Annotated in this window: 50 protein-coding genes, 6 tRNA genes and 3 pseudogenes (1 of these 59 only partly in view); 42 read left to right on the forward strand and 17 right to left on the reverse strand. The window is 61.1% G+C overall.

Going from position 1 to position 55,674, the window contains the following annotated elements; genetic code table 11:
• The 11 genes from sdhD to P7C00_RS09420 all read left to right on the forward strand — a co-directional run.
• A protein-coding gene (sdhD, locus tag P7C00_RS09370; RefSeq protein WP_011060049.1) for a succinate dehydrogenase, hydrophobic membrane anchor protein crosses the window boundary here: on the forward strand, positions 1-304 show its 3' portion. The gene continues 65 nt to the left of window position 1, outside the view; the window shows 304 of its 369 coding nt (coding positions 66-369); its start codon lies off the left edge, out of view; the stop codon is at positions 302-304.
• A 3-nt stretch (positions 305-307) separates the two neighbouring features.
• Positions 308-2,080, forward strand: coding sequence for a succinate dehydrogenase flavoprotein subunit (sdhA, locus tag P7C00_RS09375; RefSeq protein WP_102878886.1), 1,773 nt, complete (start codon positions 308-310; stop codon positions 2,078-2,080).
• Between the two features lie 12 nt (positions 2,081-2,092).
• Positions 2,093-2,797, forward strand: coding sequence for a succinate dehydrogenase iron-sulfur subunit (locus P7C00_RS09380; RefSeq protein ID WP_011060051.1), 705 nt, complete (start codon positions 2,093-2,095; stop codon positions 2,795-2,797).
• A 263-nt stretch (positions 2,798-3,060) separates the two neighbouring features.
• Complete coding sequence (locus tag P7C00_RS09385) at positions 3,061-5,892, forward strand: 2-oxoglutarate dehydrogenase E1 component (protein WP_346631949.1); 2,832 nt, start codon at positions 3,061-3,063, stop codon at positions 5,890-5,892.
• A 42-nt stretch (positions 5,893-5,934) separates the two neighbouring features.
• Positions 5,935-7,149 (forward strand): 2-oxoglutarate dehydrogenase complex dihydrolipoyllysine-residue succinyltransferase, encoded by a 1,215-nt coding sequence (odhB, locus tag P7C00_RS09390; protein ID WP_346631948.1) that lies wholly within the window; start codon positions 5,935-5,937, stop codon positions 7,147-7,149.
• A 102-nt stretch (positions 7,150-7,251) separates the two neighbouring features.
• The gene (gene lpdA / locus P7C00_RS09395; RefSeq protein WP_346631947.1) at positions 7,252-8,688 is read left to right on the forward strand and encodes a dihydrolipoyl dehydrogenase; all 1,437 of its coding nucleotides are present in this window, start codon (positions 7,252-7,254) and stop codon (positions 8,686-8,688) included.
• A gap of 229 nt (positions 8,689-8,917) precedes the next feature.
• Entirely contained in the window at positions 8,918-10,084 is a 1,167-nt protein-coding gene (sucC, locus tag P7C00_RS09400) for an ADP-forming succinate--CoA ligase subunit beta (protein ID WP_009047768.1), read from the forward strand.
• Positions 10,084-10,965, forward strand: coding sequence for a succinate--CoA ligase subunit alpha (sucD, locus tag P7C00_RS09405; protein ID WP_003223019.1), 882 nt, complete (start codon positions 10,084-10,086; stop codon positions 10,963-10,965). The genes sucC and sucD overlap by 1 nt, the downstream gene beginning before the upstream one ends.
• A gap of 462 nt (positions 10,966-11,427) precedes the next feature.
• Entirely contained in the window at positions 11,428-12,741 is a 1,314-nt protein-coding gene (brnQ, locus tag P7C00_RS09410; protein ID WP_346631946.1) for a branched-chain amino acid transport system II carrier protein, read from the forward strand.
• Positions 12,742-12,910: 169 nt separating this feature from the next.
• Positions 12,911-13,648 carry a DUF599 family protein gene (locus P7C00_RS09415; protein ID WP_346631945.1) on the forward strand — a complete coding sequence of 246 codons (738 nt, stop codon included), beginning with the start codon at positions 12,911-12,913 and terminating at the stop codon, positions 13,646-13,648.
• A gap of 51 nt (positions 13,649-13,699) precedes the next feature.
• Positions 13,700-14,170, forward strand: coding sequence for a hypothetical protein (locus tag P7C00_RS09420; protein WP_404938744.1), 471 nt, complete (start codon positions 13,700-13,702; stop codon positions 14,168-14,170).
• A 117-nt stretch (positions 14,171-14,287) separates the two neighbouring features.
• On the opposite strand, the gene P7C00_RS09425 is transcribed toward P7C00_RS09420, so the two are convergent.
• Positions 14,288-14,539 carry a hypothetical protein gene (locus P7C00_RS09425; protein ID WP_016968094.1) on the reverse strand — a complete coding sequence of 84 codons (252 nt, stop codon included), beginning with the start codon at positions 14,537-14,539 and terminating at the stop codon, positions 14,288-14,290.
• Positions 14,540-14,697: 158 nt separating this feature from the next.
• Here P7C00_RS09425 and P7C00_RS09430 point away from each other — a divergent pair, with 158 nt between their 5' ends.
• The 4 genes from P7C00_RS09430 to P7C00_RS09445 all read left to right on the forward strand — a co-directional run bounded on the left by P7C00_RS09430 (position 14,698) and on the right by P7C00_RS09445 (position 18,418).
• On the forward strand, positions 14,698-15,174 hold the full coding sequence (locus tag P7C00_RS09430; protein WP_346631943.1) for a PaaI family thioesterase: 477 nt from the start codon (positions 14,698-14,700) through the stop codon (positions 15,172-15,174).
• Positions 15,171-15,623 carry a PaaI family thioesterase gene (locus P7C00_RS09435; protein ID WP_346631942.1) on the forward strand — a complete coding sequence of 151 codons (453 nt, stop codon included), beginning with the start codon at positions 15,171-15,173 and terminating at the stop codon, positions 15,621-15,623. Before P7C00_RS09430 ends, P7C00_RS09435 begins: the two co-directional genes overlap by 4 nt.
• Positions 15,624-15,713: 90 nt before the next feature.
• The gene (gene htpG, locus P7C00_RS09440; protein ID WP_346631941.1) at positions 15,714-17,618 is read left to right on the forward strand and encodes a molecular chaperone HtpG; all 1,905 of its coding nucleotides are present in this window, start codon (positions 15,714-15,716) and stop codon (positions 17,616-17,618) included.
• A gap of 71 nt (positions 17,619-17,689) precedes the next feature.
• Positions 17,690-18,418, forward strand: coding sequence for a dienelactone hydrolase family protein (locus P7C00_RS09445; protein ID WP_346631940.1), 729 nt, complete (start codon positions 17,690-17,692; stop codon positions 18,416-18,418).
• Between the two features lie 103 nt (positions 18,419-18,521).
• Here P7C00_RS09445 and P7C00_RS09450 read toward each other — a convergent pair whose 3' ends face one another.
• Together P7C00_RS09450 and P7C00_RS09455 are read right to left on the reverse strand one after the other, a co-directional pair.
• Positions 18,522-19,394, reverse strand: a complete 873-nt coding sequence (locus tag P7C00_RS09450) for a pirin family protein (RefSeq protein WP_404938746.1) — start codon at positions 19,392-19,394, stop codon at positions 18,522-18,524.
• 62 nt (positions 19,395-19,456) lie between these two features.
• The gene (locus P7C00_RS09455) at positions 19,457-19,873 is read right to left on the reverse strand and encodes an OsmC family protein (RefSeq protein ID WP_346631938.1); all 417 of its coding nucleotides are present in this window, start codon (positions 19,871-19,873) and stop codon (positions 19,457-19,459) included.
• A gap of 192 nt (positions 19,874-20,065) precedes the next feature.
• Here P7C00_RS09455 and P7C00_RS09460 point away from each other — a divergent pair, with 192 nt between their 5' ends.
• The 4 genes and pseudogenes from P7C00_RS09460 to P7C00_RS09475 all read left to right on the forward strand — a co-directional run bounded on the left by P7C00_RS09460 (position 20,066) and on the right by P7C00_RS09475 (position 23,355).
• Entirely contained in the window at positions 20,066-21,043 is a 978-nt protein-coding gene (locus P7C00_RS09460) for an amidohydrolase family protein (protein WP_404938748.1), read from the forward strand.
• Positions 21,044-21,125: 82 nt separating this feature from the next.
• A complete protein-coding gene (locus P7C00_RS09465) occupies positions 21,126-21,590 on the forward strand; it encodes a DUF3859 domain-containing protein (protein WP_346631936.1) in 465 nt (154 codons plus the stop codon).
• A 139-nt stretch (positions 21,591-21,729) separates the two neighbouring features.
• A pseudogene (locus P7C00_RS09470) lies at positions 21,730-22,500 on the forward strand (MCP four helix bundle domain-containing protein); the annotation flags it as partial.
• Positions 22,492-23,355 carry a methyl-accepting chemotaxis protein gene (locus tag P7C00_RS09475; protein WP_372342471.1) on the forward strand — a complete coding sequence of 288 codons (864 nt, stop codon included), beginning with the start codon at positions 22,492-22,494 and terminating at the stop codon, positions 23,353-23,355. The pseudogene P7C00_RS09470 and the gene P7C00_RS09475, both read left to right, overlap by 9 nt.
• A gap of 121 nt (positions 23,356-23,476) precedes the next feature.
• On the opposite strand, the gene fabB is transcribed toward P7C00_RS09475, so the two are convergent.
• The 5 genes from fabB to P7C00_RS09500 all read right to left on the reverse strand — a co-directional run bounded on the left by fabB (position 23,477) and on the right by P7C00_RS09500 (position 30,427).
• On the reverse strand, positions 23,477-24,697 hold the full coding sequence (gene fabB, locus P7C00_RS09480) for a beta-ketoacyl-ACP synthase I (RefSeq protein ID WP_123723831.1): 1,221 nt from the start codon (positions 24,695-24,697) through the stop codon (positions 23,477-23,479).
• Between the two features lie 11 nt (positions 24,698-24,708).
• Positions 24,709-25,224 carry a 3-hydroxyacyl-[acyl-carrier-protein] dehydratase FabA gene (fabA, locus tag P7C00_RS09485; RefSeq protein ID WP_011060067.1) on the reverse strand — a complete coding sequence of 172 codons (516 nt, stop codon included), beginning with the start codon at positions 25,222-25,224 and terminating at the stop codon, positions 24,709-24,711.
• A gap of 247 nt (positions 25,225-25,471) precedes the next feature.
• Complete coding sequence (locus tag P7C00_RS09490; RefSeq protein ID WP_346631934.1) at positions 25,472-27,373, reverse strand: ATP-binding protein; 1,902 nt, start codon at positions 27,371-27,373, stop codon at positions 25,472-25,474.
• Positions 27,370-28,299 (reverse strand): ABC transporter substrate-binding protein, encoded by a 930-nt coding sequence (locus P7C00_RS09495; protein WP_404938750.1) that lies wholly within the window; start codon positions 28,297-28,299, stop codon positions 27,370-27,372. The genes P7C00_RS09490 and P7C00_RS09495 overlap by 4 nt, the downstream gene beginning before the upstream one ends.
• Before the next feature lies 1 nt (position 28,300).
• Complete coding sequence (locus P7C00_RS09500; protein WP_404938752.1) at positions 28,301-30,427, reverse strand: TonB-dependent receptor plug domain-containing protein; 2,127 nt, start codon at positions 30,425-30,427, stop codon at positions 28,301-28,303.
• Between the two features lie 194 nt (positions 30,428-30,621).
• On the opposite strand from P7C00_RS09500, the gene P7C00_RS09505 reads away from it, so the two are divergent.
• The 10 genes from P7C00_RS09505 to P7C00_RS09550 all read left to right on the forward strand — a co-directional run bounded on the left by P7C00_RS09505 (position 30,622) and on the right by P7C00_RS09550 (position 39,191).
• Complete coding sequence (locus P7C00_RS09505; RefSeq protein ID WP_123723827.1) at positions 30,622-31,647, forward strand: NAD(P)H-dependent glycerol-3-phosphate dehydrogenase; 1,026 nt, start codon at positions 30,622-30,624, stop codon at positions 31,645-31,647.
• 18 nt (positions 31,648-31,665) lie between these two features.
• The gene (locus P7C00_RS09510) at positions 31,666-32,013 is read left to right on the forward strand and encodes a DUF4389 domain-containing protein (RefSeq protein ID WP_102863952.1); all 348 of its coding nucleotides are present in this window, start codon (positions 31,666-31,668) and stop codon (positions 32,011-32,013) included.
• Entirely contained in the window at positions 32,010-32,459 is a 450-nt protein-coding gene (gene sixA / locus P7C00_RS09515; protein WP_346631931.1) for a phosphohistidine phosphatase SixA, read from the forward strand. Before P7C00_RS09510 ends, sixA begins: the two co-directional genes overlap by 4 nt.
• Before the next feature lie 171 nt (positions 32,460-32,630).
• On the forward strand, positions 32,631-34,298 hold the full coding sequence (locus P7C00_RS09520) for an AMP-binding protein (protein ID WP_404938754.1): 1,668 nt from the start codon (positions 32,631-32,633) through the stop codon (positions 34,296-34,298).
• 33 nt (positions 34,299-34,331) lie between these two features.
• Positions 34,332-34,775 (forward strand): hotdog fold thioesterase, encoded by a 444-nt coding sequence (locus tag P7C00_RS09525; protein ID WP_123723823.1) that lies wholly within the window; start codon positions 34,332-34,334, stop codon positions 34,773-34,775.
• 114 nt (positions 34,776-34,889) lie between these two features.
• Positions 34,890-35,696 carry an alpha/beta hydrolase gene (locus P7C00_RS09530; RefSeq protein ID WP_346631929.1) on the forward strand — a complete coding sequence of 269 codons (807 nt, stop codon included), beginning with the start codon at positions 34,890-34,892 and terminating at the stop codon, positions 35,694-35,696.
• Complete coding sequence (locus tag P7C00_RS09535; protein WP_404938756.1) at positions 35,693-36,547, forward strand: alpha/beta hydrolase; 855 nt, start codon at positions 35,693-35,695, stop codon at positions 36,545-36,547. Before P7C00_RS09530 ends, P7C00_RS09535 begins: the two co-directional genes overlap by 4 nt.
• A 50-nt stretch (positions 36,548-36,597) precedes the next feature.
• On the forward strand, positions 36,598-37,257 hold the full coding sequence (locus P7C00_RS09540) for a glutathione S-transferase N-terminal domain-containing protein (protein WP_346631927.1): 660 nt from the start codon (positions 36,598-36,600) through the stop codon (positions 37,255-37,257).
• Positions 37,258-37,265: 8 nt separating this feature from the next.
• The gene (locus tag P7C00_RS09545) at positions 37,266-38,069 is read left to right on the forward strand and encodes a DUF4892 domain-containing protein (RefSeq protein WP_404938758.1); all 804 of its coding nucleotides are present in this window, start codon (positions 37,266-37,268) and stop codon (positions 38,067-38,069) included.
• Between the two features lie 69 nt (positions 38,070-38,138).
• The gene (locus P7C00_RS09550; RefSeq protein WP_346631925.1) at positions 38,139-39,191 is read left to right on the forward strand and encodes an AI-2E family transporter; all 1,053 of its coding nucleotides are present in this window, start codon (positions 38,139-38,141) and stop codon (positions 39,189-39,191) included.
• A 37-nt stretch (positions 39,192-39,228) separates the two neighbouring features.
• Here the strand turns inward: P7C00_RS09550 and P7C00_RS09555 are convergent.
• The 3 genes and pseudogenes from P7C00_RS09555 to P7C00_RS09565 all read right to left on the reverse strand — a co-directional run.
• A pseudogene (locus tag P7C00_RS09555) lies at positions 39,229-39,417 on the reverse strand (calcium-binding protein); the annotation flags it as partial.
• A gap of 80 nt (positions 39,418-39,497) precedes the next feature.
• Entirely contained in the window at positions 39,498-40,550 is a 1,053-nt protein-coding gene (locus tag P7C00_RS09560) for a HAMP domain-containing sensor histidine kinase (protein ID WP_346631924.1), read from the reverse strand.
• Complete coding sequence (locus tag P7C00_RS09565; RefSeq protein WP_346631923.1) at positions 40,550-41,314, reverse strand: response regulator; 765 nt, start codon at positions 41,312-41,314, stop codon at positions 40,550-40,552. The genes P7C00_RS09560 and P7C00_RS09565 overlap by 1 nt, the downstream gene beginning before the upstream one ends.
• A gap of 316 nt (positions 41,315-41,630) precedes the next feature.
• On the opposite strand from P7C00_RS09565, the gene pyrF reads away from it, so the two are divergent.
• Positions 41,631-42,332 (forward strand): orotidine-5'-phosphate decarboxylase, encoded by a 702-nt coding sequence (gene pyrF, locus P7C00_RS09570; protein WP_213664951.1) that lies wholly within the window; start codon positions 41,631-41,633, stop codon positions 42,330-42,332.
• A gap of 69 nt (positions 42,333-42,401) precedes the next feature.
• On the opposite strand, the gene P7C00_RS09575 is transcribed toward pyrF, so the two are convergent.
• Positions 42,402-43,406 (reverse strand): NADP-dependent oxidoreductase, encoded by a 1,005-nt coding sequence (locus tag P7C00_RS09575; protein WP_346631922.1) that lies wholly within the window; start codon positions 43,404-43,406, stop codon positions 42,402-42,404.
• Between the two features lie 236 nt (positions 43,407-43,642).
• Here P7C00_RS09575 and P7C00_RS09580 point away from each other — a divergent pair, with 236 nt between their 5' ends.
• The 3 genes and pseudogenes from P7C00_RS09580 to P7C00_RS09590 all read left to right on the forward strand — a co-directional run bounded on the left by P7C00_RS09580 (position 43,643) and on the right by P7C00_RS09590 (position 46,572).
• Positions 43,643-44,404, forward strand: a complete 762-nt coding sequence (locus P7C00_RS09580; RefSeq protein ID WP_346631921.1) for an SDR family oxidoreductase — start codon at positions 43,643-43,645, stop codon at positions 44,402-44,404.
• A 1,082-nt stretch (positions 44,405-45,486) separates the two neighbouring features.
• A pseudogene (locus tag P7C00_RS09585) lies at positions 45,487-45,711 on the forward strand (HAMP domain-containing protein); the annotation flags it as partial.
• Positions 45,709-46,572 (forward strand): methyl-accepting chemotaxis protein, encoded by an 864-nt coding sequence (locus tag P7C00_RS09590; RefSeq protein ID WP_371826160.1) that lies wholly within the window; start codon positions 45,709-45,711, stop codon positions 46,570-46,572. The pseudogene P7C00_RS09585 and the gene P7C00_RS09590, both read left to right, overlap by 3 nt.
• Before the next feature lie 69 nt (positions 46,573-46,641).
• Here the strand turns inward: P7C00_RS09590 and P7C00_RS09595 are convergent, their stop codons facing one another.
• Positions 46,642-47,412, reverse strand: coding sequence for a hypothetical protein (locus tag P7C00_RS09595; RefSeq protein ID WP_346631919.1), 771 nt, complete (start codon positions 47,410-47,412; stop codon positions 46,642-46,644).
• A 367-nt stretch (positions 47,413-47,779) separates the two neighbouring features.
• Here P7C00_RS09595 and P7C00_RS09600 point away from each other — a divergent pair.
• The 6 genes from P7C00_RS09600 (at position 47,780) to P7C00_RS09625 (ending at position 48,451) form a co-directional block, all read left to right on the forward strand.
• A tRNA-Glu gene (locus P7C00_RS09600) sits at positions 47,780-47,855 on the forward strand.
• 2 nt (positions 47,856-47,857) lie between these two features.
• A tRNA-Gly gene (locus P7C00_RS09605) sits at positions 47,858-47,933 on the forward strand.
• Between the two features lie 104 nt (positions 47,934-48,037).
• Positions 48,038-48,113 (forward strand) — tRNA-Glu (locus P7C00_RS09610).
• A 3-nt stretch (positions 48,114-48,116) separates the two neighbouring features.
• Positions 48,117-48,192, forward strand: a tRNA-Gly gene (locus P7C00_RS09615).
• Positions 48,193-48,296: 104 nt separating this feature from the next.
• Positions 48,297-48,372, forward strand: a tRNA-Glu gene (locus tag P7C00_RS09620).
• A gap of 3 nt (positions 48,373-48,375) precedes the next feature.
• A tRNA-Gly gene (locus P7C00_RS09625) sits at positions 48,376-48,451 on the forward strand.
• A 124-nt stretch (positions 48,452-48,575) separates the two neighbouring features.
• Here P7C00_RS09625 and P7C00_RS09630 read toward each other — a convergent pair.
• Both P7C00_RS09630 and P7C00_RS09635 read right to left on the reverse strand, forming a co-directional pair.
• On the reverse strand, positions 48,576-49,208 hold the full coding sequence (locus P7C00_RS09630; protein WP_346631918.1) for a LysE family transporter: 633 nt from the start codon (positions 49,206-49,208) through the stop codon (positions 48,576-48,578).
• Positions 49,209-49,250: 42 nt separating this feature from the next.
• On the reverse strand, positions 49,251-49,877 hold the full coding sequence (locus tag P7C00_RS09635) for an alanyl-tRNA editing protein (RefSeq protein WP_346631917.1): 627 nt from the start codon (positions 49,875-49,877) through the stop codon (positions 49,251-49,253).
• A gap of 89 nt (positions 49,878-49,966) precedes the next feature.
• Between P7C00_RS09635 and P7C00_RS09640 the strand changes: the two genes are divergently transcribed.
• Positions 49,967-50,920 (forward strand): LysR family transcriptional regulator, encoded by a 954-nt coding sequence (locus P7C00_RS09640; RefSeq protein ID WP_123725726.1) that lies wholly within the window; start codon positions 49,967-49,969, stop codon positions 50,918-50,920.
• Positions 50,921-51,077: 157 nt separating this feature from the next.
• Here P7C00_RS09640 and P7C00_RS09645 read toward each other — a convergent pair whose 3' ends face one another.
• Together P7C00_RS09645 and P7C00_RS09650 are read right to left on the reverse strand one after the other, a co-directional pair.
• Positions 51,078-51,485: a PA2817 family protein gene (locus tag P7C00_RS09645; protein WP_346631916.1), complete on the reverse strand. Its 408-nt coding sequence runs from the start codon at positions 51,483-51,485 to the stop codon at positions 51,078-51,080.
• An 85-nt stretch (positions 51,486-51,570) separates the two neighbouring features.
• Positions 51,571-54,018, reverse strand: a complete 2,448-nt coding sequence (locus P7C00_RS09650; protein WP_404938760.1) for an acyl-CoA dehydrogenase — start codon at positions 54,016-54,018, stop codon at positions 51,571-51,573.
• A gap of 228 nt (positions 54,019-54,246) precedes the next feature.
• Here P7C00_RS09650 and P7C00_RS09655 point away from each other — a divergent pair, with 228 nt between their 5' ends.
• Both P7C00_RS09655 and P7C00_RS09660 read left to right on the forward strand, forming a co-directional pair.
• Positions 54,247-54,906 (forward strand): transglutaminase family protein, encoded by a 660-nt coding sequence (locus P7C00_RS09655; RefSeq protein ID WP_346631914.1) that lies wholly within the window; start codon positions 54,247-54,249, stop codon positions 54,904-54,906.
• 42 nt (positions 54,907-54,948) lie between these two features.
• A complete protein-coding gene (locus tag P7C00_RS09660) occupies positions 54,949-55,572 on the forward strand; it encodes a glutathione S-transferase family protein (protein ID WP_404938762.1) in 624 nt (207 codons plus the stop codon).
• Positions 55,573-55,674 lie beyond the last annotated feature (102 nt).

Here is a 55,674-nt window from a genome sequence, read left to right on the forward strand (position 1 = left end):
TGCGGTCGTTCTCGCGGCTTATTTCATTTTCCTGATTGGATACCTCGTAGCGAATCCGGGCATTGACTACACCCAGTGGCATGGCCTGTTCGCAAACAACTGGATGCGTATCTTCAGTCTGCTGGCCATGGTGGCCCTGGGCGCTCACGCCTGGGTCGGCATGTGGACCATCTCGACTGACTACCTGACGCCGATGGCGCTGGGCAAGTCGGCGACAGCAGTACGTTTCCTTTTCCAGGCAGTATGCGGCGTTGCGATGTTCGCTTACTTCGTCTGGGGTGTGCAGATTCTCTGGGGTATCTGATTCATGGCTAACATTCCAACCATTTCTTTCGACGCCATCATCATTGGCGGCGGCGGCGCCGGCATGCGTGCCGCATTGCAGCTGGCCCAGGGCGGCCACAAGACTGCAGTGATCACCAAGGTGTTCCCGACCCGTTCGCACACTGTGTCTGCCCAGGGCGGCATCACTTGCGCGATCGCCTCGGCGGACCCGAACGATGACTGGCGCTGGCACATGTACGATACCGTCAAGGGCTCCGACTACATCGGTGACCAGGACGCTATCGAATACATGTGTCAGGAAGGCCCGGCTGCGGTCTTCGAGCTGGACCACATGGGTCTGCCGTTCTCCCGTACCGAAACCGGTCGTATCTATCAGCGTCCTTTCGGTGGTCAATCCAAGGATTACGGTAAGGGCGGCCAGGCTGCTCGTACCTGCGCAGCTTCCGACCGTACCGGTCACGCACTGCTGCACACCCTTTATCAGGGCAACCTGAAAGCCGGTACCACGTTCCTCAACGAGTGGTACGCGGTTGATCTGGTCAAGAACCAGGACGGCGCCTTTGTCGGCGTGATCGCTATCTGCATCGAAACCGGCGAAACCACCTACATCCGCTCCAAAGCCACCGTTCTGGCTACCGGCGGTGCTGGTCGTATCTACGCTTCCACCACCAACGCGCTGATCAACACCGGTGACGGTGTAGGCATGGCGCTGCGTGCCGGCGTTCCTGTGCAAGACATCGAAATGTGGCAGTTCCACCCGACCGGCATCGCCGGCGCCGGTGTACTGGTGACTGAAGGCTGCCGCGGTGAAGGCGGTTACCTGATCAACAAGCACGGCGAGCGTTTCATGGAGCGTTATGCCCCGAACGCCAAAGACCTGGCTGGTCGCGACGTTGTAGCGCGCTCCATGGTCAAGGAAATCATCGCCGGCAACGGCTGTGGTCCGAATGGCGATCACGTGATGCTCAAGCTCGATCACCTGGGTGAGGAAGTGCTGCACAGCCGCCTGCCTGGTATCTGCGAACTGTCCAAGACCTTTGCACACGTTGATCCGGTCGTTGCTCCGGTTCCGGTCGTTCCAACCTGCCACTACATGATGGGCGGCGTCGCCACCAACATTCATGGTCAGGCGATCACTCAGAACGCTGCTGGCGAAGACACCATCATCCCTGGCCTGTTCGCAGTGGGTGAAGTGGCTTGCGTATCGGTTCACGGCGCCAACCGTCTGGGCGGCAACTCGCTGCTGGACCTGGTGGTGTTCGGTCGTGCAGCTGGCCTGCACCTGGAAAAAGCGCTGACCGACGGTATCGAATACCGCGATGCCAGCGACACCGACGTCGACGTTGCTCTGAACCGCCTGGCCAAGCTCAATGAGCGCACCACCGGTGAAGACGTCGCAACCCTGCGCCGCGAGCTGCAGAACTGCATGCAGAACTACTTCGGTGTATTCCGTACCGGCGAATACATGCAGAAGGGTATTGCTCAGCTGGCTGAGCTGCGCGAGCGTATCGCCAACGTCAAGATCAACGACAAGTCTCAAGCTTTCAACACTGCGCGTATCGAAGCACTTGAGCTGCAGAACCTGCTGGAAGTGGCTGAAGCCACTGCCATCGCTGCCGAAGTGCGTAAAGAGTCTCGCGGCGCTCACGCCCGTGAAGACTTTGAAGACCGTGACGACGAAAACTGGCTGTGCCACACCCTGTACTTCCCGGGTGAGAAGCGCGTTGCCAAGCGTGCGGTCAACTTCTCGCCGAAGACTGTTCCGACTTTCGAACCAAAAGTCCGGACTTACTAAAGGGTGATCGATATGTTGCAAGTTGAAGTTTATCGTTACAACCCTGACACCGACTCGGCTCCGAAAACCCAGGTTTTCCAGGTCGACACCGGTGGCAAGGACTTGATGGTGCTGGACGTGTTGGCGCTGATCAAAGAGCAGGACGAGGGTTTCTCCTATCGTCGTTCCTGCCGTGAAGGCGTTTGCGGTTCCGATGGCATGAACATCAACGGCAAGAACGGCCTGGCGTGCATCACGCCGCTGTCCGCCGTGGTCAAGAAGAACAAGCTGGTTGTTCGTCCGCTGCCAGGTCTGCCGGTTATCCGTGACCTGGTCGTCGATATGAGCATCTTCTACAAGCAATACGAGAAGGTGAAGCCATTCCTGCAGAACGATACGCCGGCTCCGGCCATCGAGCGTCTGCAGTCTCCGGAAGAGCGCGAGAAGCTTGACGGTCTGTACGAGTGCATCCTGTGCGCTTGCTGCTCGACCTCTTGCCCGTCCTTCTGGTGGAACCCGGACAAGTTCCTGGGTCCAGCTGCTCTGCTGCAAGCCTATCGCTTCCTGGCAGACAGCCGTGATACCAAGACGTCCGAGCGTCTGGCTTCCCTGGATGACCCGTTCAGCGTATTCCGCTGCCGGGGGATCATGAACTGCGTCAACGTTTGTCCGAAGGGTCTGAACCCGACTAAGGCCATCGGTCACATTCGTAACATGTTGCTGCAGAGTGGCGTGTGATTCAGCTGTTGTACCCGTAGGACCGCTGTACCCGTAAAAGCCAAGGCGCGGGCTTCAACCCGCGTCATGGCTCTAACCTGAGCAGCAGCTCACAAAGTGGCTGCTCTTATTTTTGAAGAAATGAGACAAGCAGGGGCATCCGGGCTGGTACCCGGACTATCAGCGTGATCCTAAGTGGCTTGTTTTGGTCGCTGCATTCGGACTTCTGCAAGCTTGCTCGGTGTCTTCGCCGGTGGTGTTCCCCTAACCGAGGGTGACCAAGCATGCAAGAAAGCGTGATGCAGCGCATGTGGAACAGCGCCTACCTATCCGGTAGTAACGCTGCCTATGTGGAAGAGCTCTACGAGCTCTACCTGCACGACCCTAACGCTGTGCCAGAAGAGTGGCGCACTTACTTTCAGAAGTTGCCTACCGACGGCAGCACTGCCATCGATGTTTCGCACTCGACAATTCGCGATCATTTCGTCTTGCTGGCAAAGAACCAGCGCCGCGCCCAACCGGTATCCGCCGGGAGCGTGAGCAGTGAGCACGAGAAGAAGCAAGTTGAAGTGCTGCGATTGATCCAGGCCTATCGGATGCGTGGCCACCAGGCAGCCCAGCTGGACCCGCTGGGGCTGTGGCAGCGTCCTGCACCTGCAGACCTGTCGATCAATCATTACGGCTTGACCAATGCCGATCTTGATACGACCTTCCGTGCCGGCGACCTGTTCATCGGCAAAGAGGAAGCGAGCCTACGCGAAATTCACGAAGCGTTGCAGCAGACATATTGCCGCACCATCGGCGCTGAATTCACGCACATCACCGATTCCGAGCAGCGTCAGTGGTTCCAGCAGCGTCTGGAAAGCGTACGCGGCCGTCCGACCTATTCCGCCGACATCAAGAGCCACCTGCTCGAGCGCGTCACCGCCGGCGAAGGCCTGGAAAAATACCTGGGTACCAAATACCCGGGCACCAAGCGTTTCGGTCTGGAAGGCGGCGAGAGCCTGATTCCGATGCTCGACGAACTGATCCAGCGTTCCGGTTCCTACGGCACCAAGGAAGTCGTGATCGGCATGGCCCACCGTGGCCGTCTCAACGTGCTGGTCAACACTTTCGGCAAGAACCCGCGCGAGTTGTTCGACGAGTTCGAAGGCAAGAAGAAGGTCGAGCTGGGTTCCGGTGACGTTAAGTATCACCAGGGCTTCTCGTCCAACGTGATGACTGCCGGCGGTGAAGTTCACCTGGCCATGGCGTTCAACCCGTCCCACCTGGAAATCGTTTCGCCAGTGGTCGAAGGTTCGGTGCGCGCCCGTCAGGATCGTCGCAACGACCAGACCGGCGACAAGGTTCTGCCGATCTCGATCCACGGTGACGCGGCATTTGCCGGTCAGGGCGTGGTGATGGAAACCTTCCAGATGTCCCAGACCCGCGGTTTCCGTACCGGTGGCACTGTGCACATCGTGATCAACAATCAGGTTGGTTTCACCATCAGCAACCCGCTGGACTCGCGCTCCACCGAGTACGCTACCGACGTTGCGAAGATGATCCAGGCGCCGATCCTCCATGTGAATGGTGATGATCCGGAAGCCGTGTTGTTCGTGACCCAGCTGGCCATCGACTACCGCATGCAGTACAAGCGCGACGTGGTAATCGACCTGGTCTGCTACCGTCGTCGCGGCCACAACGAGGCCGACGAGCCGAGCGGCACCCAGCCTCTGATGTATCAGCAGATCACCAAGCAGCGCACCACCCGTGAGCTGTATGCCGATCGTCTGACCCAGAGCGGTGTGCTCGACGCAGAGCGTGTTCAGGCGAAAGTCGACGAATACCGCAATGCGCTGGACAACGGTCTGCACGTAGTGAAGAGCCTGGTCAAGGAACCGAACAAAGAGTTGTTCGTGGACTGGCGCCCGTACCTGGGCCACACCTGGACCGCACGTCACGACACCACCTTCGATCTCAAGACCCTGCAGGAACTGTCCGCCAAGCTGCTGGAGCTGCCAGAAGGCTTCGTGGTTCAGCGTCAGGTCGCGAAGATCTACGAAGACCGTCAGAAAATGCAAGCCGGCGGCCTGCCGATCAACTGGGGTTACGCCGAAACCATGGCGTACGCGACCCTGGCGTTCGAAGGTCACCCGATCCGCATGACCGGCCAGGACATCGGCCGCGGTACTTTCTCGCACCGCCACGCGGTTTTGCACAACCAGAAAGATGCCAGCACCTACATCCCGCTGCAGCACCTGTTCGACGGTCAGCCGCGCTTCGACCTGTACGACTCCTTCCTGTCGGAAGAAGCGGTACTGGCATTCGAATACGGCTACTCGACCACCACGCCTAACGCGCTGGTGATCTGGGAAGCCCAGTTCGGCGACTTCGCCAACGGTGCCCAAGTGGTGATCGACCAGTTCATCACCAGCGGCGAGCACAAGTGGGGCCGTCTCTGCGGTCTGACCATGCTGCTGCCACACGGTTATGAAGGTCAGGGCCCTGAGCACTCCTCGGCTCGTCTGGAGCGTTACCTGCAGCTGTGCGCCGAGCACAACATCCAGGTGTGCGTACCGACCACGCCGGCTCAGATCTACCACTTGCTGCGCCGTCAGGTGATTCGTCCGCTGCGCAAGCCTCTGGTCGTGCTGACACCGAAGTCGCTGCTGCGTCATAAACTGGCCATCTCGACCCTGGAAGATCTGGCGGAAGGTTCGTTCCAGACCGTTATTCCGGAAATCGATGCCCAGGATCCGAAAGACGTGGGTCGCATCGTTCTGTGTAGCGGCAAGGTCTACTACGACCTGTTGGAAAAACGCCGTGCCGAAGGTCGTGACGACATCGCTATCGTGCGTATCGAGCAACTGTACCCATTCCCTGAGGACGACCTGATCGAAGTCCTGGCTCCGTACAAAAACCTCAAACACATCGTTTGGTGTCAGGAAGAGCCGATGAACCAGGGTGCCTGGTACTGCAGCCAGCATCACATGCGTCGCATCATCAGCGGTCACAACAAGTCGCTCGTACTCGAGTACGCGGGCCGTGACGCTTCTGCTGCCCCAGCTTGTGGTTACGCATCGATGCACGCTGAGCAGCAGGAAAAACTGCTGCAAGATGCCTTCACTGTTTAACGCCTTCGCGCACCTGAAACCGAATTTAAGGAACCACAGATAATGGCTATCGAGATCAAAGCCCCCACTTTCCCGGAATCGGTTGCCGATGGCACCGTTGCCACCTGGCACAAACAACCGGGCGAGGCCGTCAAGCGCGACGAACTGATCGTCGACATCGAGACTGACAAGGTTGTGCTGGAAGTTCTGGCCACCGCTGACGGCGTACTGGGCGCTATCGTCAAGAACGAAGGCGACACCGTTCTGTCCGACGAAGTTCTGGGCTCCATCGTTGAAGGCGCAGCTGCTGCCGCTGCTCCTGCTCCTGCTGCTGCCGCTCCGGCCGCTGCTGCTGCCGCTGAAGGCGAAGACGATCCAATCGCTGCTCCAGCCGCGCGCAAGCTGGCTGAAGAGAACGGCATCAACATCGCTTCCGTTGCCGGCACCGGCAAAGGCGGTCGTGTGACCAAGGAAGACGTGGTGGCTGCTGTTGCCGCCAAGAAAGCCGCTCCGGCTGCCGCGCCTGCCAAGGCTCCGGCTCCAGCCGCTGCTGCTCCAGTCTTCGCTGCCGGCGATCGCGTCGAGAAGCGCGTACCTATGACACGCCTGCGTGCCAAGGTTGCCGAGCGTCTGGTTGAAGCTCAATCGAACATGGCAATGCTGACCACCTTCAACGAAGTCGACATGACCGAAGTCATGGCCCTGCGTTCGAAGTACAAGGACCTGTTCGAGAAGTCCCACAACGGCGTACGCCTGGGCTTCATGTCGTTCTTCGTCAAGGCTGCCACCGAAGCGCTGAAGCGTTTCCCTGCGGTCAACGCTTCGATCGACGGTTCCGACATCGTCTACCACGGCTACGCCGACATCGGTGTTGCGGTGTCCAGCGACCGTGGCCTGGTGGTTCCGGTTCTGCGCAACGCCGAACTGATGAGCCTGGCTGAAATCGAAGGCGGCATCGCCACCTTCGGCAAGAAGGCCCGCGACGGCAAGCTGTCGATGGAAGAGATGACAGGTGGTACTTTCACCATCACCAACGGTGGTACCTTCGGTTCGATGATGTCGACCCCGATCGTTAACCCGCCGCAAGCAGCGATCCTGGGCATGCACAACATCCTGCAACGTCCTATGGCAATCAACGGTCAGGTGGTAATCCGTCCGATGATGTACCTGGCGCTGTCCTACGATCACCGTCTGATCGACGGTAAAGAAGCCGTGACGTTCCTGGTGACCATCAAGAACCTGCTGGAAGACCCAGCGCGTCTGCTCCTGGACATCTAAAAAGCAGCTGCAAGCTGTAAGCGATTCGCCTCGGGCCCTCAGGGCCGGAGGCTCCAGCTTGCGGCTTGCGGCTTCTAGCTTGCCGTTAAAAGGAACCTTTTTATGACTCAGAAATTCGACGTGGTAGTGATTGGCGCGGGCCCAGGCGGTTATGTCGCCGCAATCAAGGCCGCACAACTCGGTTTCACCACCGCTTGCATCGAGAAGTACACCGATAAAGAGGGCAAGCTGGCCCTCGGTGGTACTTGTCTGAACGTCGGTTGCATTCCTTCCAAGGCGCTGCTGGACAGCTCCTGGAAATTCCACGAAGCCCAGGACGGTTTTGCCATCCACGGCATCAACCATGCTGGCGTGACCATGGACGTACCGGCCATGGTGGGTCGCAAGGCCAACATCGTCAAAGGCCTGACCAGCGGTGTTGCCACCCTGTTCAAAGCCAACGGCGTCACCTCGATTCAGGGCCACGGCAAACTGCTGGCTGGCAAGAAAGTCGAAGTCACCAAGGCTGACGGTTCGGTTGAAGTCATCGAAGCCGAAAACGTCATCCTGGCTCCAGGCTCACGTCCAATCGACATTCCACCGGCTCCGGTCGATCAGAATGTCATCGTCGACTCCACCGGCGCTCTGGAATTCCAATCCGTACCAAAACGTCTGGGCGTGATCGGCGCTGGCGTGATCGGTCTGGAGCTGGGTTCGGTCTGGTCGCGCCTGGGCGCGCAAGTGACCGTCCTGGAAGCCCTCGACACCTTCCTGATGGCCGCTGATGCCGCTGTCTCCAAGGAAGCGCTGAAAACCCTGACCAAACAGGGTCTGGACATCAAGCTGGGCGCTCGCGTGACCGGCTCCAAGGTCAACGGCGAAGAAGTCGTAGTGACCTACACCGATGCCAACGGCGAACAGACCATCACTTTCGACAAGCTGATCGTAGCCGTTGGTCGCCGTCCGGTGACCACCGATCTGCTGGCCGCCGACTGCGGCGTGACCCTCGACGAGCGCGGTTTTGTGCACGTTGACGATCACTGCGCTACTACCGTACCGGGCGTCTACGCCATCGGTGACGTGGTGCGCGGCATGATGCTGGCTCACAAGGCCTCGGAAGAGGGCATCATGGTTGCCGAGCGCATCAAGGGCCACAAAGCCCAGATGAACTATGACCTGATCCCTTCGGTTATCTATACTCACCCGGAAATTGCATGGGTCGGTAAAACCGAGCAGGCCTTGAAAGCTGAAGGCGTTGAAGTTAACGTCGGCACCTTCCCGTTTGCCGCCAGCGGCCGTGCCATGGCAGCCAACGACACCGGCGGTTTCGTCAAAGTCATCGCCGATGCCAAGACTGACCGCGTATTGGGCGTCCACGTGATTGGCCCAAGCGCTGCGGAACTGGTTCAGCAAGGTGCGATCGGCATGGAATTCGGCACCAGCGCCGAAGACCTGGGCATGATGGTTTTCTCCCATCCGACCCTGTCCGAAGCCCTGCACGAAGCAGCTCTGGCTGTGAATGGCACTGCCATCCACATTGCCAACCGCAAGAAACGCTAAGCAATAATAAGAAACCACGGCGGTTGGCCCGTCGTGAGCCTTGTGCGCAAGACTCACCGCGGAATATCCGCTGGACTCGACCTCTCAGGGTAGCGCCACACACTGGACCGGGGCCCAGGCTCCGGGTTCAGGTGTGGCGCTGGTTTGAGAGTAGCGGTCACAGGTGGTGCGGCACTCAATCTTGAGCGCAGCGCCGAATGCGCAGTACCTAACGAAGACGGTAAAAAGCATGAATCTTCACGAGTATCAGGGTAAGCAGCTGTTCGCTGAATACGGCCTGCCAGTATCCAAAGGCTACGCGGTAGACACCCCGGAAGAAGCAGCAGAAGCTTGCGACAAAATCGGCGGCTCCGAGTGGGTTGTCAAAGCCCAGGTTCACGCCGGTGGTCGCGGTAAAGCGGGCGGCGTTAAGCTGGTTCGCAGCAAAGAAGACGCTAAGGCATTCGCTCAGCAGTGGTTGGGCAAGCGTCTGGTGACCTATCAGACTGATGCCAATGGCCAGCCTGTCACCAAGATCCTGGTTGAATCGTGCACTGATATCGCTAAAGAGCTGTACCTGGGCGCTGTCGTTGACCGTTCGAGCCGTCGCATCGTGTTCATGGCTTCCACCGAAGGTGGCGTGGACATCGAGAAAATCGCTCACGACACTCCAGAAAAAATTCTCAAAGCCACTATCGATCCACTGGTTGGCGCTCAGCCATTCCAGGGCCGCGAGCTGGCTTTCCAGCTGGGTCTGGAAGGCAAGCAAGTTGCCCAGTTCGCCAAGATCTTCGTTGGTCTGGCCAAACTGTTCCAGGATCACGATCTGGCCCTGCTGGAAGTGAACCCGCTGGTGATCAAGGCTGACGGCGATCTGCACTGCCTGGACGCCAAGATCAACATCGACGCCAACGCCATGTACCGTCAGCCTAAGCTGAAGACTTTCCACGATCCGTCGCAAGACGATCCGCGCGAAGCGCACGCTGCCAAGTTCGAACTGAACTACGTAGCCCTGGAAGGCAACATCGGCTGCATGGTCAACGGTGCCGGCCTGGCCATGGGTACCATGGACATCGTCAACCTGCACGGCGGTAAGCCAGCCAACTTCCTCGACGTGGGCGGTGGTGCTACCAAAGAGCGTGTGACCGAAGCCTTCAAGATCATCCTGTCCGACACCAACGTCGCTGCAGTACTGGTCAACATCTTCGGCGGCATCGTTCGCTGCGACATGATTGCCGAAGGCATCATCGGCGCCGTGAAAGAAGTCGGCGTGAAAATCCCGGTTGTTGTTCGCCTTGAAGGCAACAACGCTGAACTGGGCGCTAAAGTACTGGCAGAAAGCGGCTTGAACATCATCGCTGCTACCAGCCTGACCGACGCTGCTCAACAAGTTGTCAAAGCTGCGGAGGGCAAATAATGAGCGTCCTGATCAATAAAGACACCAAAGTTATCTGCCAGGGCATTACCGGTTCGCAAGGTAGTTTCCACACCCAGCAAGCCATCGAATACGGCACCAAGATGGTTGGTGGCGTAACTCCTGGCAAAGGCGGCACCGAACACCTGGGTCTGCCAGTGTTCAACACCGTGAAAGACGCTGTAGCTGCCACTGGCGCCACCGCCAGCGTGATCTACGTTCCGGCTCCTTTCTGCAAGGACTCGATCCTGGAAGCTGCTTTCGGCGGCATCAAGCTGATCGTCTGCATCACCGAAGGCATTCCTACCCTGGACATGCTGGACGCTAAAGTTAAGTGCGACGAGCTGGGTGTTACCCTGATCGGCCCTAACTGCCCAGGCGTGATCACTCCAGGCGAATGCAAGATCGGCATCATGCCAGGTCACATTCACTTGCCAGGCAAGGTCGGTATCGTTTCCCGTTCCGGCACCCTGACTTACGAAGCTGTGAAGCAGACCACTGACGCCGGTTTCGGTCAGTCCACCTGCGTCGGCATCGGTGGTGACCCGATCCCAGGCTCCAACTTCATCGACATCCTGAAGCTGTTCCAGGAAGACCCGAAGACCGAAGCGATCGTGATGATCGGTGAGATCGGTGGTTCGGCTGAAGAAGAAGCGGCTGCCTACATCAAGGCTCACGTGACCAAGCCGGTTGTTTCCTACATCGCTGGTGTGACTGCTCCTCCGGGCAAGCGCATGGGCCATGCTGGCGCAATCATCTCTGGCGGCAAAGGCACTGCAGACGAGAAATTCGCTGCTCTGCAAGACGCAGGTGTAAAAACCGTGCGTTCGCTGGCAGACATCGGCAAGGCCCTGGCCGAGCTGACCGGTTGGGCTGTCAAGTAAGCCTCGCGCTTAGCTGACGCAAAACCAGCAAAGGCCACCTTCGGGTGGCCTTTGTGCTTTCTGGCGTAGGGGACGGCTTGCCGGCGAAAAGCCTTCAGGTCCGATGCAGCCTTGGGGGAGGGCTGCGCTGGAAAGCCAGCTCCTACACAAGCCGCGCTTAGCCAATTCGGTTTCTATACGGTTCGGCTCCCAGCATGCCGGCCGGTGTGCGGGGATGGGATTAAGCCCGATGGAAATATAATTTCGAAAATGCGACATCCCAATGTCGCATATCAGAAAATTCGCACTGCGCCGGTGCGTTCGTCTTGGAGATTCGGTAGGCTACCCGCCTCTTTTTGCGTCTGCTGCCCACAAGGTAACTGCGCGCTAAACGGGTCAGTCTTATACGGATTGACAGCATTTCCCTCACCCATAAGGGAAATCCCTCTCTAAATTCCGATTCAGTAGTGTGGTATTTCCTTAATGAAAGTGTTGAAAGGCCAGGACATTCTGGCACTCGGCTTCATGACTTTTGCCCTGTTCGTCGGGGCTGGCAACATCATTTTCCCTCCTATCGTCGGTTTGCAGTCCGGACCCCATGTCTGGATGGCGGCGCTGGGTTTTCTGATCACGGCAGTCGGTCTGCCAGTGATCACCGTGGTCGCCCTGGCCAAGGTCGGGGGCGCGATGGATGCCCTGAGCAGTCCTATCGGTAAAGTCGCCGGTGGTGTGCTGGCCGCCGTCTGCTACCTGGCAGTGGGGCCTTTGTTCGCCACCCCGCGCACTGCCACCGTGTCCTTCGAAGTGGGCCTGGCGCCACTGACCGGCGAGAGCCCGCTGGCACTGTTCCTCTACAGCTCGGCCTACTTCCTGTTGGTGTTCTTCATCTCCCTGTATCCGGGCCGTCTGCTGGATACCGTTGGCCGTTTCCTGGCACCGCTGAAAATCATTGCCCTGGCAGTGCTGGGCATCGCCGCGTTTGCCTTGCCGGCCGGCACCATCGGCGAGGCCACGCCCGAGTACGTTGCTGCACCATTCTCCCAGGGCTTCATCAATGGCTACCTGACCATGGATACCCTGGGCGCCCTGGTGTTCGGCATCGTCATCGTTAACGCCATTCGTTCGCGCGGGGTCGAATCGCCTCGACTGATCACTCGCTATGCGGTGATCGCCGGCCTGATCGCCGGGGTCGGCCTGGCGCTGGTTTATGTCAGTCTGTTCCGTCTCGGTTCGGGCAGCCATGAAGTGGCTGCTGGTGCCACCAATGGCGCGGCGGTGTTGCATGCCTATGTACAACACACCTTTGGCTCCCTGGGCAGCGGTTTCCTCGCGGTACTGATCTCCCTGGCTTGCCTGGTGACCGCCGTGGGCCTGACCTGTGCCTGCGCCGAGTATTTCAGCCGGGTAACACCATTGTCCTATAAGACTCTGGTAGTGATCCTCGCGGTCTTCTCGCTGTTGGTGTCGAACCTTGGCCTCACCAAGCTGATCGCCTTCTCGATCCCGGTGCTGACCGCCATCTATCCGCCGTGCATTGCCCTGGTAGCCCTGAGCTTCTGCAAAGACTTCTGGCGGGACCAGCGGCGCATCGTTGGTCCGGTGATGCTGGTGTCTTTCGTGTTCGGTCTGATCGATGCGCTCAAGGGGGCCGGCCTGGCCGATGGCTTGCCTAGCCAGCTGTCCCACCTGCCGTTGAGCGAGCAAGGTCTGGCCTGGCTGGTGCCTTCGGTGATCATCCTGGCGGTTGCGGTGATCTTCGACCGTATTCTGGGTAAGCCGGCCGAAGCCCTGGCTTGATCCGCCGCTGATGGATCGGGACCGCCACAAGCGGTCCCTGAGTGCCAAGAACAATGCCCCGTATCCATCGATACGGGGCATTTTTTATGGGGCTTGGGCGGTGTCTTTTTCCTCGGCGTGGCGTCGAAGCAGTGTCCTTGTCTTTTGCCAACGCCTTACAGGAATTTGCATGTCGTTCGTCCAAGCCAACCTGATTCACCTACTGGCCGCTCTGTGGTTCGTCGTCTGCTGGGGCGGCTATACCCGTTACGCCTCCTGGAAGGGCCGGGACACGGCCTGTCTGGCCAGTGTCCTGCACCTGTACCGCGAGGACTGGATGCGCCGCATGCTGCTGCGGGACAACCGTATCGCCGACGCCAGTGTGATCGGCAACCTGGAACGCAACGCTTCGTTCTTCGCCTCCAGTACCTTGATCATCCTGGCAGGCATCCTCACTGTGCTCGGTGCATCGGAGCGTGCGGTGTCGCTGCTGGCGGACATTCCGATGGTCCAGCAGGCCTCCCAGGGCATGTCGGAGATCAAGTTGCTGTGCCTGGCGCTGGTGTTCGTGTATGCCTTTTTCACGTTCAGTTGGTGCATGCGCCAATACAACTTCGCCGCGGTCTTGGTGGGGTCGGCGCCGATGATCGGTGAGCGACATGTCTCCGAGCAGGAGCGCAAGGCGTTTGCTTCGCGGGCAGCCCGGGTGATTTCCATGGCGGCCAACCAGTTCAACTTCGGTCTGCGTTCCTACTATTTCGGCATGACCATGCTGGCCTGGTTCGTCAGCCCCTGGTTGTTCATGCTGATGAGTGCAGGCGTGGTATTTGTCCTGTACCAGCGGGAGTTTCATTCCGATGTACTTGACGTCATGGTCTATACCCCGACAGAACCGCCTTTGGCCGATAGCCCCAAAGACGCAGTTTGAGTGGGGAGAACTTATCGATTGATCTGTTGCCCGGTTAAAAGGAGTTGGCCAATGAACAATCCGCGTGCCCTGATGTGGCTGTGCTTGTCATTCATGTTGTTGTCGGGCTGCCGGGTGCAAACCCTGTATCTGAATGGCGAAGCGCGGGGCCAGGTGGTGGATGCATTGAGCGGCAGACCAGTCGCCGGGGCCAAGGGCGCCTTGTGTGGGGCGCAGTTCCTGACTGGCGACGACGGACGCTTCCAGGTCGAGCAGGCAACCGACTGGGAGCTGGTGATGGTGCTGGCCGGCCGTGGGCCCCAGGACACTCCGCACCCTTGCCACATGAGAATCACCGCGGTCGATTACCAGACTCGCCAATGGTTGGCACCCTTTACCGCCCACTACGACTTTCCCATCAGGCTGTTGCCCGCATCCAGTTCCTTGCACTATGCGTTGGAGTCTTCAGACAATGGAGAGGCAGGACAGCCGTTGCAGGCAGAGCCGCGTCAGGACGAGTTGTTCCTGGAGTCAGGATATTGAGCTTCATTGTGCTTAGTTAGATATTCGACAACTAAGCACAGTTGTATCGAGCCGCTGTTTTGCGGACAAGAAAAAGCCCGCACTTGGCGGGCTTTTTTGTGTTGCGCTAAAACCGACTTAGTTGGTTTTAGGTGCTGCTTCCTTGGCGCTTTCTTCAGCAGCGGCCTTGTTAGATTCAGCCTGATCTTTGGCGGCTTCGGCGTTTTCTTTCGCTGCCTCGTTCACTTTATCCTGAGCTTCGTTCATTTTTTGTTGAGCTTGCTCAGCATGTTGATTGGCATCTTGAGCTTTGTCCTCGGATTTTTTGTCGCAGGCAGCCAGACCGAGGGAAGCGGTCAGCATCAGGGCAATAGCTAAAGTCTTACGCATGGGGTGTTTCTCCTTAGTGAAGATATCTACTGGCCTTTCGATCATGGCCTTGTGATTTAAGTTCCTTGAGGCTCACAGATATATTAAGTATTCGTTTCACGGAACTTTTGTCTGCTTCATTCAATGCACATTCCTGACAATAACAAGAGGCATTAGCCATGGTGCAAAACCCAATTTTCGAGCGTGCGACACGCTTTCTTTCCGCCCTGCGCCACTGTCAGGTGCTGGATATCAGGGTGCACAGCGCCTCTGTAGAAGGCATGACCCTGACCTTGCCTTATAGCCCGCAGATTGTCGGTGACCCGCAAACCGGGATCATTCATGGCGGTGCCCTGACCACGCTGATGGACAGCGCCTGTGGCATGGCTACCTTGTGCGTGCTGCCGGAGTTCGAGGTGTGTCCGACCCTGGACCTGCGCATAGACTATATGCATCCGGCAGTGCCTCATCACGATGTGCACGGTTTTGCCCAGTGTTACCGGGTCACCACCGATGTGATCTTCACCCGTGGCTTTGCCTACCAGGACGATCCCGAACGCCCGGTGGCGCACGTGGTCGGTACCTTCATGCGCATGGGCAAAGGTCTCAAGGGCAGCCGCGGGTTCGTCAGCTCCATCAAGGGGGAGCGGGCATGAGCGTGGACCTTCAAGCGCTGTTGAATCAGGTTCGCCAGCAGGGCGATTACAGCGCGTTGCTGGAGCAGATTCCCTACGCCAAATTGATCGGCATCGAGTGCACGCCACTGGGCGATGAGCTGCTGTTTCGCCTGCCGGCCAATAAGGACAATATCGGCAACCCCCTGCTGCCGGCCCTGCACGGCGGGGTGATCGCCGGTTTCATGGAGTTGGCGGCGGCCTTGCATTTGCTGATTCTCACCGGCTCGCCCGGGGTGCCGAAGATCATCGATTTTTCCCTGGACTACCTGCGTGCCGGGCAGTTTCGCGACACCTTCGCTCGCTGTCAGGTGTGCCGGCAGGGGAGGAGGGTGGCCAATGTCGCGATCACGGCCTGGCAGAGCACCGCTGATGAGCCAATTGCTACCGCCAGGGCACATTTCAAGATCGAAGAGAGTCTTGCCCCTTGAAATCCTGCGAGCGACCCCCACTTTCATGTCATCCCGCCGCCCTCCGCTTCCGGAACGCGGCCACAGCCATCTGATTGGAGTTTGATGACCATGAGTGTGGAAACTCAAAAGGAAACCCTGGGCTTCCAGACCGAGGTGAAGCAACTGCTGCACCTCATGATCCATTCGCTGTATTCCAACAAGGAAATCTTCCTTCGCGAATTGATCTCGAACGCCTCTGACGCCGTCGACAAATTGCGCTTCGAAGCCCTGTCCAAGCCTGAGTTGCTGGAAGGTGGCGCCGAACTGAAAATCCGTGTGAGCTTCGACAAGGACGCGAAAACCGTCACCCTCGAAGACAACGGTATCGGCATGAGCCGTGAAGATGTGATCACCCACCTGGGGACCATCGCCAAGTCCGGCACCGCCGATTTCATGAAGAACCTCACCGGTGACCAGAAGAAGGACTCGCACCTGATCGGTCAGTTCGGCGTGGGTTTCTACTCCGCGTTCATCGTTGCCGACCAGGTTGAAGTGTTCAGCCGTCGTGCCGGTCTGCCCGCCAGCGAAGGCGTGCACTGGTCGTCCAAGGGCGAAGGCGAGTTCGAAGTTGCGACCATCGACAAGGCCGAGCGCGGTACCCGCATCGTTCTGCACCTGAAGTCCGGTGAGGACGAGTTCGCCGATGGCTGGCGCCTGCGCAACATCATCAAGAAGTATTCCGACCACATCGCGCTGCCGATCGAGCTGCCCAAAGAAGCCGCTGCCGCTGAAGGCGAAGAGAAACCTGCGCTGGAGTGGGAAACCGTCAACCGCGCCAGTGCCCTGTGGACCCGTCCGCGTACCGAGATCAAGGACGAGGAATACCAGGAGTTCTACAAGCACATCGCCCATGACTTCGAGAACCCGCTGAGCTGGAGCCACAACAAGGTTGAAGGCAAGCTTGAATACAGCTCGCTGCTCTATGTTCCGGCGCGCGCACCATTCGACTTGTACCAGCGCGAAGCGCCGAAGGGCCTCAAGCTCTACGTGCAGCGCGTATTCGTCATGGATCAGGCTGAGTCGTTCCTGCCGCTGTACCTGCGTTTCATCAAAGGCGTGGTGGACTCCAACGACCTGTCGCTGAACGTCTCGCGGGAAATTCTGCAGAAAGATCCGATCATCGATTCGATGAAATCGGCACTGACCAAGCGCGTCCTCGACATGTTGGAAAAACTGGCGAAGAACGAGCCTGAGCAATACAAGGGCTTCTGGAAGAACTTCGGCCAGGTGATGAAGGAAGGCCCGGCCGAAGACTTCGCCAACAAGGAGAAGATCGCCGGTCTGTTGCGCTTTGCCTCCACCCAGGGCGACGACGGCGAGCAGAATGTGTCCCTGGCCGACTACCTGGCTCGTGCCAAGGAAGGTCAGGACAAGATCTACTTCCTCACCGGCGAATCCTACGCCCAGGTGAAGAACAGTCCGCATCTGGAGGTCTTCCGCAAGAAAGGCATCGAAGTGCTGCTGCTCACCGACCGTATCGACGAGTGGCTGATGAGCTACCTCAACGAATTCGACGGCAAGAGCTTTGTCGACGTGGCGCGTGGTGATCTGGACCTGGGCAATCTGGACTCGGAAGAGGACAAGAAGGCTGCCGAGGAAGTTGCCAAGACCAAGGAAGGCCTGGTTGAGCGGATCAAGACCGCCCTGGGCGAGAGCGTCAGTGAAGTACGGGTTTCCCACCGCCTGACCGATTCGCCGGCGATCCTGGCCATCGGCGAGCAGGACCTGGGGCTGCAAATGCGCCAGATCCTTGAAGCCAGCGGGCAGAAGGTTCCGGACTCCAAGCCGATCTTCGAATTCAACCCGAGCCATCCGCTGATCGAGAAACTCGACGGCGAGCAGAGCGAGGAGCGGTTTGGCGACCTGTCGCACATCCTCTTCGATCAGGCGGCCCTGGCGGCCGGTGACAGCTTGAAAGACCCGGCGGCCTATGTGCGCCGACTGAACAAGCTGCTGGTTGAACTGTCGGTTTAACCACGTTGCAAGAAAAACCCGCTTCGGCGGGTTTTTTCATTCTGGTGTCCCCCTACTGGAGAAGATGAGTCATGAGTCAAATCACAGTGCGTTCCGTGGTCTATCAGATCGATGGCCAGCCCTATGAAGGTCGACTGGCCTTCGATGCCGCCCACCAGGGCGCTCGTCCGGGGTTGCTGATGGCGCCTAACTGGATGGGTGTCAGCGCCGGTGCGCAGAAGATCGCCGAGGCGGTGGCGGCCAAGGGCTACGTGGTACTGATTGCTGATCTGTATGGGCAGGCGGTACGTCCCAGCGACGCCAACCAGGCCGGTGCAGCGATGATGCCTCTCAAGGATGACCGGGCGTTGTTGCGCAAGCGCATGCAAGCGGCGTTCAGCGCCTTGCAGAGCCAGACCGAGGCTGCCGTGGACAGCTCGAAGCTGGCCACCTTCGGTTTCTGCTTTGGCGGCTGCTGCGCCCTGGAGCTGGCCCGCAGCGGTGCGCCGGTGAAAGCTGCGGCCTCCTTCCACGGCACTCTGGACACCCCCAACCCTGCTGACGCGAAGAACATCAAGGGCTCGGTGCTGGTTTTGCATGGCGCGGCTGATCCTTTGGTCGCCAAGGAGCAACTGCCGGCCTTCGAGGCGGAAATGGATGCGGCGGGTGTGGACTGGCAACTGGTCAGCTATGGCGGTGCGGTGCACTCCTTCACCGATACCCACGCCAATGTACCGGGCAAGATGATGTACGACGCCAAGACCTCGGCGCGGGCCTTCGCCACCATGCATTACCTGCTGGACGAAGTCTTTAGCGGCTGACCCACCGACCCTGATCCCGTAGGAGCTGGCTTGCCAGCGAAGGCGTCAGTGAGAGCAACGCCAGACTCACAGGCCTGTTCGTCGGCAAGCCGGCCCCTACCGATCAGTGGCGAGCGGGTGGCAATTCGATGCGCTCGCTTTCTCCCGGCACCTGGGGCCAATCCCCGGCGGCCCAGCGTTGGCGAGCTTCATCGATACGTGCCGGATCGCTGGCGACGAAGTTCCAGTTGATCCGCCGTGGCCCGTCCAGGGGCGCGCCACCGATCAGTACCGCGTGACAGTCGCTCTCGGCGAACAGGGTCACGCTTTCTCCCTCCGGCAACACCACCAGCGAGTGCGCGCTGATCGCTTCTCCATCCAGTTGTGCCTCGCCGTCCAGTACATACAGGGCGCGTTGTTGATGCTCGGTAGGGATCAGCAGGCTGGTAGCGGTCTGCAAATGCAGTTCGGCGTACAGGGTGGGAGAGAGCACCGGCACCTGGGACTCCAGGCAGAAACCCGTTCCGGCAATCATGCGGATTGTCACCCCGAGGTTGGCGCTCACCGGCAGCGTAGCGGCCGGGTGGTGGCTGTAATGCCCCGGGCCTTGCTCGTGCTCCTTGGGCGAGGCCAGCCAGACCTGCAATCCATGCATCTCGAAATCCTCGGCCAGCAAGGCCTCGGGGGTGCGCTCGACATGGGCGATGGCGCTGCCGGCCGTCATCCAGCTGACGTCTCCGGCCTGGACAATCTGATCCGAGCCCAGGCTGTCCTTGTGCTGGATCTGTCCGCTGAACAGGTAGGTCAGGGTCGAGAGGCCGATATGCGGATGCTGGCGGATGTTCATGCCTTTGCCGGCGGGGTAGGGCGTGGCCAGCATATGGTCGAAGAACACGAAGGGCCCGACGCTGCGGCACTGCGCCGAAGGCAGGGGGCGGAGGATGGGCTGGCCTTCAACGTCCTCGATACGGGGACGGATCACGAGGGGAGAATTCATGGCGGATACCAGGCTGATCGGGTTATGCCCGGGAGCATAACCCGCTTGTGCCAGTCTTGCCGCTACTGGCTGAAGGCGCCTTCGGAGAGGTGAGTCTCGATGCTGACTTCACTGGTGGTCATCAGTTTGTGGATCGGGCAACGGTCGGCCACCCGGTGCAGCTCATCGCGCTGGGCGTCAGTGAGCACGCCCTTGAGGGTCAGTTTTACATGCAGGGCGTATTTGCCTTGCTGCTCCTGGCTGTTGTCGTGCTTGAGCTCCACCGTGACTCCGGTGAGCGGGATGTTTTTTTTCTGCGCGTAAAGCTTCAGGGTCAGGGCCTTGCAGGCACCCAGAGCGGCATCGAAGTAGTCGTGGGGCTCTGGTGCAGTGCCTTCGCCCCCGGCGTACTGGGGCAGGTCGGTGAACAACTGATGGTCATCCACTTGGATGCTGTGGCGGAAACCTTCGCTGGACTCGGTATTGACGGTAATGGTCATGGCAAACCTCAGGCAGTGATGAATATCGGATCAGGCTGTAAAGGTGCTGAAGTTATAGAGCATGGGAAGGCACAGGCGTTCCCCTTTTTCTGAACCTGCTGCCTGGGCGCAGGGTCTACCCGGCTTCAACCCTTCGGAGACGCTGTGGTGCACTGGAATCATTTATACGGAACGTGCCTTGGGGTGTTGCTGATGCAACTGCCCTGTGGGGCGGCCCAGGCACGGGATTACCGCTACAGCGATGCTCACATGCATTACGTGGACTTCTTCCAGGAAACCGCGGGCATGGATGCGTTGCTCAAGGCCATGGCTGACAACCGTATCGAACAGGTCATGATTTCCGGCATTCCGGTAGCCAAGAAATGGCACGAGGATGAACCCAAGCGTCCACGTTATTACGCCGGTGACGATGCTGATGCCTATTGGTACAGCGCCACCGATGTGCTGGTGGCGGCTGCGGTGAAGCAACTGTCCCCTGAGCAGCGTCAGCGTTTTCATCCCTTCCTGTCCGGTTTCAATCCCAATGACAAGAACTCTGCGGCGCATATCCAACGCATGCTCGACCTTGATCCGGGCCTGTGGCAGGGCATCGGTGAAGTCTTCACCCGCCATGACGACCTCACGGCTTTGACTGCCGGTGACACGCCACGGGCCAACAACGAGGCGATGACCAAGATCTATCACCTGGCGGCGGAGAACGATCTACCGGTCATGCTGCATTCCAACATCACCTCCAAGCGCGAACGCAACCCGCTGTACCTGGCAGAAATCGAAGAGCCGTTGCGCAACCATCCTCATACGCGCTTCATCTGGGCCCATGCCGGCACTAGCGCCGAGATCCATCGTCATCAGGTGCGCCTGGAGTTTCTGTTGCCCACCCTGGCGCGGCTGCTGGACAGCTACCCGAATCTCTACATAGACCTGTCCTGGAGCTTGCTCACGCCCTATCTGCTGGATGAGCAGGGCGAGCCCCGCCAGGAGTGGCTGCAGCTGGTGGAGCGCTTCCCGGAGCGCTTCATGCTGGGGTCGGATGTGGTGGGACGGTTCAACAAGCTGGGGCGGGAGCTGCACAGCTTCGATGTCTTCCTCGATGCCTTGCCCGAGGATGTGGCGCGTCAGGTGGCCCATGACAACTTCCTCGCGATCCTCCCCGCCCGCCACCGCAGGTAGGCGCCTCGCCCTGGTCGCAGACTGTCATCAGCCTGTCACGCCTGCTTCATAAGCTCGCGCCATCTCAATCAAGGAGCGCGATATGCACTTCACTCGTACCAGCGCCCTGGCGGCGCTGATGATTTTCAGTGGCCTGGCCAGTGCCGAAGTTCGTCTGGAAGGCCCTGTGGAATATGGCCTGTTCGAAGGGCCCAAGGCCGAGCTGCAGTCGGGGGAACGGGTGCTGCGCCGCAGCAACGAGAAGATCCAGCCAACCTCGGTGGTGCCCGCCAAGCTGGGGACCAAATTCGGCATGCGCTACCAACTGCTGGGCAAGGTGGCCGAGGATCAGCCCCTGACTCTGCTCTACCTGACTCCGGGTATCCGTACCCCGGACGGTGCGCGCCATGACAAGTTCGAGATCACCCAGAAGCTGGTGCCCAATGCGCCTCAGGATGTGATGGCCTACGAATTCACGGAGAGCCACGAAGTGGTGCCCGGCGAATGGCACTTCATGGTCTTCCAGGGTGACCGTTTGTTGGCAGAACAGCGATTTTCTGTGCGCTGAATCGTTTTACGTCCAGGTATTGGAGTGCTAGGGCGTTTTGATATCACGTTTTTGTCTTACGCAATTTTCCAACGGCCCGATACCGTCTAAGAGCACCCTGCTGCAAGTTCTTGCAGCGCTCTAGGAAGGAGCCAGAGGAATGAGCCTCAGAAGTCTCAATATCGCGCCGCGCGCAAGCCTGGGTTTCGGCTTGCTGGCGCTAATGGTGTTTGCTCTCGGGGCATTCGCCCTGATGCAGATGGCCAATATGCGTCAGCAGTCCGATGAGGTGGAAAGCAATTGGCTGCCCAGCGTCATTTCGGTCGGTGACATGAGTCAGGACCTGCTGCGCATCCGCGCCCTGACCCTGCGTCTGCTGATCAATCGCGATCCGCAGGCGATTGCCCAGAACGAAAACAAGATCAACGACATCAAGACTGGCTTGGGGGCTGCCCAGGGCCGCTATGAGTCATTGATCGTGCTGCCCCAGGAGCGGGTCCTGTTCGATCGTTTCAAGGTCATTGAGAAGCAGTACCTGCAGCGCCAGGCCCAGGTCATGGCCTTTTCCAGCCAGAACCAGCTGGAAGAGGCGGTCAAGGTGGTCAATGGCGAAATGAACCAATTGGCCGACGAAATGGCGGCGACCCTGCATGACCTGATCGAGTTGAACAAGCAGAGCGCGACCCAAGCCACGGACCTGGCCCAGGCCGTGTTCAGCAAGTCACGGGTCTGGGTGGTGGGCATGATCGTGTTGGCGGCGCTGGTCACCATTGGCCTGGCATTGTTGCTGACCCGCAGTATCGTCCTGCCCCTGGCCCAGTCCCTGAGTGTCGCCGAGGTGGTGGCCGGCGGTGACCTGACGGGGGATATCACGGTGGTTGGCAAGGATGAGCCGGCACGCCTGCTGCAAGCGCTCAAGGCCATGCAGCACAGTCTGCGGGAAACCATCCGGCGCATTTCCGATTCTTCCAGCCAGTTGGCCTCCGCCTCGGAAGAGCTCAGTTGCGTGACCGAGGATGCGACCCGGGGCCTGCATCAGCAGAGCCTGGAAATCGAGCAGGCGGCCACCGCGGTGAATCAGATGACCGCCGCGGTGGAGGAGGTGGCCAGCAATGCTGTGGCCACGTCCGAAGCCTCTCGGGAGTCGGACCGGATCGCCCAGCATGGGCGTGAGCAGGTGCATCAGACGGTGCTGTCCATCGAGTTGCTGGCCGAGGATGTGACGACCAATGCCAGTCAGGTGGAAGACCTGGCACAGAAGGTCTATGGCATCAGCAAGGTGCTGGATGTGATTCGCTCCATCGCCGAGCAGACCAACCTGCTGGCACTGAACGCGGCCATCGAGGCTGCGCGAGCCGGGGATGCCGGGCGCGGGTTTGCCGTGGTGGCGGATGAAGTGCGGGCCCTGGCCCATCGGACCCAGCAGTCGACCCAGGAAATCGAGCAGATGATCGGTGGTATTCAGCAAGGCACCGACCAGGCAGTCAGTTCCATGCAGCACAGCAACAGCCGGGCCCGCTCGACCCTGGAAGTGGCCAAGGCGGCGGGGCAGGCGCTGGAGGAAATCGCTTCGGCCTTCACCCTGATCAACGAGCGCAATATCGTGATTGCCAGTGCCTCGGAGCAGCAGGCAGCGGTGGCGCGGGAGGTGGATCGCAATCTGATGAACATCCGTGATCTGGCGCTGCAGACCTCGGCGGGGGCCAACCAGACCAGCGCCGCCAGTCAGGAGCTGTCGCGGCTGGCGGTGGATCTGAACACCATGGTGGCGCGCTTTTCGGTGTGAGGTTGTTTGGCCGGCGATCCGCTTCATACAGGTGGCGTAGGAGGCGGCTTGCCAGTGAGCTCCAGGCGAAAAAAAGCCCCGAACCAGTCGGGGCCTTTTTCATTCGGCGCAGCCGCGGGGCTTACTTGCCCTGCCAGCGTTTCAGCACCAGGGTGGCGTTGGTGCCACCGAAGCCGAAGCTGTTGCTCATCACGGTGTTGATGGTGGCATCTTCGCGAGTCTTGGTCAGGATCGGCATGTCGGCCACTTCCGGATCCAGCTCGTCGATGTTGGCCGAACCGGCCATGAAGTTGCCTTCCATCATCAGCATGCAGTAGATCGCTTCGTGAACGCCGGCGGCGCCCAGGGAGTGACCCGACAGGCTCTTGGTGGAACTGATGGCCGGGGCCTTGTCGCCGAACACTTCACGCACGCCCTTCATCTCGGCAACGTCGCCGACCGGAGTCGAAGTGCCGTGGGTGTTCAGGTAGTCGATCGGTGCGTCGACGGTGGACATGGCCATTTCCATGCAGCGGATTGCGCCTTCGCCGCTTGGAGCCACCATGTCGTAGCCATCGGAAGTGGCGCCGTAGCCGACGATTTCCGCGTAGATCTTGGCGCCACGGGCCAGAGCGTGTTCCAGTTCCTCGACCACCACCATGCCGCCACCGCCGGCAATGACGAAACCGTCACGCTTGGCGTCGTAGGCGCGGGAGGCCTTTTCCGGGGTTTCGTTGTACTGGGTGGACAGGGCGCCCATGGCATCGAACAGGAACGACTGGGTCCAATGCTCTTCTTCACCGCCACCGGCGAAGACGATGTCCTGCTTGCCCATCTGGATCTGTTCCATGGCGGTACCGATGCAGTGAGCACTGGTGGCGCAGGCAGAGGCGATGGAGTAGTTCAGGCCCTTGATCTTGAACGGTGTGGCCAGGCAGGCGGAAACGGTGCTGCTCATGGTCCGCGTTACACGGTATGGGCCAACGCGCTTGACGCCTTTCTCGCGCAGGATGTCCAGCGCTTCCATCTGGTTCAGGGTCGAAGCGCCGCCGGAGCCGGCGATCAGGCCGGTGCGGGGGTTGGACACTTGCTCTTCGCTCAGACCGGAGTCGGCGATGGCGTCTTTCATGGCCAGGTAGGCGTAAGCCGCCGCATGGCCGACGAAGCGATAGATCTTGCGATCGATCAGCTCTTCAAGGTTCAGGTCAATGGAGCCGGAAACCTGGCTACGCAGACCCATTTCGGCATATTCCGGGTTGAAGCGGATGCCAGGGCGACTTGCACGCAGGTTAGCGGAGACGGTCTCTTTGTCATTGCCCAGGCACGAAACAATGCCCAGACCAGTGATAACGACGCGGCGCATGCGGATAACCCTTAGAAGTTGTCAGTTGAGGTAAACACGCCGACCCGAAGGCCTTCGGCGGTATAGATTTCGCGGCCGTCAACGCTGACCGAACCATCGGCGATGGCCATGTTCAGCTTGCCCTTGAGCACGCGCTTGATGTGAATGTTATAGGTGACTTTTTTCGCGGTCGGCAGTACCTGGCCGAAGAATTTCACTTCCCCCGAACCCAGGGCGCGGCCGCGGCCCGGCAGGCCTTGCCAGCCGAGGAAGAAACCGACCAGCTGCCACATGGCATCCAGGCCCAGGCAGCCCGGCATCACCGGATCGCCTTCGAAGTGGCAAGCGAAGAACCACAGGTCTGGAGTGATATCCAGCTCAGCGACCAATTCACCTTTACCGTACTTGCCACCCTCTTCGCTGATATGGGTGATGCGATCCACCATCAGCATGTTGGGGGCGGGCAGTTGCGCGTTACCTGGGCCGAACAGCTCACCGCGACTGCAGCGCAGCAGGTCTTCCCGAGTAAAGGCGTTTTGTTTGGTCATGCGAGCTCCTCAATAGTCCCGTGCGGCAGGGTTGGGCAATCTTCCCGGCCGATCGAAGCGTTCATGCCTCGAGCCGGCAGCCTACTCATAGACTATTGCGTTGTAGTGAAAGTCACAGCGCAAAGGGCATGAATGTACACTTGTGCACTGAAATTTTTTTTGAGGGCCTTTTCGGGGCCCCGTCGGGTGCCTAAGACTGCCGCACTTTCGCCCATCACGCCAGTCGCACCTGTTCGAAAATAGCCTGTTACTGCACCCAACGTTGGAGAATTTGCTGCAGATCCGCCCGCTTGAACGGCTTGGCCAGGTAGTCGTTCATGCCCGCCGCCAGGCAGGCTTCGCGGTCGCCCTGCAAGGCGTTGGCGGTCAGGGCGATGATCGGCAAATCAGCGCAGCCGGGCAGTTGGCGGATCTGCCGGGTGGCTTCGTAGCCGTCGACCAGTGGCAGTCGGCAGTCCATCAGAATGGCCTCGAAAATCAGGCTTTCGGCGCTGCGTACCGCCTGGGCACCGTCAGTGACGATGCTCACGGTGAAGCCCAGGCTGCGCAACATGGCCTGGATCACGGTCTGGTTCACCGGGTTGTCCTCCACCAGCAGCACGTTGCGGCCTTCGCCCTGGTGAGCGGCCGTATTCACTCGCGGCGCCAGCACCGGCAGGCTTTGCTGAAACAGCGCCAAGGGGATTTCCAGAGTGAACACCGAGCCCTGGCCTTCTTCGCTTTGGGCGCGCAGGGTGCCGCCCATGCGTTCGGCCAGCGTGCGGGCGATCGGCAAGCCGAGGCCCGTGCCGCCGTAGCGCCGGGAAATCGAACTGTCGGCTTGCTGGAATGCATCGAACATCAGTTCCAGGCTGGCCGGGCTGATGCCGATCCCGCTGTCGCGCACCGAGCAGGTGAACCACAGGAGTTCGTGATCCAGGGCCTGCCACTGTGGCTCGATGGTGACGTTGCCTTGTTCGGTGAATTTCAGCGCGTTGCCGATCAGGTTGACCAGAATCTGGCGGATTCGCGTGGGGTCGCCCTTGACCTGCAGCGATTCCATGCCCGGCGGTAGCCGCAGTTGCAGGTCCAGGCCTCGTTGCAATGCGCTGTGCTGGAAGGCCTGGGCCGAGCTGCTGATCAACTCGGCAAGGTTGAACGGAATGTGCTCCAGCTCCAGGGCCGAGCGCTCGATGCGCGAGAAGTCGAGGATGTCATTGATCACCTTCAGCAGGTGCTCGGTGGATTCCGAGGCCAATGCCGCGTACTCGCTCTGCTCCTGGGTCATCTCGGTGGTTTCCAGCAATTGCAGCATCCCCAGCACGCCGTTCATCGGGGTACGCAGCTCATGGCTCATCATCGCCAGGAAGTCGGATTTGGCCTTGTTCGCTCGCTCTGCATCTTCCCGGGTCTGAATCAGTTGTGACATTGCCTGTTGCTGCTCACGGCTGGCCAGTTCCAGGCCGGCGGCGAGGTTGTTGATATGTCGCGCCAGATTGCCCAGCTCGCCGTCGTCGACAATCGGCAGCGGTGTCTTGAAGTCGCCTTCCTGAATCGCCTTCACCGCGTGGCCCATGGCGCTGATGGGTTGCGCCAGGCCGGCCGCCAGGCGTCGAGCCAGGAAGAAGGTGAACAGCAAGGCGAACAGAGCGAGAATCCCGGCCTTGAGGAGGATTTCCTGCTGACGCTGGCTGAAGGCGTCATTGGACATGCCAACAATGACCCGCCCCAGGTAACCGTCACCCTGGGGGCTCAGGCTGGCGGGATCATTCTGCAGAAAATCGTTGTGCACCTGGATGCGCTGCAAGCGTATCGGCGCCTGGAATACCTTGATCTGTTGGGCGTGGTTGTGACTGGCGGACGGCTGCTCGACATACACCAGGATGTTGTTGGCGCTGTCCTGGACCTCCAGAAAGTGCACATGGGGCGTGGCCAGGGTGGCTTGCAACAGGCTTTCCAGGCCTTCGTTGTTGCCGGAGATCACCCCGTACTCGGTGGCCGGGGCCAACTGGTTGGCTATCAGTTGGCCGGTATGGTTCAGCTCCTGGCGCAGATCCTGGAGACGCACGAAGGTGAAGAAGCTGATCAGCAACAGGGTCAGGAGCAGGGCCGGGCCCAGGCTGATGAGCTGAGTGCGGGTCTGGATATCCCACCGGCGACGCAATGTCATGGGTGTTTCTCTCCTTCACTCAACTGGTGCGCGACGGCTTGCGGGTCGATTTCTTCGATGCCCAGGGAGCGTGCCACCTGTGGATTGCTCAGTACTTTGAAGGCAGCCGGGTACAGCTCCCTGGGCCAGCGGGCCGGTGCTTGATCCAGCAGGCTGTCCAGGGTCTGCAGCCAGTCCTGCTGATCGCTGTAGGTGCTGGCCAGGCTGCCGGCCCTGACGAAACCGGCATTGGGCCCGATCAGTGCCTGCTGCCGGGCGTAGCTGCTCAGCAGCAGGTTCTTCACGGTTTTCGGGTTGTACAGCTTGGGGTCGTCCAGGCCCAGCAGCACCTCGCTGTTGCGCAGCAGGTTCTGCAGCGGGCGGCTGTCATTAATGCTGTCCCAGGGTTCGGCGACGATTTCCATTGCCATGGATTGCGCTGCGCTGCGCAGTTCCTTGAGCAGAAACTGGCTGTCCTCGCTGTACAGCACGCCGACCCGGCGTACCTGGGGCAAGACCTTGTGGATCAACCGCAGTTGGCGGCTCAGGGGCGGGTCGCTCCAGAGCAGGCTGAGTTTGGGGTGAGGCGCGCCTTGCAGGCGCTGCTGGGCTTGCAGGCGGCTGATCCGCAGGACCAGGGTGGCCGGCCCTTGCGGGTCTTGCAGGCGCCAATCGAGGCTTTGCGGATCCAGCAGGATCAGGCGCGTGGCTGCGGGCAGTTGGCTCGGTGCCGGCAGTTGTGCCAAGGGCACGAAGCGCACCTGGTCCTGAGGACGCTGAGTGGCCAGTTCTTCGGTGAAGGTACGCACACTGTCGCTGTCTTCACTGGCGGTCAGCAACACGTCGGCTGCCCGCAGCGGAGTCGCCAGCAGCAGGCCCAGCACGATCAGGCAGAGACCGAGGCAGCGATGAACGCCCAGGGCCTTCCAGGGCCCACGCCGACCCATGCTAGAACTCCAGCTCGGCACTGAGGTAGGCCACGTGCCGTGAGTCGTAGAGATTGTCGGCGAAGGTGGTGGGCTCATGGTCAAGCCGCTGTTGCAGCGTGCCTGCCAGTTCCAGGCTGGCCTTGCCCAGGACCAGGCGTTTGGCGATGCGGGCGTCGATGCGCTGGAAGCGGTAGCCGTTGAGGGCGTTGTCACCATAGTAGAAGAGGGCGCTGGACCAGCCCTGGCCCCAATTGCGCAGCCAGCCGGCAGAACCGCTGTTGCTGGCGGTCAGGTGCTGGTCCAGGCGATTGCTGGCTTGCGCATGGACATAGGCGTAGGTCAGGCGCAGGCGGTCGGCGCGGCTCAGTTGCCAGTCCAGCTGGCTCTCGGTGCCGGAGAAGCGCGACGAGTTGTTGTTGCTGGCGATGTACTGGTTGTTGCGCAGCGGTTCGCTGATCATTCCGGTGATTTCGTCGTAGAACAGCTTGAGGTCCAGATTCAGTGCCTGGTCGATGAAATAGCCGTTGTAGCCCAGCTCTCGAGAGCGCATGTGCTCCTGGTCAAGATTGCCGGGACCACGGGTCCTGACGAAGTACTGGGCGCTGTTCTGGCCGTAGACCGGAGCGCTCAGACCGGTGACCCGGTAACTCCAGTTGACGTTGTTCTCGAACATGTCCGCAGAGCGGATGGCTTCCGAATACACCGCGCGCAGCCCGTGGCGCGGATTGATCAGGTAGTTGACGGCGATCCGTGGCGTCAGCGAGTTGCCGGTCAGTTGGGTGTCTTCGTACATAGCCCCGCCCTGGATCAGCCAGTGTTCGCTGGCCCGCCACTCCAACTGGCCGAACAGGCGCCAGGTGGTGTCGTCGAGGGTGCCGTTGAAGTAGGTTTCGGAGTCGGCCCGGTCGTAACGATAGTTCATGCCGCTGACCAGCCGCAGGTTATCGCTGAGGCTCAGGGTGTCCTGCAACTCCAGGTCGTAGCGAGTTTCCCGGGCGCTCTGGTCGATATTGCCGCAGACGGTATTCTTGCCGCCGGCGTTCCACTGGGTGAGGACCTGCTGGGCTATGGCCTGCTCGGCTGGAGATCCCGGGGGCGGGGCACCGGCATCGCTGAAACCTTTGATGCCGCGCGCCAGGCGCTCTGCGTAATTGGGGTTGAGTTGCCACAGGCGCGTCAGTTCGGGGCTGAAGGAAATGGCCGCATCACAGGCCCGCCAGGTCTGCTGGCGATCCCAGTGCTGTGCCGAGCCCTGGACATAAAGGCTGTGCTGCGCATTGAACTCCAGGTTCCAGCGCAGTGACCCGGCGTAGTCCTTGGCCACCACGTCGGAGTTGTTGCCCTGTTGGGACACGCCATAGAACACCGGCTTGTAGGTATAGGGCCGCTGGTTGGTACCTTCCTTGGCATTCAATTGCCAATCGATGCTTTGTTGTTCATTGAGCATCTGACTCACCGACAGGCTGACGCGATTCAAGCGCCTGCTGTCGCGGTAGTCCGAACCATCGAGGCGGCTGTCGAAGCCATCATCTTCCTGCCCCGACAACGACAGCCGCAGGTCGCCGCTTTCCCAGCCGGTGCCCTGGCTGGCGTACCAGTCGTTGATGCCGCGCTGGCCCCGAGTCACCTTGAAGCGAGTGCCGTGGCTGTTGGCGGGTGAGCGGGTAATGATGTTGACCACCGCCATCAGCGCGTTGGCGCCGTAGCTGACGGTGTTGGGGCCACGAAACACTTCGATGCGCTCGATGTCCTCCATGGCCACCGGGATATCGCTCCAGTCCACCGTGGCCAGGCCCGCGCGATACACCGAGCGTCCGTCGATCAGCACCTGCATGCGTCGGGCTTCGCTGGCATTGGTACCGTGGTAGTTGATGGTGGCCTGGTTGCCGCTGATGGCGCCGACCATCATGCCCGGCACCAGGCGCAGCAGTTCGCTGATATCCCGGGCGCCGCTGGCCTTGATCAGTTCATTGTCGAGCACGGTCATGCTGCCGGGGACCGCAGCAGGGGATTGTTTCAGGCGGGTGGCGGTCAAGACTTGCGGCAGGGCGGAACCGTCGAGAAACAGATCGTCGGCCAGCACCGAGTGGCCGAACAGCATGCCCAGCAGCAGTGACAGACGAAGAGGTGAGGGGCCAACGGACACGGCACAGCCTTGAATCTTGAAAGATGGCGCGCATGTTAACCGAGACAGTCGAGTTTTCCAGTCGATAAGCCCGACATTCCCCGAATGACTCCACCCGTTCCCGACAGATCGCCTGAATGGCTGCTGGGGCTGGTGGTGGGAAAACCGCCCCGTATAATGCGCCATCGCCACTGCTATGGATAAACGGATTGCATATGACACAACAGCGCCCTATTGCGGTCCTGGGAGGCGGAAGTTTTGGTACCGCCGTGGCCAATCTGCTGGCCGAGAACGGTCATCCGGTGCGGCAGTGGATGCGTGATCCCGAACAGGCTGAGGCCATTCGGGTCAATCGCGAGAATCCGCGCTATCTCAAGGGCATCAAGATTCATCCGGCGGTGGAGCCGGTCACCGACCTGCTGGCCACCCTGAATGACAGTGACCTGTGCTTTGTCGCCTTGCCTTCCAGCGCCCTGCGCTCGGTACTGGCGCCCCACGCGCAACTGTTGAGCGGCAAGATGCTGGTCAGCCTGACCAAGGGCATCGAGGCCCAGACCTTCAAGCTGATGAGCGAGATTCTCGAGGATATCGCCCCGCAAGCGCGGATCGGCGTGCTCTCCGGGCCCAATCTGGCCCGTGAAGTGGCCGAACACGCCCTGACCGCTACCGTGGTTGCCAGCGAAGACGAAGAACTGTGCCAGCGGGTCCAGGCCGCACTGCATGGCCGGACTTTTCGCGTCTATGCCAGTGCCGACCGCTTTGGCGTGGAGCTGGGCGGGGCACTGAAGAACGTCTATGCAATCATCGCCGGCATGGCGGTGGCCCTGGGCATGGGGGAAAACACCAAGAGCATGCTGATTACCCGCGCGCTGGCGGAAATGACCCGCTTTGCCGTGAGTCAGGGCGCCAATCCCATGACCTTTCTCGGTCTGGCCGGTGTCGGTGACCTGATCGTCACCTGTTCCTCGCCCAAGAGCCGCAACTATCAGGTGGGCTTTGCCCTGGGCCAGGGCCTGAGCCTGGAAGAGGCGGTGACCCGCCTGGGCGAAGTGGCGGAGGGCGTCAACACCCTCAAGGTGCTCAAGGTCAAGGCCCAGGAGCTGGGGGTCTACATGCCGCTGGTAGCCGGGCTGCACGCGATTCTGTTCGAAGGGCGTACGCTGAATCAGGTGATCGAGCTCTTGATGCGCGGCGAGCCGAAAACCGACGTCGATTTTATCTCCACCAGCGGATTCAACTGAGTAGCACAGGAGCCAGACATGAACGATACGAATTCCGAAGCCAAATACGAATCCATCCTCCTGCGCGTGCTGTGGATGCTGGTGTTCGTGATGGTGTGGCAGGTGGCGCAGTTTCTCCTGGGTGCCCTGGTCCTGGTGCAGCTTGTTTATCGGTTGATCTATGGCGCACCCAATGCCGGCCTGATGAATTTCGGTGACAGCCTGAGCCAGTTCCTGGCTCAGATCGGCCGTTTCGGCAGTTTCCATACCGAGCAGAAGCCCTGGCCGTTCTCGGATTGGCCAACCCCACGGGCACCTGAAGGGGAGGCTCCCCATAGCGTGCCGCCAGCACCCCATCCGGTGCGCGATGAGGAGCCCAAGCTGTGAAACTGTGGGTCCTGCGCCATGGTCAGGCCGAATCCCACGCGCCCACCGATGCTCAGCGCAATCTCACCGCCCACGGCCGTGAGGAAGTGCTGGGCAGCGCCGCGCACCTGATTGGCCAGCCCATCAGCGCAATCATCGCCAGCCCTTATGTGCGAGCCCAGCAAACTGCCCAGCTGGTACGCGAGGCGCTGGGGTTCGAAGGAGAGGTCCGCACCGTGTCCTGGCTGACGCCGGAGGCCAATCCGCTGCAGGTGCTGCAGCAACTGGACAGTGCGGACAATTTGCTGCTGGTCAGCCATCAGCCCCTGGTGGGTAGCCTGATCGGCCTGTTGCAGCATGGCCATCTGCGTGATCCCCAGCCCATGAACACCGCCAGCCTGGCGGAGCTGGAGGGCGACTGGCCTCTGGCGGGACTGATGACCCTCAACGGCGTCAAGCACCCTTGATGCGGGCGGCGGCCGGGAATCCTCCGGCCGCCATTACCTTTTGCACCCGGTCGGTATCGGGTCGTGATCCGCTACATTTCTTAACTTGCAGCGCTCCTTTGTGCGTGGAATAGTCAGCCAAGCAAGTGCTTGGTTGGTATCACGAACAGAATAAAAACAAAGGAGCGAGTCATGTCTGCTGCTTTCAGTTTGCCGCTGCAAGTGTTCTACGAGCGCGAAGCTCGTCATCCCCACCAACGTTTCCTGGTTCAGCCCAGCGCCGGAGGACAGGTGCAGGCGTTGAGCTGGTTCGACGTCGGCCAACAGGCCCGTCGTGCCGCCCAGTGGCTGCGGGAGCGGCAGCTGGCTCCTGGCAGCCACATTGCAATCATCGGCAAGAACTCCGCCCACTGGATCATCAGCGACCTGGCGATCTGGATGGCCGGGCATGTGTCGGTGCCGCTGTATCCCAACCTCACAGCCGATTCGGTGGCCCAGGTACTGGAGCATTCCGAGTCGGCCCTGGCATTCATCGGCAAGCTTGATGACTGGCCGGGCATGGCCCCGGGGGTCAAGCCCGGGTTGCCCACCATCCGTCTGCCGCTGGGCCCCGAGGGGCATTTCGATTTCGACTGGGATCAGGTGCAGCGTTGCCAACCACAGGCGGACAGCCCTTGCCCGTCTGCGGATCAACTGGCCACCATCATCTACACCTCCGGTACCACCGGCATGCCCAAGGGCGTGATGCACAGTTTCGGCAACCTGGGCTTTGCCGCCAGCCACGGCGTCGGGCTTTTCGGCCTGGGCCCCGAGGATCGGTTGCTGTCCTACCTGCCGTTGTGTCATGTGGCCGAACGCATGTTCGTCGAGATGGCGGCGATCTACACCGGGCAGACTGTGTTCTTTGCCGAAAGTCTCGATACTTTCCTGGTTGACCTGCAACGGGCCCGGCCCACTGCGCTATTTGGCGTGCCGCGGATCTGGACCAAGTTCCAGATGGGGGTCTACAGCAAGGTGCCGGCCAAACGCCTGGATTTTCTTCTGGGCCTGCCTTTCATCGGCAGGCACGTCGGTCACAAGGTGCTGGCCGGATTGGGACTCGATGCATTGCGTCTGGCCTTGTCGGGGGCCGCGCCGGTCCCCCAGACCCTGTTGCACTGGTATCGCCGTCTGGGCCTGGATGTGCTGGAGGTCTACGGCATGACCGAAAGCTGCGGTTATTCCCATATCGGGCGATCCGGGGAGCATGTTCCGGGCTGGATCGGCCGGCCTTGTCCTGAGGTCGAAGTCCGTATCGATGAGGCGGGGGAGGTCCAGGTGCGCAGCGGGGCCACCATGCTGGGGTATTACAAGGACCCGCAGAAAACGGCGGAAACCATCACCGAGGATGGTTTTTTGCGCACGGGTGACAAGGGCGAGCAGGATGCCGCCGGCAATTTGCGCCTGACTGGCCGGCTCAAGGAAATCTTCAAGACCAGCAAGGGCAAGTATGTGGCCCCGGCCCCCATCGAGAATCGCCTGGCGGTGCATGCCCATATCGAGCAGGTGTGCGTGGTGGGTGATGGCTTGAGCGCGCCGCTGGGGCTGTGCGTGCTTTCAGCGGCCGGCTTGCAGGCTGCTGGTGGCAGCTCCCGGGAAGGGTTGCACAACAGCCTGGAAAGCCTCCTGGCCCAGGTCAACGGCAGCTTGGACAAGCACGAGCGTTTGCATCGGCTGGTGGTGGTTAAGGACAACTGGGCCGTGGAGAACGGCTTTCTGACCCCGACCCTGAAGATCAAGCGCAATGTGATCGAAGCCACCTATGGCGGGAGTTTTCAAACCTGGAGCGAGCGTAGCGAAGCCGTGCTGTGGCAGGATTGATCGACAAGAACAACCCGAAAGAAGGAAGCGGCGATGAGTCTGTGGCGTACCACTCCGAACATTGAACAACTGAACGCAATCCAGAAGAACACCATCGGCGAAGTGCTGGATATTCGCTTTGAGTCCTACGACGAGGAGTCGTTGACGGCGAGCATGGTCATCGACCATCGCACCCACCAGCCCTATGGCCTGTTGCATGGCGGCGCGTCGGTGGTGCTGGCGGAAAGCGTCGGCTCCATGGCCAGTTATTTGTGCATCGATGCCAGCCAGTTCTATTGCGTGGGCCTGGAGATCAACGCCAACCATCTGCGGGGCTTGCGCAGCGGCCGGGTGACAGCGGTGGCCAGGGCCATTCATATCGGGCGCACTACCCACGTCTGGGACATCCGCTTGAGCAGTGATGAAGGCAAGGCCAGTTGCGTCTCGCGCCTGACCATGGCGGTGGTGCCGCTGGGGCAGAAGCCGCCTGCGCCTTGAGACGACGGGCCATAGGCTGAGCCTGGGTGTCAGCATTCCTGTCCGTTACGGTCATTGCCCTGGCGCAGGGCCTTGCGGACAATCGTTGTTGGTTTGGTGGATGGATGAGTCGGTATGTCGCAACAGGTGTTTTTCGCTCACGCCAATGGGTTTCCCTCTGGGACTTACGGCAAGTTGTTCGCTGCCTTGGCGCCTGAATTCCAGGTCAGCCACTTGCAGCAGCATGCCCATGACCCGCGCTTTCCAGTGGACGACAACTGGCGCAGCCTGGTGGACGAATTGATTCACCACCTGCAACAGCAGGCCCAGCCGGTATGGGGCGTCGGACATTCGTTGGGCGGGGTGTTGCACTTGCATGCGGCCTTGCGTTGTCCGGAGCTGTATCGGGGCGTGGTCATGCTCGACTCCCCGGTGCTGACCCGGGCCGATCAATGGGTGATCCGCGCCGCCAAGCGTTTTGGTTTCATCGACCGCTTGACTCCCGCCGGGCGCACCCTGGGACGTCGCGAGGAGTTTGCCGATATCGAAGCGGCCCGCAGCTACTTCTCGCGCAAGACCCTGTTTCGCGCTTTCGACCCGGACTGTCTGGACGCGTACTTGCAGCATGGCCTGCAGCAAGTGGGCGACCGGCTGCGGTTGCGCTTCGATCCGGCTACCGAGATCAGCATCTATCGCGGTGTGCCCCACACCAGCCCCGGCAGCGCCCGCCAGCTAAAGGTGCCTCTGGCGGTGGTGCGGGGGCAGCAGAGCCGGGTGGTGATGCGTCATCACACCAGTGCGGTGGGGCGCATGCCCCATGGTGAGTCGCTGACCATGCCCGGCGGCCACATGTTTCCCCTTGAACGGCCCGATGCCACGGCGGCCTTGCTCAAGGAACTGTTCAGCCGCTGGGACGATCGCCAGCAACGGAGTTGTGCATGAGCCATACCGTCGAGGAAGTGCGCCTGAGTCTGCCCCACATCGAGCTGGCGGCTCATCTGTTCGGCCCCGAAGACGGTTTGCCGGTCATCGCCCTGCACGGCTGGCTGGACAACGCCAACAGCTTTGCCCGGCTGGCGCCCAAGCTCAAGGGGCTGCGTATCGTTGCCCTGGACCTGGCCGGCCATGGTCATTCAGGGCATCGCCCCCTGGGGGCCGGCTACGCCTTGTGGGACTACGTGTACGACGTGCTGCAAGTCGCCGAACAGTTGGGTTGGAAGCGTTTCGCCCTGATGGGCCATTCCCTGGGGGCGATCGTATCCCTGGTGCTGACGGCCGCGCTGCCGGAACGGGTCAGCCACCTGGCTTTGATCGACGGGGTCATTCCACCAACCGCCAAGGGTGAGGACGCCGCCGAACGCCTGGGCATGGCCCTGCAGGCGCAAATCCACCTGCAGGACAAGCGCAAGCCGGTCTACAGCACCCTGGAGCGGGCCATCGAGGCGCGGATGAAGGGGCTGGTGGCGGTCAGCCGCGAGGCTGCCGAACTGCTGGCCCAGCGTGGCCTGATGCCGGTGCCTGGCGGCTACACCTGGCGCAGTGACAGTCGCCTGACCCTGGCCTCGCCGCTGCGCCTGACCGAAGAGCAGGCCATGTCCTTCGTCCAGCGTGTCAGTTGTCCAACCCAGCTGGTGGTAGCGGCCGATGGCATGCTGGCCAGGCACGAAGCGCTGTTGCAGCGTCTACCCTTTAGCCGTGAACAGCTGCCAGGCGGGCACCATCTGCATCTCAATGATGAGACCGGTGCCCGCTTTGTCGCAGACTGTTTCAATCGGTTTTTCGCCGTTCCTTGACTTGACGGGGGCAACTGTCGAGGCTGGGCGGGTTGAAATGGGAGACAACCATGATAGATCTGTACACCGCTGCGACCCCCAATGGTCACAAGGTTTCCATCCTGCTTGAAGAACTCGGGCTGCCCTATGAAGTGCATGCCTTGAGTTTCGACAAGAGGGAGCAAAAAGCCCCAGCGTTCCTGAAGATCAATCCCAATGGGCGTATTCCGGCCATCGTCGACCGCGACAATGGTGATTTTCCGGTATTTGAATCCGGCGCGATCCTGGTGTACCTGGCCGAACGCAGTGGCCAGTTGCTGCCCACCGACCCCAAGGGCCGCTCCATCGTCATGCAGTGGCTGATGTTCCAGATGGGCGGGGTGGGTCCCATGCAGGGCCAGGCCAACGTGTTCTTCCGCTACTTCCCGGAAAAGCTCCAGGGCGCCATCGACCGCTATCAGCATGAAACCCGACGCCTGTACGAGGTGCTCGATACTCGTCTGCAACAGGTCGACTATCTGGCCGGGGACTACAGCATTGCCGATATCGCCACCTTCCCTTGGGTGCGCGGTCATGAATGGTCCGGAGTCTCGGTGCAGGGATTGCCGGCCCTGCAACGCTGGATGGCGGCCCTGGAGGCCCGGCCTGCGGTCCAGCGCGGCTTGCAGGTTCCGCAACGCAGTGACGACGCCAGCGTCGTCAAAGGTGCCCAGGCCATGCTTATCCGATGAGAGTGTTCATGCGTTCAATCAGTGTTCCGGGCTTGGCCTTGTTAAGCTCGCTGGCGTTTGCCGCCGATCTGCCGGGCAGTCATGACCTGCCTTTGGTTCCCCGTCTGACCGACGCACAAATCGTCGACTACCGCCCCGAAGTGGAGCAGGAGCGCGTCTACCCTTTGGGGTCAGTCCGCAGGATCAGCGGCCAGCTGCGTTTTGACGGACAGGTCAATGCCCGGGGCAAGCTCACCGCCATTACCTACCAATTGCCTGCCGAGCGCAGCTCCAACGAGGCCTTCACCCTGGCCCGGGAGGCGCTGCAGAAGCAGGGGGCCGAGCTGTTGTTCTGGTGCCAGGCCCGGGATTGCGGCGAGAGCAGCCTGTGGGCCAATGACGTGTTCGGCAACGCCAAGCTGTATGGCGCCGATGAGCAGCAGGCCTATCTGCTGTTGCGGCTGGCGGCGCCCCAGGACAACACCCTGGTGGCCTTGTACAGCATCACCCGGGGTAATCGCCGGGCCTACCTCCATGTGGAGCAGTTCGATGCTGGAGCGCCTCTGGGCGACTTGCTGCCCACCTCGGCGACCCTGTTACGGCAGTTGAAGGACACGGGAAAACTGGATCTGCCAAAACTGACGGACCCCCAGCCCGTCTGGCTCAACCTGCTCTCCCGTGGCTTGAATCTGGACACCACGATGCGGGTCAGCCTGTCCGGCAAACAGGCTGAAGCCTGGCGCCAGGCCCTGATCGGCCAGGGCGTGCTGGCCGCGCGCATGGAGACCGGCGACACCGAAGTGGCCGGCCTGCACTTCGAACGGCTGCGTTAAGCTGTTTCAGGCGGCCCGCACTCGCGGGTTCGCCTACTCTTCTCTGATTCTTCTTGCGCGAGACATTTCATGCCCAATAACGATCGACTGCTGGTGCAGATCCTGCTCCTGGTGTTGTTCGGTGCCAGCTTCTGGGTGATGGCGCCTTTCTGGTCGGCGCTGTTCTGGGGCGCGGTACTGGCCTTTGCCAGCTGGCCTCTGATGCGATTGCTGACCCGTTGGCTCAATGGCCGCGAATCCCTGGCCGCAGCGTTGCTGACCCTGGGCTGGATGGTCCTGGTGGCGGCGCCCCTGGTCTGGCTGGGTCTCAATCTGGCGGACCATGTGCGCGATGCCACGGCCTTTATCAAGGACGTGCAGGTGGATGGGCTGCCCGAGGCTCCCGCCTGGCTCGGCGGCTTGCCACTGATAGGGGAGCGGCTGGTAGGGCTGTGGGACAGCATCGACCAGCAGGGCGCGGCCCTGATGCTGGCGGTCAAGCCGTACCTGGGGCAGGTGGGCAACTGGTTGCTGGCCCGCAGTGCGCAGATTGGCGGGGGCATTCTTGAGCTGACCCTGAGTATTGTCTTCGTGTTTTTCTTCTACCGCGACGGTCCGCGCCTGGCGCTGTTCGTGCACAAGCTGCTGGAGCGCCTGATCGGTGACCGGGCCGGGTATTACATCGAACTGGTGGCCGGCACCGTGCAACGGGTGGTCAACGGAGTCATAGGTACCGCAGCGGCCCAGGGCGTGCTGGCGCTGATCGGTTTTCTGATTGCCGGCGTTCCCGGGGCGCTGGTGCTGGGGATCGTCACCTTCCTGCTCAGCCTGATTCCCATGGGACCGCCCCTGGTGTGGATTCCGGCTACGGCCTGGCTGGCCTGGAAGGGCGAATACGGCATGGCGGTGTTCCTGGGAATCTGGGGCACCTTCATCATCAGTGGCGTGGACAACGTGCTCAAGCCTTACCTGATCAGTCGCGGCGGCAACCTGCCGCTGGTGATTGTGCTGCTCGGCGTGTTCGGCGGCCTGATTGCCTTCGGCTTTATCGGTCTGTTCATCGGCCCGACCCTGCTGGCGGTGGCCTACAGCCTGTTGCTGGACTGGAGCGCTAGCCAGGCCCGGACCCAGGAACCGCGCTGATCTTCCGATTGCCGCTCCCGTGGGAGCGGCAGTTGCTTCAAGGGGCGACGTTGACGCTGTTGCCGACGCTGCTGGTGTTCAACTGATACTGCTTGCTCCAGTTGGCGATCATCTTGCCCAGGGCTTCGGCGATATTCGCCTGCTGCCCCTGGGAGCCGCTGTGCTGATTGCGTCCGGCTTGCAGCGCCGCCTTGAGCTCATCGCTGCTGATACCGCCACTGCTATTGGGAGACACCGGCTCTTGCAGCCTCAGAGGGGGAGTTGTCCTGGGTATTTGAATTTTCTACCCGTCACTACACAAGGCGCTCAGGGGCGAGGCAGGTGCAACACTGCGGTCAGGCCACCGCCCGGGGTTTCGTCCAACAGCAATTGTCCACCCATGCGCTCCGCGGCCTCGCGGGCGATGGTCATGCCCAGGCCTACGCCGCCGGAGTTACGGTTGCGCGAGCCTTCGAGGCGGAAGAAGGGCTCGAACACGGCCTCACGCTTGTCGGCGGCAATCCCCGGTCCATGGTCGATGACCCGGATCAGCAACTGCTCACGGTTGTCCTCCAGGGCCAGGGTGGCCTGCCCGGCATAGCGCAAGGCGTTGTCCAGCAGGTTGTTGAGGCAGGACTGCAGGGCCATCGGCTGCACCAGCAGGGGCGCGCAATGGCCCTGGGCCTGGACGTCGGCGCCTTGGTCCTGGGCGTTCTCGCAGAGCGACTCCACCAGCGCCTGCACATCCATCCATTGCTGCGCCTCGCTGGTGCGCTGTTCATGCAGATAGCTGAGGGTGGCATCGAGCATCTTGATCATGTCGTCCAGGTCCTGGCGCATCTGCCCTTGCAACTTGCTGTCCTCGATCTGTTCCAGGCGCAGCTTGAGTCGCGACAGCGGAGTGCGCAGGTCATGGGACACGGCGCCGAGCATGCGCCCCCGTTGCTGAACCTGTTCCTGTATGCGCTTCTGCATCTGATTGAAGGCGCTGGCCGCTTGTCGCGCTTCCCGGGGGCCGACTTCTTCCAGGGGCGGGCTGTCGAGATTTTCGCTCAGACGTTCGGCGGCATCGCTGAGGCGCTGGATGGGGCGCGATAGCAGCTTGGCGCCGTACCAGGCGGCGATGATCAAGGAGATGAACTGGAAGGTCAGGGGCACCAATGGGCCACCGAACCAGGGACGTGGCGGGCGTCTCGGGAAATGTGGTGGCGGAGCCGAAGGCTGGCCATTGCTGAGCGTCGCCGAATGGGTGGGGGGAGGTGGTGGCCGTGGTGGCCCGTAATGGTGAAACCAGAAGAATGCCAACAGGTGGGCGAGTACGATCGCGATCAGCAGGACGCCGAACAGGCGGCCGAACAGCGTATCGAAGCGCCCACGCATCAGCCGATATCTCGGGCGTCGAACAGGTAGCCCTCACCGCGTACGGTCTTGATCAACTGCGGTGATTTCGGATCATCCCCGAGCTTCTGCCGCAGGCGCGAGACCAGCAGGTCGATGCTGCGATCAAAGGCCTCGATGGAGCGTCCCCGGGCGGCGTCCAGCAGTTGTTCGCGGCTCAATACCCGGCGCGGGCGCTCGATGAATACCCAGAGCAGGCGGAACTCGGCATTGGACAGCGGCACCACCAGGCCATCGGCTGAGATCAGCTGGCGCAGGACGCTGTTCAGGCGCCAGTTGTCGAAGCGGATATTGGCTCGCTGTTCGCTGCGATCATCACGGACCCGGCGCAGGATGGTCTGGATTCGCGCCACCAGCTCTCGGGGTTCAAAGGGCTTGGCCATGTAGTCGTCGGCCCCCAGTTCCAGGCCGATGATGCGGTCGGTGGGTTCGCAGCGGGCAGTGAGCATGAGGATCGGAATATCCGATTCGGTGCGCAGCCAGCGGCACAGGGACAGGCCGTCCTCTCCGGGCAGCATCAGATCCAGTACCACCACGTCGAAGTGTTCGGCCTGCAGGGCCTGACGCATCGCAGCTCCGTCGGTGACGCCGCTGGCGTGGATGTTGAAACGCGCCAGATAGTCGATCAGCAGTTCGCGGATCGGTACGTCGTCGTCGACGATCAGGGCCCGGGTGTTCCAGCGCTTGTCGTCGCCATTGACTGCAGCTTTGGAGTCGTCGTTGAGAGGGGCTGGAGTGTTATGCATGGGGCGTTCATCTGCCAGGTAGGCTACCGGCCACCAGACGGTGACGGCGAGGTTGTGGCTTCAGCATAGGCGTCCGGCCCGGGGGCTGGAAGTGCTGTTCGAGGGTATTGCGGCTGGGGAGGGTAGCGTCGGGGGTTGTTGCTGACGTGTCGTCAGTGTATCCGGTTTGATACAAAGACCGCGTCCCCCGGGGGATTTGTTGGCCGGATCGGCATTCTCGACCACCGTTGAGGATGATTTACCTTTCATCGGGTCCCGGATCGCCACGGCTTGCGCTACAATCCGCGCCGATTTCGACTTGCCTGAGAGCCCCTTCATGTCCGCCTGCCAGACTCCTATCATCGTCGCCCTGGATTTCCCCACCCGTGACGCCGCACTGAAACTGGCCGATCAACTGGACCCGAAACTGTGCCGGGTCAAAGTCGGCAAGGAGCTGTTCACCAGCTGTGCCGCCGAGATTGTCGGGACCCTGCGCGACAAGGGTTTCGAAGTGTTCCTGGACCTGAAGTTCCACGACATTCCCAACACCACCGCCATGGCGGTCAAGGCTGCTGCGGAAATGGGCGTGTGGATGGTCAACGTGCATTGCTCCGGCGGCCTGCGCATGATGGCAGCCTGCCGCGAGGTGCTGGATCAGCGTACAGGTCCCAAACCGCTGTTGATCGGCGTCACCGTGCTTACCAGCATGGAACGTGAAGACCTGGCCGGTATCGGCCTGGACATCGAGCCCCAGGAGCAGGTACTGCGCCTGGCCGCCCTGGCACAAAAGGCCGGCATGGACGGTCTGGTGTGCTCGGCCCTGGAGGCCCAAGCTCTGAAGAGCGCCCATCCTTCCCTGCAACTGGTGACCCCGGGAATTCGTCCGGCGGGCAGCGCCCAGGACGACCAGCGGCGGATTCTCACCCCGCGTCAGGCTCTGGACGCCGGCTCCGATTACCTGGTGATTGGTCGTCCCATCAGCCAGGCGGCCGATCCGGCCAAGGCCCTGGCCGACGTAGTGGCCGAACTGGCCCTCTAAGCCTGCTGCAGGAGCTGGCTTGCTGGCGAAACGCATGCTGCGGTTCACCGGCAAGTCGGCTCCAGCAGGTTAGACCTTCAGTACCAGCTTGCCAAAGTTCTCACCGCTGAACAGCTTGGTCAGCGTTTCCGGAAAGGTCTCCAGGCCTTCGACAATATCCTCCTTGCTCTTGAGTTGCCCCTTGGCCATCCAGCCGGCCATTTCCTGTCCGGCGGCGGCGAACTGCGAGGCATAGTCCATCACCACGAACCCCTCCATGCGCGCACGGTTGACCAGTAGCGACAGGTAGTTGGCCGGGCCTTTGACCGCCTCTTTGTTGTTGTACTGGCTGATGGCGCCACAGATCACCACCCGGGCCTTGAGGTTCAGGCGGCTGAGCACCGCATCGAGAATGTCGCCTCCGACGTTGTCGAAATACACATCGACGCCTTTGGGGCACTCACGCTTGAGCCCGGCGTGCACGTCTTCGCTCTTGTAGTCGATGGCGCCGTCGAAGCCCAGTTCGTCGATGAGGAACTTGCACTTGTCCTGGCCGCCGGCAATGCCCACCACCCGGCAGCCTTTGATCTTGGCGATCTGCCCGGCGATGCTGCCCACCGCGCCTGCCGCACCGGACAGCACCACGGTTTCACCGGCCTTGGGCGCGCCGACATCCAGCAGTGCGAAATAGGCGGTCATGCCGGTCATGCCCAGGGCGGACAGGTAGCGCGGCAGAGGGGCCAGCTTGGGGTCGACCTTATAGAAGCCGCGGGGCTCGCCCAGGAAATAGTCCTGCACACCCAGGGCCCCATTGACGTAATCGCCGACTGCGAATCCCGGATTGTTCGAGGCAATCACCTGGCCCACCCCAAGGGCGCGCATGACCTCGCCAATTCCCACCGGCGGGATATAGGACTTGCCTTCATTCATCCAGCCGCGCATCGCCGGGTCCAGGGACAGGTATTCGTTCTTCACCAGAATCTGCCCCGGTGCCGGTTCGCCGACGGCAACCTGCTGGTAGGTAAAGGTCTCGCGGGTGGCCGCGCCGACGGGACGTTTGGCGAGCAGGAACTGGCGATTGGTCAGGGTGGTCATGGCAGGCACTCAAGGGGTGAATGAAGCTCTAGTTGATAGACCCTCAAGGACGTTGCCGCAAGGTTTGCCAGTCCAGCGAATGGGGGGCAATCCAGTGTGGTGATGTAGAAGGGGGGCTTTCATCACCGGGATGCATAAGACCTCAACCGGCCTTTTGATAGTGCTGACGTGACCATGGCCGGCTGTGGCTAGATTGGATTGGGTAGCTGACCCGTACTTGATCGAGGATCTGAGCAATGAGCATGACGTTTTCCGGCCAGGTGGCCCTGGTGACCGGCGCGGCCAACGGTATCGGCCGGGCGACTGCCCAGGCGTTCGCCGCAGAAGGTTTGAAGGTGGTGGTGGCGGATCTGGATGTGCTCGGAGGCGAAGAGACGGTGGCGCTTATCCAGGCGGCTGGAGGCGAGGCGCTGTTCGTGTCTTGCAACGTCACCCAGGAGGCGGATGTGCAGAACCTCATGGCCCGGACAGTCGAGGCTTATGGCCGTCTGGACTATGCCTTCAACAATGCCGGGATCGAGATCGAGAAGGGGCGCTTGGCGGAAGGCTCCCTGGATGAGTTCGACGCCATCATGGGGGTCAACGTCAAAGGGGTCTGGTTGTGCATGAAATACCAGTTGCCACTGCTGCTTGCCCAGGGCGGCGGCGCGATCGTCAATACCGCTTCGGTGGCCGGTCTGGGTGCAGCTCCGAAGATGAGCATCTACGCGGCGTCCAAGCATGCAGTGATCGGCCTGACCAAGTCAGCGGCCATTGAGTACGCCAAAAAGAAGATTCGGGTGAATGCCGTCTGCCCGGCGGTGATCGACACCGACATGTTCCGCCGTGCCTATGAGTCTGACCCGAAGAAGGCCGAATTTGCCGCGGCGATGCACCCGGTGGGGCGTATTGGCAAGGTCGAGGAGATCGCCAGTGCGGTGCTCTATCTGTGCAGTGATGGCGCCGCCTTCACCACCGGACACGCCTTGACCGTCGACGGCGGCGCCACGGCCATCTGAGTGCAGGCTCGGGCCTTGGCGCAACAGCCCGCCGGGCCCCGATGGAATCGACCTTCAGTGTCCTGAAAACGACCTCGGCGTAGCTTTTTGCCATTATTCCGACGTCAGAGACTTGTGCGCCGGTACACGCCGTTGCGACCCTTCGCAAAGACAAAATGGCCCTATTGCCATTGGGGATTGGAAGGGGACTGCGCACCATGACTTCGGCCGCGAGTGGACGTTTTGCCAACCTGGGCATGGCAAAGAAACTGGGAATCGGTTTTGCCCTGGTGTTGCTATTGACGGCCCTGGTGGCCGGTATCGGCGTTTGGTCCCTGCAAACCATCAGCCAGCGTTTCGATGGCCTCAAGCAGATGTCCCAGCTCAACAGTGGCGTGCTCAAGGTGCGACTGCTGGAGCAGGACTATGCCTTGCACGGCGATAGCAAGACGGTGGACAGCCTGCATGAAAGCCTGGATGCACTGTTGCTCCTGGCCCAGCAGCTCAAGGGGCAGTCGTCCGCCAATCAGGCGGTGATGGGGGAGGTCGAGCTGGCGCTGGCGGACTATCGCAAGGCCTTCGATGAATTCGTCGAGCTCACCCAGGCCAAGGACCTGGCCCTGGAAATGGCCAGCTGGTCGGTGTCCAGTGTGGCCAACAACCTCGATGTGCTACAGGCCGGGCTGGCAGATGACGGCGCCTATACGCTCAAGGATTCCCAGGGCAAGGAGGGCGCGGAGTTCATCGAGCAGGCCAACCAGATCAGCCAGGTCTCGCGCCTGATGCTGCAAGCCATGAACGAAGCCCGGGTGCGCCTGGACCAGAATCGCAAGGGTGATGAGCAGGGCGGTGCCGAGCAGGGCAAGATCGAACAGGCCGAACAGGCCCAGGCCCAAGCCGAACAGTTGAAGGCCGCGGTCAAGGACGCGGGCTACCAGACGGTGCTCAACGAGGTCGCTGGGCATATCGGCAACTTCAGCGAAAAGCTCAACGAATACACCGGCCTGTTGGCCCAGGAGAAACAGGTCTATCAGACGTTGCATGAGCGCGCCGCCCAGGTGATGGCGCGGGTCGATCAGGCCTATGCCGCTGAAGATCTGTCGATGCAGGGGGAGCTGGAGAAAAACACCCTGCTGATCATCGGCTCTTCGGCCCTGGCGCTGCTGGTGGGGCTGCTGGCGGCCTTGAGCATCACTCGCCTGATCGTTCGTCCGCTACGCAGTGTGATGCATGTGGCCCAGCAGATCGCTGCGGGGGACCTGAGCACCACGGTGGCGGTGACCCGGCGTGACGAGATCGGCCAGCTGATGCAGGCGATGCAGCAGATGGGCAGTGGCCTGAGCGGTATCGTCAGTGGTCTGCAGGCCGGGATCGAGCAACTGGCCAGTTCGGCCCAGTCACTGTCCTCGGTGACCGAGCAGACCAACCTTGAAGTCAGTACCCAGAAGGAAGAAACCGAACAGGTGGCCACCGCCATGAACCAGATGACCGCCACGGTGCATGATGTGGCGCGTAATGCCGAGCAAGCGGCCCAGGCCGCCCAGGCGGCGGATGACAAGGTGGAGAGTGGCCAGCAGGTCGTGCGCCAGAGCATGCAGCGGATCGAGCAGTTGGCGGATTCCGCGACCCGTGCCAGCAGCGGCATCGAGAGCCTGAGCGCAGAGATCGACAACATCGGCAGCGTGCTGGATGTCATCAAGAGCGTTGCCGAGCAGACCAACCTGCTGGCCCTCAATGCTGCCATCGAGGCGGCAAGGGCGGGGGAGCAGGGCAGGGGCTTTGCGGTGGTAGCCGATGAAGTACGAGCCCTGGCCAAACGTACCCAACAGTCCACCGAGGAGATTGCGCGCCTGGTGACTGCACTGCATGCAGCTGCCGACTCTTCAGTGCAGCAGATCCAGAGCAGCGGTGAGCTGGTGAAGCTGGCGGTCAGCGATGCCCTGCAGACTGAAAGTGCCTTGGGCAGTATTGCTGCGGCGGTGTCGTTGATTCAGCAGATGAACCAGCAGATTGCCGCCGCCGCTGAGCAACAGAGTTCGGTGGCTGAAGAGATCAATCGCAGCGTCACCAGCATTCGTGCCAGTGCCGACCAATCTTCCCTGGCCATGCAAGGCAACGCAGCATCGAGCATTGAGCTGGCGCAGTTGGGCGTCGAGTTGAAGGGGATGGTGGGGCATTTCCGCTTGTAGCGGCGAGGAGGGCGCTGTTGCAGCGAACCCCTGCCTGGCGCCGAATGTGCCAGGCAGGGGTTTTTCATATCAGTCGTAGATGGCTTTCTTCTTCCAGTCGGCGTCGGCTTCCACGGTCTTCAGGCCTTGGGTCAGCTCGTTGTCCTCGTCTGGCGCCGGCTCCAGGGTCGACAGCACCATGGAGTTGGCGCGGGCCAGGAGCTTATCCAGGTATTCCAACTGCTCCTTGTAGACCGCCGGGTCCGGTTGCTTGCGCAGGTATTGCACGCCGCGCTCAAAGGCCAGGCGGGCCTGGCCTGGCTGGTTCTGTTGCAGGGCGTATTGCCCCAGGTTGTTGAAGAACTCGATATGCAGCAGCACCAGGATGTGGCGGATCTCCTTGATCCAGCGCTTGGCTTCATTGGGTTGCAGGAAGCCGTCGTGGGCGGCACGGGTTACCTGGCCGTGCATGGCCTCCAGCAGGAAGCGTACATCCTTGGCTTTGGCCTCGGTCTGGATGGGCGATGGCGGATTGTTCACCGGAATCGATTCGCCCTGACCCACCAAGGTATTGAGTTCGGCCTGGCGCGCCTTGAGAGCGGTGTCCGTCTTGTCGAGGTTGAGCATGCGCTGCACAACATTGAGTTCCAGGCGTGTCAGCAGCAGCTTGAGGGCCGGTGACATGAACTGGCCAGGGAAGGTTTCGGTGATCTCGCCGCAGCGCCGCAGGCGATCATTGAGTTCGACTTTGGTGCGGGCCTTTTCCAGTTTGTTGTTTTCCACCACATGGTTCATGTAGCCAATGGCGATCAATAGTGCGATCCCGGCTATTACCAGCAGGGTGATCATGAGTGGTGTCACCGTTAAAACCTCGTTATAGGATTCGCGTGCGAGTGTAGTGGCTTGGCATTTAGACGCATAGCGCCGCTCGACGAGCCGGGCATGAGTTGTGCTGCTTATATTGGTATAGAACCGCCAGGGTCATCCCTAGGTTCAAATTGCCATCACCGGCTGCGGAGGACTATAACGTCTTGTCGAGTGCCAGAATATAGGCGTCAAAGCGCGGACGGCAGAAAAGCCCCAAGTGGGCCTAAAACTACTCCGAAGTCATTGATTTAAATAAAATTATATCTGGGGGTTGACGGCCTCCCAAAGCATCCATAGAATGCGCGCCACTTTCAACGGAAAGCAAATAGCAAAACGTTGAAGGAAGTGAATGCTGTAGCGTGTCCCCTTCGTCTAGTGGCCTAGGACACCGCCCTTTCACGGCGGTAACAGGGGTTCGAGTCCCCTAGGGGACGCCAATGCGGGAATAGCTCAGTTGGTAGAGCACGACCTTGCCAAGGTCGGGGTCGCGAGTTCGAGTCTCGTTTCCCGCTCCAATTTTAAACGGCACTGCTTTCGGGCGGGGTCGAGTGAAACCAGAACCAAGTCTTCGGATGCGGATCTGGACACCGAAACACACACCATGTGTTCCGGGTAGCGTGTCCCCTTCGTCTAGTGGCCTAGGACACCGCCCTTTCACGGCGGTAACAGGGGTTCGAGTCCCCTAGGGGACGCCATTTGCGGGAATAGCTCAGTTGGTAGAGCACGACCTTGCCAAGGTCGGGGTCGCGAGTTCGAGTCTCGTTTCCCGCTCCAATTTTAAACGGCACTGCTTTCGGGTGGGGTCGAGTGAAACCAGAACCAAGTCTTCGGATACGGATCTGGACACCGAAACACACACCATGTGTTCCGGGTAGCGTGTCCCCTTCGTCTAGTGGCCTAGGACACCGCCCTTTCACGGCGGTAACAGGGGTTCGAGTCCCCTAGGGGACGCCATTTGCGGGAATAGCTCAGTTGGTAGAGCACGACCTTGCCAAGGTCGGGGTCGCGAGTTCGAGTCTCGTTTCCCGCTCCAATTTCACAAAAACGCCGCTCATTGAGCGGCGTTTTTGTTTGTCTGCGATTCAACGCTTCGTCCTGCCATGGATAAAAAAAGGCCCGCCAGTCAGACGACTGTGCGGGCCTTTGTCGTGGGTCGCTTACAGCGACAGCAGCAGGCGTCCGGCGAACAGCAGCAGGATCAGCCCCATGCAGCGCTCGAACCAGTGGCCCAGACGCATGAACAGCAGGCGGACCCGGGCGCTGGAAAAGAACAGCGCGACAATGACGAACCACAGGGCGTTCACCAGGCACATCCAGGCGCCATATAGCGCCTGAATGCTCAATGGCGTGGTGGCACTGACCAGGGTGGTGAAGATCGCCAGGAAGAACAGGGTCGCCTTGGGGTTGGTGGCGTTGGTCAGGAAGCCGGTGATAAAGGCCCGCAGCAACGTCTGCTGCGGCTCGTCCGGCGCGGTGTCGCCTGGGATGCCGGTCTTGGCCTTGCTGCGCAACAGGCTGACGCCCAGGTACAGAATGTAGGCAGCGCCCAGCAGCTTGGCGGCGCTCAGCAGCCAGGGCGTAGCGTGCATCAGTGCACCGACCCCGAGCAGGGTGTAGAGCACATGCACCGAAATACCGGCGCCGATCCCCAGGGCGGTACAGACACCAGTCATTCGGCCAAAGCGCACGCTCTGGCGGATGGTGACGGCAAAGTCCGGGCCTGGGGCGACCACGGCAAGAAAGTGAACGACGGCCAGGGCAAGAAATTCCCCAAGATAATTGGACAGCATGCGGACTCCGCAAGGCAGGAAGGTGGGTAAAGACGTGGGGGCTCAGTCGAGGCTGTAGCTGACCGAAAGGGTGCCTTTTTTCTCTGCGACCGAGTCGATGATCACCCGTCCCAGCTCTTTCAGGCGCTGGACATGAGTGCCGCCGCAACCGTAGGCGGGCAACTGGCCGAAGCTGATCTGGCGCGATCCGGCGGCCAGGGAGATGTGCCGGGGGAAATCCTCGCTGATCCATTGTGCGAGGGCGTTCTGCACCCTGGCGCAGTCGATTTCTCCTGGCTGTTCGCCAGGCTTGAACGACACCCGCCCCTCGTCCGGCCAGTGATGAGCCTTGACCGGTATCCAGCCCTGGCTTTGCACGAAGTGGCCAATCAAGTGCCCGGCGGAATGCATGCGGCTGTTGAACAGGCGCTGCTCTTCATTGACGCGAGCTTCATGGCTTCCCGGCATCAGCGGCTGGGTCAGGTAATGCACGATCTGCTCGCCTTCCTGGGTGACCCGCAGCACGCGGGCCTCGCCAATAAAACCGGTATCGCTGGGTTGGCCGCCACCCTGGGGATGAAAGGGCGTGGCGTGAAGGGTCGCAGCGAACAGGTCATCTCGGGGCACGCAGGTCAGCAGTTCTACCGGGGCAGTCAGCAGGTCGTGTTCGTAGTACAGGCGAAGCGTCATTTCTCAAACCCTGGAACCAAGTGTTTTTTTATTATGAGGCTTGAGCAATTGCGTGATAATCCGTTCAAAACTCAATGGACTATTGCGTCATGAGCATAAATCTCCCCCTGCCTTTACTGGCAGAAATGGCCATCTTCGTCAGGGTCGTTGAAACCGGCAGCTTTTCCGAAGCGGCGCGTCAGCTGGGCTCCTCGCCGTCGGCGGTGAGCCGCAGCATCTCGCGGCTGGAGAAGGCCCTGGCCACGCGTCTGCTGCAACGCACCACCCGCAAGTTGCGCTTGAGCGATGGCGGCGAAGAGGTTTTCAAGCGCTGCAGCGAGATGGTCAGTGCGGCCCGTTCGGTCATGGAGATCAGCGGTCAGTTCACCCACGAGGCCGAGGGCGTGGTGCGGGTCAGTGTGCCCAAGGCGGTGGGGCGGTTCGTGGTGCATCCCCATATGCCGGAGTTTCTTCGGCGCTACCCGAAGGTGGATGTCGAACTGCTGCATGAAGACAGGGATATCGACCTGATTGAAGACAATGTCGACCTGGCGATCCGCATCACCGACCGCCCGCCGCCAGGATTGATTGGCCGTCAGTTGTTGCGCATTGATCACCTGCTGTGTGCCACCCCGCAGTATCTGGCGGAACAGGGCACGCCGTTGCACCCCCAGGACCTGCGCCAGCACAGTTGCATCTATCTTGGCGAAACCCCCAGCGATGCGCGGTGGAAATTTACCCAGGGCGGCAAGGCGGTGACTGTCGGCGTGCGCGGGCGTTATGCCGCTAACCATACAGGGGTGCGTCTGGATGCAGTGCTCCAGCACCTGGGCATTGGCAGCCTGCCGTATTTCACCGCGCGTCACGCTCTGGAACAGGGACTGATTGTCCAGGTGCTGCCGGAGTGGACCTTTCTTGCGTCCTACCACGGCGGTGCCTGGCTCCTGCATTCGCCGACCCGTTACCTGCCGCCCAAGCTGCGGGTCTTTATCGATTATCTGGTGGAGTGCTTGGCCAGGGAGCCGACCCTGAACCGCCCCGGCAAAGGAGAACGCATCTTGTAGGCGCTGGCTTGCCAGCGAAGGTGTCTCTGAGGGCGATGCAAGACCCAAGGGCCTCTTCGCCGGCAAGCCGGCTCCTACGAGGACGACGCGCTAAGGCGGGAACAAAAAAGGCCCGCCGGAAAAACCGGGCGGGCCTTGGCTGCGCGAGGCGCGGCGATCAGTGCTTGCTGTCCTGGGCGGAGAGCGCCAGCAGCTGTTTTTCCTGGTTCCAGTCGAAGGGCTCGTCGTTCTGCTCGGCTTCGAAGCGACGCTCTTCCAGGGTCTGGTACAGGTCGATTTCTTCATCGGGCATGTAGTGCAGGCAGTCACCGGCGAAGAACCACAGCAGGTCGCGAGGCACCAGATGAGCGATCTGCGGATAGCGCTGCATGATCTGGCACAGCAGGTCCTGGCCCAGGTACTGGCTTTCGATCGGGTCGATCGGCAGCGAGGCGCGCAGTTCATCGAAGCGCTCCAGGAACAGCGCGTGGCTTTCTTCGGGAACCTGTTCGGCTTCTCCCACCGCCACCAGAATGCTGCGCAGGTGGTCCAGGAGGACGAGATGATCGGCGACGACGTTGGACATGACAGGGTCCTCAAGAGCAAAACGGGCGCGGGAGTATATAGCCCCCGCGCCCGGTTTCATAATCGACCTGTCCCGAGGGACCCGCTTAGCGGGTCTTGCCCTCGCTCAAGGTCAGTTCTTCCTTGGCGAAATCATCCACGTCGATGACTTTGCGTCGCGCCGCTTCGGCGTCCCGCAGGCTCTGGGCTTCGGCCGCTTGCAGCACGCCCGCCTCCAGGGCTGCATCGATGGGCGACTCGCCCGCAGCCGGTTTGACCTGGCCGCTTTTCAGTGCTTCGTGGAGTTTTTTCTGCAGTGGATGAGCTGCACTCAGCAGGTTGCAGGCGTGTTGCAGGGCGCCTACCGGATCGTCCGTGGATTGCGGGCGATAGCAGCCGGCGAGCACCGCTTCCAGGGCCGGGTCGCCCTGGGCGCGGCCAATGATCGCCGCCACTTCGGCATCCAGGCGGTCCGACGGCCCGGTATGGCGACGGCCGAAGGGGAACACCAATATCCGTAGCAGGCAGCCGAACACTCGGCTGGGGAAGTTGCTGAGCAACTCGTCCAGGGCGCGTTCGGAGTGGCCAAGGCTTTCTTCCAGGGCCCAGGCCAGCAGGGGCCGCAGGTACTCCGGTGAATCCAGATCGTGATAGCGCTTGAGGGCTGCCGAGGCCAGGTACAGGTGGCTGAGCACGTCGCCCAGGCGCGCCGACAGACGCTCGCGGCGCTTGAGCTCGCCCCCCAGGAGCATCATGGACACGTCGGCCAGCAGGGCGAAGGCCGCAGCCTGGCGGTTCAGGGCGCGGAAGTAGCCTTGGCTGAGCTTATCTCCCGGGGCCTGTTCGAAGTGGCCCAGGCCCAGGTTCAGCACCAGGGTGCTGGCGGCGTTGCTTACGGCAAAACCAATGTGCTGGAGCAGCAGGGCATCGAATTCCTTCAGTGCCTGGTCATGGTCCTCGCGCCCGGCCAGGGCCATTTCCTTGAGCACGAAGGGGTGGCAGCGGATTGCCCCCTGGCCAAAGATCATCAGGTTGCGCGAGAGGATATTGGCGCCTTCCACGGTGATGAAGATCGGCGCGCCCTGCCAACTGCGGCCCAGGTAGTTGTTGGGGCCCATGATGATGCCCTTGCCACCGTGCACGTCCATGGCGTGGCTGATGCACTCGCGTCCGCGCTCGGTGAGGTGGTACTTGAGGATCGCCGACAGCACCGAGGGTTTCTCTCCCAGGTCCACGGCGTTGGCGGTCAGCATGCGCGCGCTGTCCATCAGCCAGGCATTGCCGCCGAGGCGGGCCAGGGCTTCCTGAATCCCCTCGAAGGCGCTGAGGGGCACATTGAACTGCTCCCGTACCTGGGCGTACTGGCCGGTCACCAGGCTGGTGAACTTGGCGGCGCCGGTGCCCACCGCTGGCAGTGAGATGGAACGGCCCACCGACAGGCAGTTCATCAGCATCATCCAGCCCTTGCCGAGCATTTCCTGACCGCCAATGAGGAAGTCCAGGGGGATGAACACGTCCTTTCCGGAATTGGGGCCGTTCATGAAGGCGGCGCCCAGAGGCAAGTGACGACGGCCGATGTCGACCCCCGGGGTGTCGGTGGGAATCAGCGCCAGGCTGATGCCCAGATCTTCCTCGTCCCCCAGCAGGTGATCCGGGTCGTGGGCCTTGAAAGCCAGCCCCAGCAGGGTGGCTACCGGGCCCAGGGTGATGTAGCGCTTTTCCCAGTTCAGGCGCAGGCCGAGGGTTTCCTCGCCTTGCCATTGGCCTTTGCAGATGATGCCGGTATCCGGCATGGCCCCGGCGTCGGAGCCCGCCAGCGGGCCGGTGAGGGCGAAGCAGGGGATGTCGTCGCCACGAGCCAGGCGTGGCAGGTAGTGGTTGCGTTGCTCGTCGGTGCCGTAATGCAGCAGCAGTTCCGCAGGGCCCAGGGAGTTGGGGACCATGACCGTGGAGGCCAGGTCGCCGCTGCGGGTCGCCAGCTTCATCGCCACCTGAGAGTGGGCGTAGGCGGAAAAGCCCTTGCCGCCGTACTCCTTGGGAATGATCAGGGCAAAGAAGCCATGTTCCTTGATATGGGTCCAGGCCGCGGGCGGCAGGTCCATATGCTGGCCAATCTGCCAGTCACTGACCATGGCGCAGAGTTCTTCGGTGGGGCCGTCGATAAAGGCTTGTTCTTCATCGGTCAGCTGGGCCTTGGGATAGGCCAGCAAGGTGTTCCAATCCGGGCGGCCGCTGAAAAGTTCGCCGTCCCACCACACGGTACCGGCGTCGATGGCGTCGCGTTCGGTTTGCGACATCGGTGGCAGGACTTTCTGGAACCAGGTGAACAGCGGTGCGCTGAAGTACTTGCGTCGCAGGTCCGGCAGCAGCAAAGGCGCGGCAACGGCCGCCAGCACTACCCAGAAAACCAGCAACAGCCAGCCGGGTGCTCGGCTGAAGGCGCCCATGGCCAGCAGGAAAACGGCCACTGCGCCCAGGGCGGGCAGAGGGGCGGTTCGGCGGTGCGCCAGATAGGCCACCCCAACCAGCAGAACCAGTATCCACAACAACAGCATATTCAATCCTCCATGAAACCAGGGGCCAAATCACCTTCAGAGCTTAGTCGGCCTCCGACAAAGCGGGTGATCGGGGCGGTGCGGGTACAGCAGTGGACTTTGCCGTCGAGCCAGGGTTTGCAAACCCGGCCCGATTGGATCGAGCCGACCCTGACCTTTGGCCGAAACGTCGTTATCGCTGGGGCGGACGCCTCGATAGACTCCAGGCTTCGCTCGGAGGTTTTGCCCATGCACGAGTACCTGCGTCCCAGCCGCTTCATCGATAGTGACCACCCTGCCGTGGTGGAGTTCGCCGAATCTCATCGCGGTGCCAGTGGTGATCCGCGACAGCAGGCGGTGAGCCTGTACTACGCAGTGCGTGAGGCCGTGCGCTACAACTTCTACGCCTTCAGTCGCGATCCCGAGACCTTGCGGGGCAGCCATGCCCTGGCCAGCGGCGAAAGCTATTGCGTGCCCAAGGCCACTTTGCTGGCCGGCTGCGCCCGTCATTGCGGGATTCCTGCACGTATCGGTCTGGCGGATGTGCGCAATCATCTGTCGACGCCCCGTCTGCTTGAGTTGCTGCGCAGCGATGTGTTCGCCATGCACGGCTACACCGAGCTGTATCTGCACGGACGCTGGGTCAAGGCGACGCCAGCGTTCAATCAGAGCCTGTGCGAGCTGTTCGATGTGGCGCCGCTGGATTTTGACGGTGTGCAGGACAGCGTTTTCCACCCCTTCAACCGCCAGGGCGACCAGTCCATGGAATACCTGGTGGACCACGGGCGCTTCGCCGATGTACCGCAGAGCCTGTTCTTTGCTCACCTGGAAAAGTGCTATCCCCATCTGTTCAATGAGCAGAGCCCTGTGGCGCTGGGGGACATGCACGGCGATTTGAGTCGCGGCTGATCAGGCGTAGACTGCCCCGGCATTCATTACTGAGGGATGGTCATGCTGAAGATCTGGGGTCGCAAGAACTCGTCGAATGTCAGAAAGGCGCTGTGGTGTGCTGAAGAGCTGGGGCTGGCTTATGAGTCCCTGGATGCCGGCGGTGCCTTTGGCGTAGTGGACACCCCGGAGTATCGGGCACTGAACCCCAATGGACGCATCCCACTGATTGAAGACGATGGCTTTGTGCTCTGGGAGTCCAACACCATCGTGCGTTACCTGGCAGCCCGGCATGCCGCCAATAGCCACTGGTACCCGGCCGATGTGCAGGCCCGGGCCAGCGCCGAGAAGTGGATGGACTGGACCACCTCGACCTTCGCTGAACCGTTCCGGCATTTGTTCTGGGGCGTATTGCGCACCCCCGCAGCGCAGCAGGACTGGCAACAGATCAATGCCGCCAAGGCCACTTGCGCCGAGCTGCTGACCCGGGTCGATCAGGCGCTGGCTTTGCAGCCCTATCTGTCGGGAGAAGAAATCGGTGTGGGCGATATCCCGCTTGGCAGCTTTATCTATGCCTGGTTCGAGATGCCCATCGAGCGGCCGTCGATGCACCATCTTGAGGCCTGGTACCAGCGTTTGAAGCAGCGTCCGGCCTATCGTCAGGCGGTGATGACCGCGTTGACTTAATACCCACTATCGATACGGGTGACTGTACTTGCGTGGCCTCGACCCGCAACATGGCGAGCGCCTGGCGTCGTTGCAATCCAGCCAGGCCGCCCTTACTTATAA

Origin of the sequence: Pseudomonas sp. JDS08PS003, from assembly GCF_045013505.1 — a bacterium.
Classification (GTDB): domain Bacteria; phylum Pseudomonadota; class Gammaproteobacteria; order Pseudomonadales; family Pseudomonadaceae; genus Aquipseudomonas; species Aquipseudomonas protegens_B.

Bases quoted from the DNA above. Each gene is read 5' to 3' on its own strand.
- sdhA (WP_102878886.1), top strand. From the start codon at position 308: ATGGCTAACATTCCAACCATTTCTTTCGACGCCATCATCATTGGCGGC.
- P7C00_RS09380 (WP_011060051.1), top strand. From the start codon at position 2,093: ATGTTGCAAGTTGAAGTTTATCGTTACAACCCTGACACCGACTCGGCT.
- P7C00_RS09385 (WP_346631949.1), top strand. From the start codon at position 3,061: ATGCAAGAAAGCGTGATGCAGCGCATGTGGAACAGCGCCTACCTATCC.
- odhB (WP_346631948.1), top strand. From the start codon at position 5,935: ATGGCTATCGAGATCAAAGCCCCCACTTTCCCGGAATCGGTTGCCGAT.
- lpdA (WP_346631947.1), top strand. From the start codon at position 7,252: ATGACTCAGAAATTCGACGTGGTAGTGATTGGCGCGGGCCCAGGCGGT.
- sucC (WP_009047768.1), top strand. From the start codon at position 8,918: ATGAATCTTCACGAGTATCAGGGTAAGCAGCTGTTCGCTGAATACGGC.
- sucD (WP_003223019.1), top strand. From the start codon at position 10,084: ATGAGCGTCCTGATCAATAAAGACACCAAAGTTATCTGCCAGGGCATT.
- brnQ (WP_346631946.1), top strand. From the start codon at position 11,428: ATGAAAGTGTTGAAAGGCCAGGACATTCTGGCACTCGGCTTCATGACT.
- P7C00_RS09415 (WP_346631945.1), top strand. From the start codon at position 12,911: ATGTCGTTCGTCCAAGCCAACCTGATTCACCTACTGGCCGCTCTGTGG.
- P7C00_RS09420 (WP_404938744.1), top strand. From the start codon at position 13,700: ATGAACAATCCGCGTGCCCTGATGTGGCTGTGCTTGTCATTCATGTTG.
- P7C00_RS09425 (WP_016968094.1), bottom strand. From the start codon at position 14,539: ATGCGTAAGACTTTAGCTATTGCCCTGATGCTGACCGCTTCCCTCGGT.
- P7C00_RS09430 (WP_346631943.1), top strand. From the start codon at position 14,698: ATGGTGCAAAACCCAATTTTCGAGCGTGCGACACGCTTTCTTTCCGCC.
- P7C00_RS09435 (WP_346631942.1), top strand. From the start codon at position 15,171: ATGAGCGTGGACCTTCAAGCGCTGTTGAATCAGGTTCGCCAGCAGGGC.
- htpG (WP_346631941.1), top strand. From the start codon at position 15,714: ATGAGTGTGGAAACTCAAAAGGAAACCCTGGGCTTCCAGACCGAGGTG.
- P7C00_RS09445 (WP_346631940.1), top strand. From the start codon at position 17,690: ATGAGTCAAATCACAGTGCGTTCCGTGGTCTATCAGATCGATGGCCAG.
- P7C00_RS09450 (WP_404938746.1), bottom strand. From the start codon at position 19,394: ATGAATTCTCCCCTCGTGATCCGTCCCCGTATCGAGGACGTTGAAGGC.
- P7C00_RS09455 (WP_346631938.1), bottom strand. From the start codon at position 19,873: ATGACCATTACCGTCAATACCGAGTCCAGCGAAGGTTTCCGCCACAGC.
- P7C00_RS09460 (WP_404938748.1), top strand. From the start codon at position 20,066: ATGCAACTGCCCTGTGGGGCGGCCCAGGCACGGGATTACCGCTACAGC.
- P7C00_RS09465 (WP_346631936.1), top strand. From the start codon at position 21,126: ATGCACTTCACTCGTACCAGCGCCCTGGCGGCGCTGATGATTTTCAGT.
- P7C00_RS09475 (WP_372342471.1), top strand. From the start codon at position 22,492: ATGCAGCACAGTCTGCGGGAAACCATCCGGCGCATTTCCGATTCTTCC.
- fabB (WP_123723831.1), bottom strand. From the start codon at position 24,697: ATGCGCCGCGTCGTTATCACTGGTCTGGGCATTGTTTCGTGCCTGGGC.
- fabA (WP_011060067.1), bottom strand. From the start codon at position 25,224: ATGACCAAACAAAACGCCTTTACTCGGGAAGACCTGCTGCGCTGCAGT.
- P7C00_RS09490 (WP_346631934.1), bottom strand. From the start codon at position 27,373: ATGACATTGCGTCGCCGGTGGGATATCCAGACCCGCACTCAGCTCATC.
- P7C00_RS09495 (WP_404938750.1), bottom strand. From the start codon at position 28,299: ATGGGTCGGCGTGGGCCCTGGAAGGCCCTGGGCGTTCATCGCTGCCTC.
- P7C00_RS09505 (WP_123723827.1), top strand. From the start codon at position 30,622: ATGACACAACAGCGCCCTATTGCGGTCCTGGGAGGCGGAAGTTTTGGT.
- P7C00_RS09510 (WP_102863952.1), top strand. From the start codon at position 31,666: ATGAACGATACGAATTCCGAAGCCAAATACGAATCCATCCTCCTGCGC.
- P7C00_RS09520 (WP_404938754.1), top strand. From the start codon at position 32,631: ATGTCTGCTGCTTTCAGTTTGCCGCTGCAAGTGTTCTACGAGCGCGAA.
- P7C00_RS09525 (WP_123723823.1), top strand. From the start codon at position 34,332: ATGAGTCTGTGGCGTACCACTCCGAACATTGAACAACTGAACGCAATC.
- P7C00_RS09530 (WP_346631929.1), top strand. From the start codon at position 34,890: ATGTCGCAACAGGTGTTTTTCGCTCACGCCAATGGGTTTCCCTCTGGG.
- P7C00_RS09535 (WP_404938756.1), top strand. From the start codon at position 35,693: ATGAGCCATACCGTCGAGGAAGTGCGCCTGAGTCTGCCCCACATCGAG.
- P7C00_RS09540 (WP_346631927.1), top strand. From the start codon at position 36,598: ATGATAGATCTGTACACCGCTGCGACCCCCAATGGTCACAAGGTTTCC.
- P7C00_RS09545 (WP_404938758.1), top strand. From the start codon at position 37,266: ATGCGTTCAATCAGTGTTCCGGGCTTGGCCTTGTTAAGCTCGCTGGCG.
- P7C00_RS09550 (WP_346631925.1), top strand. From the start codon at position 38,139: ATGCCCAATAACGATCGACTGCTGGTGCAGATCCTGCTCCTGGTGTTG.
- P7C00_RS09560 (WP_346631924.1), bottom strand. From the start codon at position 40,550: ATGCGTGGGCGCTTCGATACGCTGTTCGGCCGCCTGTTCGGCGTCCTG.
- P7C00_RS09565 (WP_346631923.1), bottom strand. From the start codon at position 41,314: ATGCATAACACTCCAGCCCCTCTCAACGACGACTCCAAAGCTGCAGTC.
- pyrF (WP_213664951.1), top strand. From the start codon at position 41,631: ATGTCCGCCTGCCAGACTCCTATCATCGTCGCCCTGGATTTCCCCACC.
- P7C00_RS09575 (WP_346631922.1), bottom strand. From the start codon at position 43,406: ATGACCACCCTGACCAATCGCCAGTTCCTGCTCGCCAAACGTCCCGTC.
- P7C00_RS09580 (WP_346631921.1), top strand. From the start codon at position 43,643: ATGAGCATGACGTTTTCCGGCCAGGTGGCCCTGGTGACCGGCGCGGCC.
- P7C00_RS09590 (WP_371826160.1), top strand. From the start codon at position 45,709: ATGGGCAGTGGCCTGAGCGGTATCGTCAGTGGTCTGCAGGCCGGGATC.
- P7C00_RS09630 (WP_346631918.1), bottom strand. From the start codon at position 49,208: ATGCTGTCCAATTATCTTGGGGAATTTCTTGCCCTGGCCGTCGTTCAC.
- P7C00_RS09635 (WP_346631917.1), bottom strand. From the start codon at position 49,877: ATGACGCTTCGCCTGTACTACGAACACGACCTGCTGACTGCCCCGGTA.
- P7C00_RS09640 (WP_123725726.1), top strand. From the start codon at position 49,967: ATGAGCATAAATCTCCCCCTGCCTTTACTGGCAGAAATGGCCATCTTC.
- P7C00_RS09645 (WP_346631916.1), bottom strand. From the start codon at position 51,485: ATGTCCAACGTCGTCGCCGATCATCTCGTCCTCCTGGACCACCTGCGC.
- P7C00_RS09650 (WP_404938760.1), bottom strand. From the start codon at position 54,018: ATGCTGTTGTTGTGGATACTGGTTCTGCTGGTTGGGGTGGCCTATCTG.
- P7C00_RS09655 (WP_346631914.1), top strand. From the start codon at position 54,247: ATGCACGAGTACCTGCGTCCCAGCCGCTTCATCGATAGTGACCACCCT.
- P7C00_RS09660 (WP_404938762.1), top strand. From the start codon at position 54,949: ATGCTGAAGATCTGGGGTCGCAAGAACTCGTCGAATGTCAGAAAGGCG.